The 57,671-nt window shown below is 64.6% G+C and carries 45 protein-coding genes (2 of these 45 cut by a window edge); 26 read left to right on the forward strand and 19 right to left on the reverse strand.

Going from position 1 to position 57,671, the window contains the following annotated elements:
* Both serA and V6U71_RS02620 read right to left on the reverse strand, forming a co-directional pair.
* Positions 1-32 carry the start of a phosphoglycerate dehydrogenase gene (serA, locus tag V6U71_RS02615; RefSeq protein WP_411340864.1) on the reverse strand. Its footprint begins 1,555 nt before the window's first position, so 32 of the gene's 1,587 nt are visible here — the first part of the coding sequence; the start codon lies at positions 30-32; its stop codon lies off the left edge, out of view.
* Between the two features lie 84 nt (positions 33-116).
* Positions 117-1,244, reverse strand: coding sequence for a phosphoserine transaminase (locus tag V6U71_RS02620; RefSeq protein WP_411340866.1), 1,128 nt, complete (start codon positions 1,242-1,244; stop codon positions 117-119).
* A gap of 172 nt (positions 1,245-1,416) precedes the next feature.
* On the opposite strand from V6U71_RS02620, the gene V6U71_RS02625 reads away from it, so the two are divergent.
* On the forward strand, positions 1,417-2,130 hold the full coding sequence (locus V6U71_RS02625) for an extensin family protein (protein WP_411340867.1): 714 nt from the start codon (positions 1,417-1,419) through the stop codon (positions 2,128-2,130).
* Between the two features lie 49 nt (positions 2,131-2,179).
* Complete coding sequence (locus V6U71_RS02630; protein WP_411340868.1) at positions 2,180-3,055, forward strand: LOG family protein; 876 nt, start codon at positions 2,180-2,182, stop codon at positions 3,053-3,055.
* A 49-nt stretch (positions 3,056-3,104) separates the two neighbouring features.
* Here V6U71_RS02630 and V6U71_RS02635 read toward each other — a convergent pair whose 3' ends face one another.
* Together V6U71_RS02635 and V6U71_RS02640 are read right to left on the reverse strand one after the other, a co-directional pair.
* On the reverse strand, positions 3,105-3,539 hold the full coding sequence (locus tag V6U71_RS02635) for a c-type cytochrome (RefSeq protein ID WP_411340869.1): 435 nt from the start codon (positions 3,537-3,539) through the stop codon (positions 3,105-3,107).
* Positions 3,539-4,207, reverse strand: a complete 669-nt coding sequence (locus V6U71_RS02640) for a c-type cytochrome (RefSeq protein ID WP_411340870.1) — start codon at positions 4,205-4,207, stop codon at positions 3,539-3,541. The genes V6U71_RS02635 and V6U71_RS02640 overlap by 1 nt, the downstream gene beginning before the upstream one ends.
* Before the next feature lie 179 nt (positions 4,208-4,386).
* On the opposite strand from V6U71_RS02640, the gene V6U71_RS02645 reads away from it, so the two are divergent.
* Positions 4,387-5,277, forward strand: a complete 891-nt coding sequence (locus V6U71_RS02645) for a prephenate dehydratase (RefSeq protein ID WP_411340871.1) — start codon at positions 4,387-4,389, stop codon at positions 5,275-5,277.
* Positions 5,278-5,295: 18 nt separating this feature from the next.
* On the opposite strand, the gene V6U71_RS02650 is transcribed toward V6U71_RS02645, so the two are convergent.
* The 5 genes from V6U71_RS02650 to polA form a co-directional block, all read right to left on the reverse strand.
* A complete protein-coding gene (locus V6U71_RS02650; protein WP_411340872.1) occupies positions 5,296-5,979 on the reverse strand; it encodes a CDP-alcohol phosphatidyltransferase family protein in 684 nt (227 codons plus the stop codon).
* A 147-nt stretch (positions 5,980-6,126) separates the two neighbouring features.
* Entirely contained in the window at positions 6,127-6,624 is a 498-nt protein-coding gene (locus V6U71_RS02655) for a hypothetical protein (RefSeq protein ID WP_411340873.1), read from the reverse strand.
* Between the two features lie 32 nt (positions 6,625-6,656).
* Positions 6,657-8,249, reverse strand: coding sequence for a hypothetical protein (locus tag V6U71_RS02660; protein WP_411340874.1), 1,593 nt, complete (start codon positions 8,247-8,249; stop codon positions 6,657-6,659).
* Positions 8,246-9,943 (reverse strand): Hsp70 family protein, encoded by a 1,698-nt coding sequence (locus V6U71_RS02665; RefSeq protein ID WP_411340875.1) that lies wholly within the window; start codon positions 9,941-9,943, stop codon positions 8,246-8,248. Before V6U71_RS02665 ends, V6U71_RS02660 begins: the two co-directional genes overlap by 4 nt.
* A 103-nt stretch (positions 9,944-10,046) precedes the next feature.
* Positions 10,047-12,857, reverse strand: a complete 2,811-nt coding sequence (gene polA / locus V6U71_RS02670; protein WP_411340876.1) for a DNA polymerase I — start codon at positions 12,855-12,857, stop codon at positions 10,047-10,049.
* Between the two features lie 160 nt (positions 12,858-13,017).
* On the opposite strand from polA, the gene V6U71_RS02675 reads away from it, so the two are divergent.
* Positions 13,018-13,644, forward strand: coding sequence for a hypothetical protein (locus tag V6U71_RS02675; RefSeq protein ID WP_411340877.1), 627 nt, complete (start codon positions 13,018-13,020; stop codon positions 13,642-13,644).
* A 69-nt stretch (positions 13,645-13,713) separates the two neighbouring features.
* Here V6U71_RS02675 and purT read toward each other — a convergent pair whose 3' ends face one another.
* Positions 13,714-14,895, reverse strand: a complete 1,182-nt coding sequence (purT, locus tag V6U71_RS02680) for a formate-dependent phosphoribosylglycinamide formyltransferase (RefSeq protein ID WP_411340878.1) — start codon at positions 14,893-14,895, stop codon at positions 13,714-13,716.
* 110 nt (positions 14,896-15,005) lie between these two features.
* On the opposite strand from purT, the gene V6U71_RS02685 reads away from it, so the two are divergent.
* Positions 15,006-15,482 carry a methylated-DNA--[protein]-cysteine S-methyltransferase gene (locus V6U71_RS02685; protein ID WP_411340879.1) on the forward strand — a complete coding sequence of 159 codons (477 nt, stop codon included), beginning with the start codon at positions 15,006-15,008 and terminating at the stop codon, positions 15,480-15,482.
* 15 nt (positions 15,483-15,497) lie between these two features.
* Here V6U71_RS02685 and V6U71_RS02690 read toward each other — a convergent pair whose 3' ends face one another.
* The gene (locus V6U71_RS02690; RefSeq protein ID WP_054724721.1) at positions 15,498-15,935 is read right to left on the reverse strand and encodes an Lrp/AsnC family transcriptional regulator; all 438 of its coding nucleotides are present in this window, start codon (positions 15,933-15,935) and stop codon (positions 15,498-15,500) included.
* Positions 15,936-16,077: 142 nt separating this feature from the next.
* Between V6U71_RS02690 and V6U71_RS02695 the strand changes: the two genes are divergently transcribed.
* Together V6U71_RS02695 and rocF are read left to right on the forward strand one after the other, a co-directional pair.
* Complete coding sequence (locus V6U71_RS02695) at positions 16,078-17,124, forward strand: ornithine cyclodeaminase (protein ID WP_411340880.1); 1,047 nt, start codon at positions 16,078-16,080, stop codon at positions 17,122-17,124.
* A 35-nt stretch (positions 17,125-17,159) separates the two neighbouring features.
* Entirely contained in the window at positions 17,160-18,098 is a 939-nt protein-coding gene (gene rocF, locus V6U71_RS02700) for an arginase (RefSeq protein ID WP_411340882.1), read from the forward strand.
* 18 nt (positions 18,099-18,116) lie between these two features.
* Here the strand turns inward: rocF and V6U71_RS02705 are convergent, their stop codons facing one another.
* The gene (locus tag V6U71_RS02705) at positions 18,117-18,989 is read right to left on the reverse strand and encodes a helix-turn-helix domain-containing protein (protein ID WP_411340883.1); all 873 of its coding nucleotides are present in this window, start codon (positions 18,987-18,989) and stop codon (positions 18,117-18,119) included.
* 210 nt (positions 18,990-19,199) lie between these two features.
* On the opposite strand from V6U71_RS02705, the gene cysD reads away from it, so the two are divergent.
* The 6 genes from cysD (at position 19,200) to V6U71_RS02735 (ending at position 27,705) form a co-directional block, all read left to right on the forward strand.
* On the forward strand, positions 19,200-20,096 hold the full coding sequence (gene cysD / locus V6U71_RS02710) for a sulfate adenylyltransferase subunit CysD (protein ID WP_411340884.1): 897 nt from the start codon (positions 19,200-19,202) through the stop codon (positions 20,094-20,096).
* Positions 20,097-20,214: 118 nt separating this feature from the next.
* The gene (gene cysN / locus V6U71_RS02715) at positions 20,215-22,128 is read left to right on the forward strand and encodes a sulfate adenylyltransferase subunit CysN (RefSeq protein WP_411340885.1); all 1,914 of its coding nucleotides are present in this window, start codon (positions 20,215-20,217) and stop codon (positions 22,126-22,128) included.
* Positions 22,125-22,892: a 3'(2'),5'-bisphosphate nucleotidase CysQ gene (locus V6U71_RS02720; RefSeq protein ID WP_411340886.1), complete on the forward strand. Its 768-nt coding sequence runs from the start codon at positions 22,125-22,127 to the stop codon at positions 22,890-22,892. The genes cysN and V6U71_RS02720 overlap by 4 nt, the downstream gene beginning before the upstream one ends.
* Positions 22,889-24,067 (forward strand): sulfotransferase family protein, encoded by a 1,179-nt coding sequence (locus V6U71_RS02725; protein WP_411340887.1) that lies wholly within the window; start codon positions 22,889-22,891, stop codon positions 24,065-24,067. The genes V6U71_RS02720 and V6U71_RS02725 overlap by 4 nt, the downstream gene beginning before the upstream one ends.
* Positions 24,060-25,244, forward strand: coding sequence for a hypothetical protein (locus tag V6U71_RS02730; RefSeq protein WP_411340888.1), 1,185 nt, complete (start codon positions 24,060-24,062; stop codon positions 25,242-25,244). The genes V6U71_RS02725 and V6U71_RS02730 overlap by 8 nt, the downstream gene beginning before the upstream one ends.
* A gap of 109 nt (positions 25,245-25,353) precedes the next feature.
* On the forward strand, positions 25,354-27,705 hold the full coding sequence (locus tag V6U71_RS02735) for a TonB-dependent receptor (protein WP_411340889.1): 2,352 nt from the start codon (positions 25,354-25,356) through the stop codon (positions 27,703-27,705).
* A gap of 86 nt (positions 27,706-27,791) precedes the next feature.
* Here the strand turns inward: V6U71_RS02735 and V6U71_RS02740 are convergent, their stop codons facing one another.
* Positions 27,792-29,402: a GMC family oxidoreductase gene (locus V6U71_RS02740; RefSeq protein WP_411340890.1), complete on the reverse strand. Its 1,611-nt coding sequence runs from the start codon at positions 29,400-29,402 to the stop codon at positions 27,792-27,794.
* A gap of 120 nt (positions 29,403-29,522) precedes the next feature.
* Here V6U71_RS02740 and V6U71_RS02745 point away from each other — a divergent pair, with 120 nt between their 5' ends.
* Genes V6U71_RS02745 through V6U71_RS02755 form a run of 3 tightly spaced genes read left to right on the forward strand, consistent with a single transcriptional unit; the run spans position 29,523 to position 33,470 of the window.
* Positions 29,523-30,701 (forward strand): aromatic ring-hydroxylating oxygenase subunit alpha, encoded by a 1,179-nt coding sequence (locus tag V6U71_RS02745; RefSeq protein ID WP_411340891.1) that lies wholly within the window; start codon positions 29,523-29,525, stop codon positions 30,699-30,701.
* 38 nt (positions 30,702-30,739) lie between these two features.
* Complete coding sequence (locus V6U71_RS02750) at positions 30,740-32,239, forward strand: class I adenylate-forming enzyme family protein (protein ID WP_411340892.1); 1,500 nt, start codon at positions 30,740-30,742, stop codon at positions 32,237-32,239.
* Between the two features lie 10 nt (positions 32,240-32,249).
* Positions 32,250-33,470, forward strand: coding sequence for a cytochrome P450 (locus tag V6U71_RS02755; protein WP_411340893.1), 1,221 nt, complete (start codon positions 32,250-32,252; stop codon positions 33,468-33,470).
* A 1-nt stretch (position 33,471) separates the two neighbouring features.
* Here the strand turns inward: V6U71_RS02755 and V6U71_RS02760 are convergent, their stop codons facing one another.
* Positions 33,472-34,305 carry a TetR/AcrR family transcriptional regulator gene (locus V6U71_RS02760; RefSeq protein ID WP_149037684.1) on the reverse strand — a complete coding sequence of 278 codons (834 nt, stop codon included), beginning with the start codon at positions 34,303-34,305 and terminating at the stop codon, positions 33,472-33,474.
* Between V6U71_RS02760 and V6U71_RS02765 the strand changes: the two genes are divergently transcribed.
* From V6U71_RS02765 to V6U71_RS02775, 3 genes are all read left to right on the forward strand, one after another.
* Complete coding sequence (locus V6U71_RS02765) at positions 34,256-35,113, forward strand: alpha/beta fold hydrolase (RefSeq protein ID WP_411340894.1); 858 nt, start codon at positions 34,256-34,258, stop codon at positions 35,111-35,113. The two genes, V6U71_RS02760 and V6U71_RS02765, sit on opposite strands and share 50 nt — an antisense overlap.
* A 155-nt stretch (positions 35,114-35,268) precedes the next feature.
* Positions 35,269-37,728, forward strand: a complete 2,460-nt coding sequence (locus V6U71_RS02770; RefSeq protein ID WP_411340895.1) for a TonB-dependent receptor — start codon at positions 35,269-35,271, stop codon at positions 37,726-37,728.
* Positions 37,728-38,951, forward strand: coding sequence for a lipase family protein (locus V6U71_RS02775; RefSeq protein WP_411340896.1), 1,224 nt, complete (start codon positions 37,728-37,730; stop codon positions 38,949-38,951). Before V6U71_RS02770 ends, V6U71_RS02775 begins: the two co-directional genes overlap by 1 nt.
* A gap of 4 nt (positions 38,952-38,955) precedes the next feature.
* On the opposite strand, the gene V6U71_RS02780 is transcribed toward V6U71_RS02775, so the two are convergent.
* From V6U71_RS02780 to V6U71_RS02790, 3 genes are read right to left on the reverse strand one after another with little or no spacing between them, the layout of a single operon-like run.
* Positions 38,956-40,254, reverse strand: coding sequence for an MFS transporter (locus V6U71_RS02780; protein ID WP_411340897.1), 1,299 nt, complete (start codon positions 40,252-40,254; stop codon positions 38,956-38,958).
* Complete coding sequence (locus V6U71_RS02785) at positions 40,251-42,359, reverse strand: molybdopterin-containing oxidoreductase family protein (RefSeq protein WP_411340898.1); 2,109 nt, start codon at positions 42,357-42,359, stop codon at positions 40,251-40,253. Before V6U71_RS02785 ends, V6U71_RS02780 begins: the two co-directional genes overlap by 4 nt.
* Positions 42,360-42,376: 17 nt before the next feature.
* Positions 42,377-44,689, reverse strand: a complete 2,313-nt coding sequence (locus V6U71_RS02790; protein WP_411340899.1) for an arylsulfatase — start codon at positions 44,687-44,689, stop codon at positions 42,377-42,379.
* Between the two features lie 105 nt (positions 44,690-44,794).
* Between V6U71_RS02790 and V6U71_RS02795 the strand changes: the two genes are divergently transcribed.
* Together V6U71_RS02795 and V6U71_RS02800 are read left to right on the forward strand one after the other, a co-directional pair.
* Positions 44,795-45,943, forward strand: coding sequence for an aromatic ring-hydroxylating oxygenase subunit alpha (locus V6U71_RS02795; RefSeq protein WP_411340900.1), 1,149 nt, complete (start codon positions 44,795-44,797; stop codon positions 45,941-45,943).
* Positions 45,944-46,023: 80 nt separating this feature from the next.
* Positions 46,024-47,559, forward strand: a complete 1,536-nt coding sequence (locus V6U71_RS02800) for a class I adenylate-forming enzyme family protein (protein WP_411340901.1) — start codon at positions 46,024-46,026, stop codon at positions 47,557-47,559.
* Between the two features lie 139 nt (positions 47,560-47,698).
* Here the strand turns inward: V6U71_RS02800 and V6U71_RS02805 are convergent, their stop codons facing one another.
* Positions 47,699-49,318 (reverse strand): tannase/feruloyl esterase family alpha/beta hydrolase, encoded by a 1,620-nt coding sequence (locus V6U71_RS02805; RefSeq protein ID WP_411340902.1) that lies wholly within the window; start codon positions 49,316-49,318, stop codon positions 47,699-47,701.
* Positions 49,319-49,499: 181 nt separating this feature from the next.
* On the opposite strand from V6U71_RS02805, the gene V6U71_RS02810 reads away from it, so the two are divergent.
* From V6U71_RS02810 to V6U71_RS02825, 4 genes are all read left to right on the forward strand, one after another.
* A complete protein-coding gene (locus tag V6U71_RS02810; protein WP_411340903.1) occupies positions 49,500-50,126 on the forward strand; it encodes a TetR/AcrR family transcriptional regulator in 627 nt (208 codons plus the stop codon).
* Positions 50,127-50,470: 344 nt separating this feature from the next.
* Positions 50,471-52,858: a TonB-dependent receptor gene (locus V6U71_RS02815; RefSeq protein ID WP_411340904.1), complete on the forward strand. Its 2,388-nt coding sequence runs from the start codon at positions 50,471-50,473 to the stop codon at positions 52,856-52,858.
* Positions 52,859-52,920: 62 nt separating this feature from the next.
* Positions 52,921-53,661, forward strand: coding sequence for a cysteine hydrolase (locus V6U71_RS02820; protein WP_411340905.1), 741 nt, complete (start codon positions 52,921-52,923; stop codon positions 53,659-53,661).
* Complete coding sequence (locus V6U71_RS02825; protein ID WP_411340906.1) at positions 53,651-54,826, forward strand: CaiB/BaiF CoA transferase family protein; 1,176 nt, start codon at positions 53,651-53,653, stop codon at positions 54,824-54,826. The genes V6U71_RS02820 and V6U71_RS02825 overlap by 11 nt, the downstream gene beginning before the upstream one ends.
* Positions 54,827-55,005: 179 nt before the next feature.
* On the opposite strand, the gene V6U71_RS02830 is transcribed toward V6U71_RS02825, so the two are convergent.
* Positions 55,006-56,211 carry an aromatic ring-hydroxylating oxygenase subunit alpha gene (locus V6U71_RS02830; RefSeq protein WP_411340907.1) on the reverse strand — a complete coding sequence of 402 codons (1,206 nt, stop codon included), beginning with the start codon at positions 56,209-56,211 and terminating at the stop codon, positions 55,006-55,008.
* Positions 56,212-56,360: 149 nt separating this feature from the next.
* On the opposite strand from V6U71_RS02830, the gene V6U71_RS02835 reads away from it, so the two are divergent.
* Positions 56,361-57,671 carry the 5' portion of an AMP-binding protein gene (locus V6U71_RS02835; RefSeq protein ID WP_411340908.1) on the forward strand. 297 nt of this gene lie beyond the right edge of the window, so the window shows 1,311 of its 1,608 coding nt (coding positions 1-1,311); its start codon is at positions 56,361-56,363; its stop codon lies off the right edge, out of view.

Consider the following 57,671-nt stretch of genomic DNA (forward strand, 5'->3'; position numbering starts at 1 on the left):
TTGTCGCTGATGAGGACTTTTGGTGCGGTCATTTTATGTCTCCGTATCCCGGCGATAACCGGGATGTGTGGCGGAATGGGGAAATGGGCCCCGGCTTTCGCCGGGGAACACAAAGGTCAGGCCGAAAGGCTGGCGTAGGCCCAGTCGAGCCACGGCCCGAGCGCCTCCACATCGGCGGTGTCGACGGTCGCGCCGCACCAGATGCGGAGGCCCGGGGGCGCGTCGCGATAGCCTGCGATGTCGTAAGCCGTGCCCTCGGCTTCGAGCAGCCCCGCGAACTTCTTGATGAAGCCCTCGTCGGCGCCCGCGACCGACAGACAGACCGAGGTCTTCGAGCGGCTGGCGGGATCGGCGGCGAGATGGCTCAGCCAGTCGCGGTCGGCGACGATCTTGTCGAGCGCGGCGGCGTTCGCATCGCTGCGCGCCTTCAGCCCGTCGAGACCGCCGAGCGACTTCGCCCATTCGAGCGCGAAGATCGCATCCTCGACCGCGAGCATCGAGGGGGTGTTGATCGTCTCGCCCTTGAACACGCCCTCGGCGAGTGCGCCCTTCGAAACGAGGCGGAACACCTTCGGCAGCGGCCAGGCGGGGGTGTAATTCTCGAGCCGTTCGACGGCGCGCGGGCCGAGGATCAGCACGCCATGGCCACCTTCGCCGCCGAGCACCTTCTGCCAACTGAAGGTTGCGACGTCGATCTTGTCCCATGGCAGGTCGTAAGCGAACACCGCGCTGGTCGCGTCGGCGAAGCTCAGGCCCTCGCGGTCGGCGGCGATCCAGTCGCCGTTCGGGACGCGGACGCCCGAGGTGGTGCCGTTCCAGGTGAAGAGGACGTCGTTCGACCAGTCGACCTTGGTCAGATCGGGAAGCTGGCCGTAATCGGCGCGGATGACGGTGGGGTCGAGCTTGAGCTGCTTGGCGGCATCGGTGACCCAGCCTTCGCCGAAGCTTTCCCACGCCAGCGTTGTGACGGGGCGGGCGCCGAGCATCGTCCACATCGCCATTTCGAAGGCGCCGGTGTCACTGCCGGGAACGATGCCGATGCGGTGCGTGTCGGGGAGCTGCAGCATTTCGCGCATCAGGTCGATGCAATATTGCAGGCGCGTCTTGCCGATCTTGGCGCGGTGCGACCGGCCCAGCGATTCGACAGCGATTTTGGAGGCATCCCAGCCCGGCGGCTTCGCACAGGGACCGGAAGAAAAATAGGGGCGCGTCGGGCGCACCTGTGGCGTCGTCACTTCACTCATCATAGTCTCTCCTTGCAGAGAGCTCGCGCGGCGTTGGGACCGCGTGGCCCGGCGCCGCCTTTAGGGTCGCGCGCCCGCCTGTCAAATGAAATGCGCGGCCCGGGCGAAATTAGCGACGAGGCGAGAAGATAGTTTACAGCCTGTTAACCAAATTGTCGGTAAATTGACGCCCATGGCGATCCCTTCCTTCCTGCAGCCCCGGATGCTCGTCGCAGCCACCATGGCACTGACGCTTTCGGCCTGTTTCGGAACGCCCGAGGCGATGAAGAACAACCGCGGGAAGCGGCCGGACGCGAGCGCCAGTGCAAACACGCCCAAGCGTCCGCAGGTTACAGGAACGCCCTCCTTCACCAGTGCCGAGGCGCAGCAATGCGCGTTCGACCTCAAGCAGGCGGGGGTGCGTTTCACGCCGCTGCCCAACCAGGATCATGGCGGCGGCTGCAGCTCGATCGATTCGGTGAAGCTGCTCGATATCGGCACCCCGGTCACGAACCTCGGCGCGATGACCTGTCCGCTCGCGCGCAATTTCGCGGCATGGGCGCAATATGCGGTCCGCCCCGCGGCGCGGAAATATTTCGGACAAGAGGTCGTCAAGATCGAGACCTATGGCACCTATAGCTGCCGCAACATCTATGGCGGCCGCTCGGGCCGGTTGTCGCAGCACGCCTATTCGAACGCGGTCGATGTGTCGGGCTTTGTGCTTGCCGACGGACGGCGGGTCATGCTCGACGGCGGCTGGCAGGGCGACAAGCCGTCGCAGGAGTTTCTCCGCGCGCTGCACAAATCGGCGTGCCGGCGCTTCGGCACCGTGCTGAGCCCCGATTACAATGCGGCGCATTATAACCACTTCCACCTCGACATGAGCGGCAACGGCTACTGCCGCTAAACGCCCGCGCGGCTTGGCAAAGCGGCGCCGAGCGGGTAGCCGTCCGCCCATGACGAAAGACAAGCAGCCCCATCGTTCGCGTTTCCACAAGGCCAAGGACGACGCGCGTTTCGCCGAACAGGCGACCACCACACCGCAGACCGCCAGTGCCGCTTACCGGCTCGCCTTTCAGGATACCGACTTCCTGCTGCGCGAGGATTTGCGCCCGGTGCGCTTCCAGCTCGAACTGCTCAAGCCCGAACTGCTGCTCGACGAAGCGGGGATCGAATCGACGCTCGTCATCTATGGCTCGGCGCGCATTCCCGAACCCGACGAGGCCGACGCGCTGGAAACCGCGGCGACCGACGATGTCCAGCGCAACATCGCGCGGCGGCTGAAGGCGAAGGCGCATTATTACGACGAAGCGCGGGCGCTGGCGCGGCTCGCTAGCCAAGTGCCGTGCGACGACAAGGGTTGCCGCCATTTCGTCGTCTGCTCGGGCGGAGGACCGTCGATCATGGAAGCCGCGAACCGCGGCGCCGCCGACGAGGGTCGTGAGTCGATCGGGCTCAACATCGTGCTACCGCACGAGCAGGCGCCGAACCGGTACGTCACCCCCGACCTCAGCTTCCAGTTCCACTATTTCGCGCTCAGGAAGATGCACTTCCTGCTTCGTGCGCGCGCCGTCGCGGTGTTCCCCGGCGGCTTCGGCACCTTCGACGAGATGTTCGAGCTGCTGACGCTGATCCAGACCGGCAAGATCAAGCCGATCCCGATCGTGCTGTTCGGCAAGGAGTTCTGGCACCGCGTCGTCAATTTCGACGCGCTGGTCGAGGAGGGGGTGATCAGCGCCCGCGACCTCGACCTCTTCACCTTCGTCGAGACCGCCGCCGAGGCGTGGGCGATCATCGACGGTTTCTACGCGAATATCGAAGAGACGCATTGAGCGCCGAAATCCTCCCTGTCGCAAAAGCGGCGGGGAGGGTGGTCGAAAGCTATTTCGACTGTTCTTTCAGATACAGGATCAGCGCCTTGCGGTCGGCGGCATCGATTACGCCGGCAAAGGCCATACGTGTGCCGGGCAGCGCCTTCATCGGCGCTTCGAGATAGGTGTCGAGCGCCGCTTCGTCCCAGATGCCGCCCTTCGCCTTCATGGCGCCCGAATAGGAAAAACCTTCGTGCGAGGCGACCGCGCGGCCAACGACGCCGTGCAGGTTGGGACCGATCCCGTTGCGGCCGCCGGCGTCGATCGTGTGGCAGGCCGTGCAGCGCTTGAAGATCTGCTCGCCCATTGCCGCGGTCGGTTCGATCGCAGCGGCGGGCGCTTCGGCGGCAGCCTCGCCGGTCGTCGCCGAATCGGCCGCCGGTTCGCTCTTGCCGCAGCCGGCGAGGGCAAGCGCGCCCGCCAGCAGGACGGGCAGGGTGCGCATTATTTCTTGGCTTCGGCCGGAGCGGGGGCCGCACCGGCGGCGGGCGCAGCGCCCTCGGCCGGGGCTGCGGCAGCCTTGTCCGCGCCTTCGGCCGGCGCCGCAGCGCCTTCCGCGGGAGCGGCGGCATCGGCGGCCGGGGCCGCCTCGGCGGCGGGCAGCGGCAGGTTCGAGCCCTGCGCGTTCAGATAGACGAGCAGATTGGCACGATCCTCGGCGCTGCCAAGGCCGGCGAACGACATTTTCGTGCCGGGCGCGAACTTGCGCGGGCTGGTCAGCCACGCGTCCATCTTTTCGAAGTCCCAGCTACCACCCATGCCCGAGAGCGCGGTCGAGAAAGCGAAGCCATGCTTGCCGTGGCCGATTTCCTCGCCCAGCGTGCCATAGAGGTTGGGGCCGATGCCGTTGGCGCCGCCCGAATTGATCGTGTGACAGGCGGCGCATTTCGCGAACACCGCTTCGCCCTTGGCGACGTCGGCCGCAGCGAGCAGGTTGCCGAGCGGCACGGCCGATTCGCCGCCGCCGGCACCGCCTTCGGCGTCCTCGATGGGGAAACCAGGCTTTTCGGGGGCGTGACCGGCGAACAGCATGCCCGATCCGATCGTCAGGCCCAGCGCGCAAATGCCGGCAAAAAGTACCCATCCGGCAATAGTGTTGTTGCGATTGTCCATGCTCTTGCAGCCCCGTTCGCTGGCGCCCGCTCTGGACGCACGATATGATTTGGTCGCTCCCTTACTGGCGCGGGCACGGTGGCGCAAGGGGATGAAATGGCCGATCGCCGAGTCGCGCGCGAGTTGCGAACGCTTCGTCGCCCGGCTATGCGCCGCCGCTCCGGTTGAGGAAGGTGGTCATGGGCAGTTATTCGGCATCCGCGCAGCATCTGGTCGACGCCATGACGGCGGCGGCGCTCGCCGAACCGGCGCGCGGGCTGGCGTTTCAGGGCGCGCCCGGTGCGAACAGCGACCTTGCGGCGCGCGAATATGCGGCGGATTCGTTGCCGCTCCCCTGCTACAGCTTCGAGGATGCGATCGATGCCGTTCGCGAAGGCCGGGTTGACCGCGCGATCATCCCGATCGAAAACAGCCTGCACGGCCGCGTCGCCGACATCCACTTCCTGCTTCCCGAATCCGGTCTGTCGATCGTCGGCGAACATTTCCTGCGCATCCGCCACGGCCTGATGAGCCGCAACCTCGGACCGATCACCCGCGCGATGAGCCACGAGCAGGCGCTCGGCCAGTGCCGCCACTGGCTGCGCGCCAACCATATCGATCCGGTCGCGCACAGCGATACGGCGGGCGCGGCGGCGTGGGTCGCCGACAGCGACGAAGTCGGCCTTGCCGCAGTGGCGCCGCCGCATGCCGCCGATCTGTACGGGCTGACGCTGCACGAAGCCGGGATCGAGGACGCCGACCACAATATGACGCGCTTCGTCGTGCTGGCGCGCGAACCGCTCGCCGAAGTACCGCAGGGCGTGCCGCTCATGACGACCTTCGTCTTCGAGGTGAAGAATATTCCTGCTGCGCTGTACAAGGCGCTTGGCGGCTTCGCGACGAACGGCGTCAATATGACCAAGCTCGAGAGCTATCAGGTCGGCGGCAGCTTCGCGGCGACGAAATTCTACGCCGACATCGTCGGCGCGCCGGGCGAGGACCATATCGACCGGGCGCTCGAGGAACTGGATTTCCAGACCAAATCGCTGCGGTTGCTCGGGACCTATCGTCAGGCTCGGGTCCGGCCCTAGGGCTGGCTTTGGCGCGCATCACTTACCGCGGGCGCGCAGCGTCCGTGCCAACGCAAAGCTCTGCACGACGAACAGCGTCACGAGGATGCTGGCGACGAACAGACCGAACAGGTCGAACGGCGAAAAATTGGTGCCGCGAATGTCGCCGCCGCCGACGATCGGCATCGCCATCGTCATCGCCATCAGCATCAGGCGGAGTTCGGTCGGACCGCCGGCCATGTAGGACAGGCGAAATTCGCCGACCACCTTCGCGGAGAGGAAGGTGTGGATCGACAGCAGGAAATAGCCGATGACCCCCATCAACGCGACGTCGAGCCGCAGATAGGGGCTCATGCCGATGGCGCTGATCATCAGCAGCGTGGCGGCGGCGTCGACGCTGTGATCGACGAAATAGCCATAAGCGGGGCGCTCGATCCGCCGCCAGCGGGCAAGGCTGCCGTCGAGCGAGTCGCCGAACCAGTTGACGATGTAACCGACCAACGACAGGCCGAGCCATTCGCTGTCCTGCCAGCTCAATATATAGCCTGCGGCGACGAGCACCGCGCCGAGGAAGCCCAATATGGTGAGCTGGTCGGGGGTCACCCAGCGAGGCAGGCGCGGGCAGATCCAGTTCAGCAGCCGCCGCTCGCTTCGCGCCAGAATATTTTGCTGGATACGGACCGGCGGTGTCACGGTGGTCTGGATGCGGGGATTGCTGCTCATGCTCGTCTTTCGCGGAGGACTGTCACATCTGTGTCAGCCAGACGTCACCGCAGCGTCATAGTTCGCCTTGGCCGCGGAAGATAGTGCTGGAGCGGGCCAAGGGGACGGGAGGCCTCCCAAACGCGTCCAACGTCGGGCGCCAGCCGCCTATTCGCGCCAGGGCCCGATTTCGCCGACCTCGCCGATCGTGCGGAAGCGGACGCCATCGTCGACCCACGCGACCTCCCACATCGGTGCCGGACGCGCCCATTCGCCGATGACGAACAGCGGAATCCGGTTCGCCCCGACAAAGGCAAGGTCGTCGTCGGTCGGGCCGGGAACGATGGTTGTCGACCGCTGGTGCAGGCGAATGATCGCGAGCGTGCCCTTCGGCGGCGGCGGCAGCGACTGGCGCGCGGGCAGGCCGAAGCTGGCGACGATATCGGGAAAACCCTTGTCGTCGCGCACGAGGAGCAGCACCTTGTCGGCGGTCGCGACCGGACCGCCGACCGGGTGCCCGACGACCTTGCGCCCCGCGATGGCGGCGAATTGGCGGACGTCGGTGTCGGCTATGGACGGCGGTGCGTCATTTGGCGCTGTGACTGGCGGCAATGCATCTTGCGCGGCAGCGGTTGAAATGACGGCGACCGCAAGCAGGGCGGACATGAGGACACGCAAGCAAATGGCTCCGATCGATGTTACAAGACAGCGGGCAATATCTGGCTCGCTTCTTTGGCAGGAATTTCGGTCAGCAACTCGTAGAAACTGCCCGTCGTGCGGCAGACATCGGCTTCGGGTGCCATGCTTGAGCTCAAAACCTTACGCACCCTGGCTTCCGGTACCCCCGAGCGCTTAATCAACCTTCCGATCAATTCACCCGGAATGCTAGCGTTTTTGTGAACGAGGGCCCATTCTCGATCATCATACTGATCGTGTACAACCGAGAACATCCGATACTGATAGTCCGGCGCGATGTAGGCAGTGCTGTTCCCCTGCCGGAGGTAGGTTCGCGGATTGCGGATGAAATCCGCACAACCCCGTGGATTGTCCTTCATCTTCTTGATCATCGCCGCACGGAATCTCGCATCAGCGACTTGCAATTCATAGGGAAGCTTATCGATGATCAGATAATAGGTCTCGGTAATCTCTCGCATCATGATGCGGTTGCGGGCTTCATCGAGCGTGTCGAATTCGGCGGCGACGCGCTGCAGCGTGGCATAGGTTTTCGGGCTTTCGACGCGTAGAGTTTCCACCGATCGTCCGTCCGCGCTTGCATATGGAAAGGTGCCGATGAATTCGGCGATATGCTTGTCGGTGTTTGCGGCCGACAGCGCCGCGACGGCGGCCGGATTATGATCAATCTGCGATGAGTCACTTCCGGCGAGGCGGCCGATTGCCGAAAGGGCCAGAAAGGCGATAATAGCCCAGGTCCAGGCGCCCGGCCCCTTGACCCCACCACCTTCGACCTTCTTTTCCCAGCGCGCGACAAGCGCGGGCTGCCAATGCTCCTGCTCCAGCCAAGGATAGTCGCGGCGCACCGTCGCGATCAGATTGGACATGCGCGGTTTGTCGATCCGCCGCATCCAAAGCATGCCCTCGGGCTTCCCCCGCGTCAGTTCGGCCCATTCGCGATGATAGGCGTGGCCGGGCGTCTCGATTTCGCGGACCAGGCTGTGGCCCTCATGTGCATTGAACAGCCAGGGGATCGCCGGATGGATGCCGAGTTCGTGCGCGCGCGCGGCCCAATGGAAATATTCCGCCACCTTGGGGAACAGGTCGGCGCCGCGCGGAAAACGTTCGGCGAGCAGTTGGGCGAGCCATGCTTCGATGCGGGCGTAATGGCCGAGATCGGCCATGCGTTCGTCGGCGAACAGCGCGTCGATATGCTGTTCAAGTTCCTCGGTTTCAGCTGCCGTCAGCGCATTTTCGCCAACGAAAAGATCGACGACGCGCTGGAACCGCCGATGGTCTTCATCATTATATTCGACGGTGAAGACCGGTCTTTCCTGAGGTGCGCCGCCAGCCGCCGGTTCCTCGCTTCGCACCCGCTCGCGGTCGTCGGGCAGCGGCGTACCGAGTCCGAAATCATCATCTTCTTCGCCGGCCGTTTCGGGATGGAGAAACTGCCCCGACAATGCGGCATCGCGCGCGTCGCGCAATGCCATATAGGCCTCGGTCTCGGCATCATGATCGAGCGTCTTGAGCAGACGCGAATAAGCTTCGCGGATCGTCTTGCGGTCGTCCGTGGCGGCAATCTCCAGGATCGTCCACGGCCAGTGGGCGGCGGTCACAGCCGGTAATCCCGTTCCAGCTCTTCCAGCGCCGCGGCCAGCGATCCGCGCGCCGTCTCGATCTCACGTGGATCCTGGGTTTCGAGCACGCCTTCGAATTGGAGCAGCATGCGTCCGATATGTTCACGCCGCTCGTCGATGAACTCTTCGTAGAGGCGGGCCGCCCAGCCGACAACATATTGGTTTTCGGCAACATCGCGCGGGTGGGTTTTGAGCGCCGCAAGTTGCTCGCGCCGGGTCTTCAGTTGCTCGGGAGTCAAAGCCTCGCCATCGTCGGCGATCAGCATCGAGCGCGTCTCGCCGGTTTCGGGGATGGTGACATCGACATCCAGCAGGCCCGAGCTGTCGTATGTGAAGCGGCAATCGATCGAAACCTGTCCGGCGGGCTTTTTCGGGATGGGGAATTCCATCGTCCCAAGCTGGATATTGTTCGCGACCTCGCGCGATTCGCCTTGGTAGATATTGAGCCTGATGTGGCTTTGATTGTCGGACATCGACGCATAATTGTTTGTGCGGCTGATTGGTGTCGGGCTGTTGCGGCTGATGATCGGCGAGAAAAGGCCGCCGCGCAGCCGGCCGTGGCTGTCATATTCGGTTACCTCGACGCCCAGCGTGAATGGGCAGATGTCGGTGAGCCGGACCTCATCGAGCGCCGCGTTGCGTGCGACGAGCCCGGCCTGTATCGCCGCGCCGATAGCAACGGCATGGTCGGGATGGACGATATGGTTGGGAAAACGGCCGAACATCTTGGTGATGGCCTTGCGGATAATCGGCATCCGCGTTGCGCCGCCGACGAGGACGATGTCGCTCAGCGCTTCGATTCGGAGATTGCTCTCGCGGAGCGAGCGCAGGATCGGATCGCGCAGACGGGTCAGCAGCGGTTCGGCCAGCCTTTCGAATTGCTCGGCTGTGATCGTTAGTTCGAACTGCCGATCGCCTAGCGTCAGGGCGAGCTTCGCTTCGGCTTGGTCGGTCAGCATCCGCCGGGCGGTGTCGGCGACCTGAAACAGCCGCGCTTCGAGCAGGTTGCGCCGTATGTCGGACGGAAATTCGTGCATCTCCATCCAATGCGCGACGATCGCGTTGGTGAAATCGTCGCCGCCGAGCCGGTTGTCGCCCGATGAGGCGCGCACCTCGACGATCGCATCGAACATCTCGACAATCGATACGTCGAACGTCCCGCCGCCAAGGTCGAACACGAGAAAAGGCTCGCGGTCTTGCTTATCGGCGATGCCGAAGGCGAGCGCCGCAGCGGTCGGCTCGTTGAGCAGACGCGCGACCTTGAGTCCGGCCAACTCGCCGGCGCGGCGCGTCGCCTTGCGCTGCTTGTCGTTAAAGTAGGCGGGAACGGTGATGACCGCCTCGGTCACCTCTTCGCCGGTCGCGGCCTCGATATCCTCCTTCAGGCTGCGGAGGACGATCGCCGACATGTCCTCGGCCTTGAACGAATGGCGGCCGATCTTGATCGTACGGTTGGTGCCGATGAAGCGTTTGAAGCTGGTGGCGGCTTCGGCGGGTTTCGGCACCCAATGATTGAGGGCAGGCTTGCCGATCAGCGTCGTTCCATCCGGCAGGACGGCCACCGCCGAGGGCGTCAACAGATCGCCCAGCGCGTTGGGGATCAGCCGTGTTTCGCCATTGTCGAAAATTGCCGCTGCACTGTTGGTCGTACCCAAATCGATGCCGACGATCATCCTGCCCCCAAACGAACCCCTGAAATGGCGATGCTGAAGATCGCTCCCATCACGCGACGTGCCTCAACTCGTTTCGCGGATCAACGCAAAGTTGATCCGCGAATCAATGCGCGTCGCCCCAGCTCTTGCCGACGCCGATCTCGACCTCGAGCGGCACCGAGAGGGTGAGCGCTGGCTCGGCGGCGGCCATCATGACGGCGCGAATGACGTCCCCCGCGGCCGCGGCCTTGTCCTCGGGCGCCTCGAAGACGAGTTCGTCGTGGACTTGCAGCAGCATCTTCACGTCGCCGAGCCCGGCGGCTTCGAGCGCTGCCGGCATGCGCGCCATCGCGCGCTTGATCAGGTCGGCGCTGGTGCCCTGGATCGGCGCGTTGATCGCGGCGCGTTCGCTGCCCGCGCGTTCGTTCTGGCTCGCCGCCTTGATGCGCGGGAACCAGGTTTTCCGACCGAACAAAGTCTCGGTATAACCCTTGGCGCGCGCGCTATCGAGCGTGTCGGTGATATAGTCGCTGATGCCGGGGAAGCGCTCGAAATAGCGCGCGATCAGCGCCTGCGCCTCGTCGGGCGTGACCTCGAGCCGGCCCGCAAGACCCCAGCGCGAGATGCCGTAGAGGATCGAAAAATTGACCGTCTTCGCCTTGCCGCGCGTGTCGCGGTTGACCTCGCCGAACAATTCGATTGCGGTCGCGGCGTGAATGTCCTGCCCCTGCGCAAAGGCTTCCTTGAGTTCGGGGACGTCGGCCATATGCGCCGCGAGACGCAGTTCGATCTGGCTATAGTCGGCGGCGATCAGCACATGCTCCGGCGCCGCGATGAAGGCGTCGCGGATCTGGCGGCCGGTTTCGGTGCGGATCGGGATGTTCTGGAGATTGGGATCGGTCGACGACAGCCGCCCGGTCTGCGCTCCGACGAGGCTGTAGCTGGTGTGGACGCGGCCGGTCTTCGCATTGATCTGTTGCTGCAGCGCGTCGGTGTAAGTCGATTTGAGCTTCGACAGCTGGCGCCATTCGAGGATCTTGCGCGCGATCGGCACGCCGTCGCGTTCGAGGCGTTCGAGCTCGCTCTGGTCGGTCGACCAGTCGCCCGACTTGCCCTTGCGCCCGCCCTTGAGCCCCATCTTGTCGAACAGGATTTCGCCGAGCTGCTTGGGGCTGCCGATGGTGAAGGGCTGGCCGGCGAGCTCGTGAATCTCGCCCTCCATGCGCAGCATGTCGTTGGCGAATTCGCCCGACAGCCGCGCGAGATAGTCGCGGTTCACCATGATGCCCGCGCGCTCCATCGTCTCGACGATCGCGGCGAGGGGCCGGTCGACCATTTCGTAGACGCGCGTGCCGCCTTCGAGCGGCAGGCGGAGCTTGAGCAGTTTCCAGAGGCGCCAGGCGACCTCGGCGTCCTCTGCGGCATAATGCGTCGCACGATCGAGCGGGACTTCGGCGAAGCTGATCTGCGACTTGCCGGTGCCGCACACTTCCTTGAACGAGATGCAGACATGGTCGAGATGCAGCTTCGCCAGTTCGTCGAGCCCGTGCTGGTGCTTGCCCGCGTCGAGCGCGAAGCTCATCACCAGCGTATCGTCATAGGGCGCGATGGTCAGCCCGTGCTGCGCGAGCACGCCGATGTCATATTTGAGGTTGTGCCCGACCTTGAGCACCGCCTCGTCGGCGAAAAGCGCGTGGAGGCGGCCGAGCGCGTCGTTCAGCGGAACCTGCTCGGGCTTTTCGGCGAACATGTCGGTGCCGCCGTGGCCAAGCGGGATATAGCAGGCCTTGCCGGGGCCGGTGGACAGGCTGACCCCGACGAGCTCGCCGGTGACGCTGTCGAGCGTCGCGGTCTCGGTGTCGACCGCGACGACATGCGCGGCGCGGGCCGCTTCGATCCAGCGGTCGAGCGCTTCGATCGTCGTCACCGTCTCGTACAGCGAACGGTCGATCGGCGGCATCGGCGGGAGCGTCGGCGTCGAGGGCGCGTCCGGCGCGGCAGCGGGGGTGCTGGCCGCTCGCGGCAGCGTCGGCGGCCCGCCCGGCGTCGCGCCGAGGTCGAGCTTCGCCGAAAGCGAACGAAAACCATGCTCGTCGAGGAAGGCCTTGAGCGGCAGCGGCGGGATCGCGCCGAGTTTCAGGTCGTCGAGCGCGTCGGGCAGGTCGCAGTCGCGCTTCAGGTCGACGAGGATGCGCGACAGTTCGGCCATCGCGCGATGCTCGATCAAATTGTCGCGCAGCTTGCTGGCCTTCATCGTCGCGGCACCGTCGAGCGCGGCGGTGAGATTGCCATATTCCTGGATCAGCTTGGTCGCGGTCTTGGGGCCGACGCCGCGCACGCCGGGAACATTGTCGACGCTGTCGCCCATCAGCGCGAGCACGTCGCCGACCAGATCGGGGGTGACGCCGAACTTCTCGTTCACCGCTTCGAGGCCGAGCCGGACATTCTTCATCGTGTCGAGCATGTCGACCTGCGGTCCCTCGGCGGGCTCGCGGATCAGCTGCATCAGATCCTTGTCGCTGCTGACGATCGTGACGTCCCAGCCCGCGCGCACCGCCGCCTCCGCATAGCTCGCGATCAGATCGTCGGCCTCGAACCCCTCCATCTCGATGCACGGCAGCGAAAAGGCGCGCGTTGCGTCGCGGATCAGCGGGAATTGCGGACGCAGATCCTCGGGCGGCTCGGGCCGGTTCGCCTTGTATTGGTCATAGATTTCGTTGCGGAACGACTGGCTCGAATGGTCGAGGATGACCGCAAGATGCGTCGGCCCGTCGGCGTCATGCAGGTCTTTCGCGAGCTTCCAGAGCATCGTCGTATAGCCGTAAACCGCGCCAACGGGCACACCCATCGGGTTCGTCAGCGGCGGCAGGCGGTGGTAGGCGCGGAAGATGTAGCTGGAGCCATCGACCAGATAGAGATGATTCTTCTCGGACATGGCGCGGGGTGTAGCAGGGGGATGAGGGACGGCCTAGCTATGTCCGCGCGAGGCGTTGCCGAGCGAAGACCGGGGTGTCCGCTTGGAAGAGAAAGCAGGCATTAGCAAATTGCAGCCTATAAGTTGCGGTCGGTAGGACCAGACACAGGATGACTCCTTCATGCACCGCCGCTTTGGATCGAAGATTGCCCTTATGGCGTGTTTAGGAGCATGTGCGATCACCTCGCCTGCGAGATCAAATAGCGACGCAACGTTTCGCGACGAAGATGTTTTGGTTCGTGATTTCCTTCTCGGCGACATGACGGCGTGGAAACTCAGTTCATTCTGCTTTAACACCACCTTGGAAGGCCTCGACGCCAACTCGCTCGAATGGCTGCAAAAGCTCCCCGGGCCGGCCCGGAAAAGCAAAGTCGAACGAAAATATCTCAGAGATCTAAAATCGGTTTCGGCAAAATTTGAACCGCGACCGACCAAGTTGGCGTCGGCGGAAGAGCTGGATGCGGGCCCTTTCCATGTGAGGGCAGGAAAGCTGGAAGAGTGCGAGACTTCCGCAACCTTCAGGCTTCAACGCGTCTTGGTGAAGAACGGGAAGGCCTTTCTGTCAGGCGTTATGGCTACCCCGTGCGCGGGAGTGCCGTTTGGCATTACCTTTCGGAAACGCGGCTCCAAATGGGAGAGGCAGCATACCGCATATTATTACACCGCAATGGGACCGCCCGGGTGTAGTTATATATCAAAGGCGGCCGCGGGGCGGCCGACAGATTCCTTCCTCATTCTAGAGAAATAGCGTCTGCTGATCGCGGGCAGAAATAGATGTCCGCAAGCGGTCGTTAGCGGACGGTCGGAGCGCGCGCGTCTATTCTCGATAATCGATCGTCAGCTTTGCCGCCGCCGCGACCGCTGCGGCACGGGCCTCGTCGGTGGTGCCGCCCGCGACCTTTGCGAGCGTCACGCCCATGCGGCGATACGGCCGCGTCACCGGCTTGCCGAAGATGCGGGCATCGACCGAGGTTCCGGCGTTCGGCGCGGCCAGCGCATCGGCGAGACCGGTGATCGCGAAATCCTGCGCTTCGCGATCGGCGAGCAGGACGGCGCTGGCGCTCGCGTCGGGCACCGCGATGGCGGGGACCGGCAGATCGAGGATCGCGCGTGCATGGAGGTCGAATTCCGACAGATCCTGCGAGATCAGGGTCACCATCCCAGTATCGTGCGGGCGGGGTGACAGCTCGGAGAAGATCACCGCGTCACCCTTCACGAAGAATTCGACCCCGAAGATGCCGTGTCCGCCCAGCGCATCGACGACCTTGGTCGCCATATCCTGCGCCGACTGCAGCGCCGCCGCGGACATCGCCGCCGGCTGCCAGCTTTCGCGGTAGTCGCCGCGTTCCTGCCGGTGGCCGATCGGCGGGCAGAAGCTGACGCCATCCTTGTGACGCACCGTGAGCAGGGTGATCTCATAATCGAAATCGATGAAGGCCTCGGCGATCACGCGCAGGCGGTCGCCGCGCATGCCCGCGGCGGCATAGTCCCATGCGGCGTCGATGCCGGCGGCGTCCTTGACCGTGCTCTGTCCCTTGCCCGACGACGACATCACCGGCTTGACGACGAGCGGGAAACCCACCCGCGTCGCCGCCGCAGCGAGTTCGTCGCGGCTCGTCGCATATTCGAAGGTAGAGGTGGTGAGGCCAAGCTCGCTCGCCGCGAGGTCGCGGATCGCGTCGCGGTTCATCGTCAGCTCTGCGGCGCGCGCCGACGGGACGATGTGAAAGCCTTCGGCCTCCAGCTCGGCGAGCACTTCGGTGCGGATCGCCTCGACCTCGGGCACGACATGATCGGGGCGGTGCTTTTCGATCGTGGCGCGCAGCGCATCGCCGTCGAGCATCGAGAAGACCTCGAACCCGTCGGCGACCTGCATCGCCGGCGCGCCGGCATAGCTGTCGCAGGCGACGACATGGCAGCCGAGCCGCTTGGCGGAGATCACGAATTCGCGCCCGAGTTCGCCCGAGCCGAGCAGCAAGATTTTGGCGGTGGGAGTCATGGCAATCTTTCCGTCGATGTTGGGCGCAAGATTCGGGACGCGCCGCTGTCTCGCGCTTGCCATATGAAGTTCATCGACAAAGTGCGACAGCGAATGACAGGATCGAAGCCGTGACTCACTATTTCAAAACCATCTGGTCCCCGGTCGGCGAATTGACGCTGGTCGCCAATGCCGAAGGCCTTGCCGCGATCCTGTGGGAAAACGACCGGCCGGGGCGCGTCCGGCTCGGCCCGTTGACCGAGGATGACACGCATCCGGTGCTGGTCGAAACCGAGCGGCAACTCGGCGAATATTTCGCGGGCGAGCGCCGCGAGTTCGACGTGCCGCTGTCCTTTGCGGGAAGCGATTTCCAGAAGCGCGTCTGGCGGGAGCTGCTCGCCATCCCGTTCGGCGAGACGCGCAGCTATGGCGAGATCGCGCATCAGCTCGGCAATGCTGGTGCTTCGCGCGCCGTGGGCGCCGCCAACGGCCGCAATCCCATCTCGATCATCGCGCCATGCCACCGGGTCGTCGGATCGACTGGGAAGCTGACCGGCTTTGCGGGCGGGCTGGAGGCGAAGGCGTTCCTGCTCGAACTCGAGCGATAGGACGTCTTCGGCCGGTTATATCGTGCTGAGAAACAGGCTGGTTTCACTGTTCTCGACGCCGTCGATCATGCGCACCTCGCGCAGCACGCGGTCGAAGTCCGAAAGGCTTCGCGCGTTGATATCGGCGATGAGATCCCAATTGCCGTTCGTCGTGTGCAGCGTCCGGATTTCGGAAATGCCGCGCAGTTTCTGGATGACCTGCGTGGTCGATCGTCCGCTGACCTCGATCAGCATGACCGCGCGAATGTCGAGATCGTCATAATCCTCGCGCACGCGCACCGTGAAGCCCAGCAACGCCCCGGTGTCGAGCAAGCGGTCCAACCGGTTCTGCACAGTCGCACGGGCCACCCCGAGCGCCCCGGCCAGTTTCGATAGCGAAGCGCGGCCGTCGACGCGCAGATGCGCGATGATGCGGCGGTCGAGGTCGTCGGGGATGAATTTTGCGATGGCCATCAGGATTCTCGGATTTTGGCAAATTGCATAGTGGAGCTATTCAAATTTACCAGATCCGATCAATTTTCAAGTCGAGATGACGATTTCGACAGGCAGGATGCCGCTTTAGGCTGGGCAAGTTCTCGATTTCAAAGGATGTGCCATGCCGACCGCGCCCTCGCCGCTTGCTTATATCCCGTTCGTCAGCGTCGAAAACATGATGCGCTTCGTCCATCATTTCGGCATCGAAAAAATCCTCGTCGAACTCACCGACGCGATCGAAGCCGACTATCGGCGGTGGGACCGTTTCGAGAAAATTCCCCGGCTCGCCTCGCATTCGCGCGACGGCGTGATCGAACTGATGCCGACCTCCGACGGCGAGGCTTTCAGCTTCAAATATGTGAACGGCCATCCGAGCAACACCGCCAAGGGCTTTCAGACCGTCGCCGCTTTCGGGCTGCTCGCGCGCGTCGACACCGGCTATCCGCTCATGCTGACCGAAATGACCCTGCTGACGGCGCTGCGCACCGCCGCGACCTCGGCGATGGTGGCGCGCCACCTCGCGCCGGGCAACGCGAAGGTCATGGCGATGATCGGCAATGGCGCACAGGCCGAGTTTCAGGCACTGGCGATGAAGGCGGTGGTCGGGATCGAGGAGGTGCGGCTTTACGACATCGATGCGAGCGCCACCGCCAAAGCCGCCCGCAATCTAGGCGATAGCGGCCTGCGGGTCGTATCCTGTACCAGCGCGCAGGATGCGATCGAAGGCGCCCAGATCATCACCACCTGCACCGCCGACAAGGCCTATGCGACGATCCTGACCGACAATATGGTTGGATCGGGCGTCCACATCAATGCGATCGGCGGCGATTGCCCGGGCAAGACCGAATTGCACAAAGACATATTGTCGCGCGCCGTCACCTTCGTCGAATTCGAACCGCAAACGCGGATTGAGGGCGAGATCCAGCAGATGGATGCGAGCTATCCGGTCACCGAATTCTGGCGGGTCCTGAGCGGCGACGCCGAGGGCCGGAGCGACGCCCGGCAAATTACGCTTTTCGACAGCGTGGGCTTCGCTACCGAGGATTTCTCGGCGCTCCGCTACATTTATTCGAAATTGCAGGGCACCGATTTTTTCCAGCAGATCGACATTCTCGCTGACCCCGACGATCCGCGCGACCTGTTCGGCATGCTCCAGCGCGCCGCCTAACGCGCTCGATAATTGTCAGGAACGGGGACGAGAGAATGGAACGGCGAAAGATCAGCCTGATCGGGGCTCCGGTCGAATTGGGCGCGGGGCTGCCCGGCTGCGCGATGGGGCCGGGCGCGATGCGGATTTCGGGACTGGCGGCCGCGCTCGCGGCGCTCGGGCACGAGGTCGTCGATGGCGGCGACGCCGTGGCGGCGGCGGTGTCCGGTGTCGGTTTCGGCGGCAATGCGCGTCACGCGCCCAATATCGCCGGATGGACGCGCTCGCTCGAGGAGGTCGCGTACCGGACGTTGCAGGAGGGACGCCTGCCGATCTTCATGGGCGGTGATCATGCGCTTGCCATGGGTACCGTTTCGGGCGCGGCGCGCCATGCGCGCGACGTCGGGCGCCCGCTGTGCGTGATCTGGCTCGACGCGCACGCCGACTTCAACACGCCGATGACATCGGAGTCGGGCAATATGCACGGGATGCCCGTCGCCTATTATTGCGGCGAACCGGGCTTCGACGGCATTCTGGGTGACGATCGCGCCACCGTCGATCCCGCCAATGTCTTCATGCTCGGTATCCGGTCGGTCGACGACCGCGAGCGCCAGTTGATCGCCGAACGCGGCGTGCAGGTCTTCGACATGCGTGCGATCGACGAATTCGGCATTGCGGCGATCGTCCGCCGTATCCTGGCGCATGTCAGAAAAATCGGCGCCATGCTGCACGTCAGCCTCGACGTCGACTTCCTCGATCCGGCCATCGCGCCCGGCGTCGGCACGACGGTGAGCGGCGGCGCCAATCTTCGCGAGGCGCATCTGGTCATGGAGATGCTGTGCGAATCCGGGCTGACCACCTCGATGGATCTCGCCGAACTCAATCCCTATCTCGACGAGCGCGGCAAGAGCGCCCGCCTGCTCACCGACCTCACCGCCAGCCTGTTCGGGCGCAAGGTTCTCGACAAGGTTGCGACTCTGACGACCATCCCCTGAGTGGGCAGCGACCAGCGGCTAGTTGCTGCGCTGGCGGAGGCTCGCAGGAGAAAAGCCGAAGCGGCTTTTGAAGGCGTTCGAAAGATGCGCCTGGTCGGCAAAGCCACACCGATGGGCGATGTCGACCAGCGGCGTGCCGCGGCGCGCGAGGTCCATCGCCGTCGACAGGCGGATGTCGTGCAGAAAGCCGTGCGGCGTGAGGCCGACCTCGCGCTTGAACTCGCGCGCGAAGTGGGCGCAGGAATAGCCGAGCCGGTCGGCCATGTCCTGGACGCCGATCTTCTGCTCCAGATTGCGCTCGATCCAGGCGCGCAGGTCGGCGACCATATAGGGCGCGATGCCGCCGCGCGCCGAAGCGGTGGATGAAGCCGGCGCGCGCTGGTGCAGCGCGAGGATGAAGCTGTCGATCAGCGACTGGGCGAGTGCCCGGTCGCCGCTGGTATCGCGCCGCTCGTAGCAGAGCTGCTCGATCAGCGCCTGAAACAACAAGGTCAGCATCTGGTCGTGGTCCGACCAGCCCAGCGTGTCGTCGGGGCTCCGCCGCGTCCCCAGCGCCGGATGGTCGATGATCGCAAACGCCCAGCGGGTCCACAGATCGTGCCGGATATTGAGCGGCGTGCCCGCCGGGTGGATGAACAATTGATGCGAGGGCAGGGCGGTCGGAACCCACCGGCCATTTTCATGAATTTCGACCGCGATCGGCTGGCCGGTGATCTGCATGCCGATCAGATGGCCCTGCAACGTCAGCGAGCGGACGTCGCAGCCGCGATTGTGCCCGACCTCGAGATGCAGCCCGCGCCAGCCCTTCTGCGCCGAACAGCGTTCGACGACCAGATCCGACTGGTGCCGCGCATAAATGGCGCGATCGCTCTTAAAGAAGCTTCCCAGCATCCTCACCTCCCGCGAGGCCGCGCTTTACCGCGCGGTCCCCGATCCAGTCATCGCGCCATCCCTTCCGCGCGAAGATATCTAGTCAGTCGATTAATTAGCAGGATTCTACAAAATAGCAGGATTCGTCAAGAGCCGAACGCGGAGCCTGCCTAAGAACCGGCTATGAGACCGGCAAACTTCCATTCCCCGCGCATGCCTGCGGCCCCGAAAATGCGCACCCATTTGGACCGTCTTGAGGCGGAGAGCATTCATATCATGCGCGAAGTGCTGGCGGATGCTGTGAAGCCGGTGATGCTTTACAGTGTTGGCAAGGACAGCGCGGTGATGCTGCATCTGGCGCGCAAGGCCTTTTATCCTTCGCCGCCGCCGTTTCCGCTGCTGCATGTCGACACGACGTGGAAGTTCCAGGCGATGTATGACCTCCGCGACCGGATGGCGGCGGAGAGCGGGATGGAGCTCATCGTCTACCAGAACCCCGAGGCGAAGGCGCGGGGGATCAACCCGTTCGACCATGGCCCGCTGCACACCGACATGTGGAAGACCGAAGGGCTGAAGCAGGCGCTCGACCTCCACGGCTTCGACGTCGCCTTCGGCGGTGCACGCCGCGACGAGGAAAAGAGCCGCGCCAAGGAACGCATCTTCTCGTTCCGCACCGCAAGCCACGGCTGGGATCCGAAGAAGCAGCGCCCCGAACTGTGGAACCTCTACAATGCGCGGAAAGCGAAGGGCGAAAGCATTCGCGTCTTCCCGATCTCGAACTGGACCGAACTCGACATCTGGCAATATATCGCGCGCGAGAATATCCCGATCGTGCCGCTCTACTTCGCCGCGCCGCGCCCGACGGTGGAGCGCGACGGCCTGCTGCTGATGGTCGACGACGAGCGCTTCCCGCTCAGGGAAGGCGAAGTGCCGGCCCTCCGCTCGGTGCGCTTCCGCACGCTGGGCTGCTATCCGCTCACCGGCGCGGTCGAGAGCGAAGCGACGACGCTCAGCGAAGTGATCCAGGAAATGCTCCTCACGACCACCAGCGAGCGGCAGGGCCGCATCATCGACAAGGATGGCGGCGACGCCAGCATGGAGAAGAAGAAGCAGGAGGGGTATTTTTGACCCGCCACGTCAATCTTCAGATTGATGAAGGGTCAACCCCCGCGAAGGCGGGGGCCGCCAGCGGCAGAGTACCCATGCCAACGGCCCCCGCCTTCGCGGGGGCGACGAGTAAGGCCATATGACCAAAACATCTACCGATCCTGTTTACGTCACCGACGCGCTGATCGCCGAGGATATCGACGCCTATCTCGAACAGCATCAGCAGAAATCGCTGCTGCGCTTCATCACCTGCGGCTCGGTCGACGACGGCAAGTCGACGCTGATCGGGCGGCTGCTCTATGACTCGAAGATGATCTTCGAGGATCAGCTTGCGGCGCTCGAGGCGGACTCGAAGCGCGTCGGCACGCAGGGACAGGAGATCGACTTCGCGCTGCTCGTCGACGGCCTCGCCGCCGAACGCGAGCAGGGGATCACGATCGACGTCGCCTATCGCTTCTTCACGACGGAGAAGCGCAAGTTCATCGTCGCCGACACCCCGGGGCACGAACAATATACGCGCAACATGGTCACCGGCGCCTCGACCGCCGACCTCGCCGTCATCCTGATCGATGCCAGGAAGGGCGTGCTGACCCAGACGCGGCGCCACAGCTTCCTCGCCCATCTGATCGGCATCAAGCATATCGTGCTTGCGGTGAACAAGATGGACCTTGTCGATTACGACAAGACGGTGTTCGAGCGCATCCTGCTCTCCTACCGCGCCTTTGCGAGCGAGATCGGCATTACGAACTTCACTGCGATCCCGATCTCGGGGTTCAAGGGCGACAATATCACCGCGCTGTCGGACAACACGCCCTGGTACAAGGGCCCGGCGCTGATCGAGCATCTGGAGGCGGTCGAGGTCGGCAGCGCCGCCGACGAGGCGAAACCCTTCCGCATGGCGGTGCAGTGGGTCAACCGCCCCAACCTCGACTTCCGCGGCTTCTCGGGCCAGCTTGCGAGCGGCAAGGTCAGGCCGGGCGACGCGGTGCGTATCCTGCCCAGCGGTAAGACGACGACGGTTGCCCGCATCGTCACCCTCGATGGCGATCTGGGCGAAGCGGTCGCGGGCCAGTCGGTGACGCTGACGCTGGCCGACGAGGTCGACTGCTCGCGCGGCGACGTTATCGCCGCGGCGGACAATCCGCCCGAAGCCGCCGACCAGTTCGAGGCGACTTTGGTGTGGATGGCCGACGAGGCGATGATCCCCGGGCGTGCCTATTGGCTGAAGCTGGCGACGCAGAGCGTCTCGGCGACGGTGCAGGCACCGAAGTATGAGATCAACGTCAACACGCTCGACCATCTCGCGGCGAAGACGCTCGACCTCAACGGCATCGGCGTCGTCGAGCTGTCGACCGACAAGCCGATCACCTTCGAGGCCTATGGCGACAACAGGACGCTCGGCGGCTTCATCCTGATCGACAAGCTGACCAACGCGACGGTCGCGGCGGGCATGCTGCACTTCAGCCTGCGCCGCGCGCAGAATGTCCACTGGCAGGCGACCGACATCGACCGCGACATGCGCGCGGGCCTCAAGAACCAGCGTCCCGCGCTGCTCTGGTTCACCGGCCTCTCGGGCTCGGGCAAGTCGACGATCGCCAACCTCGTCGAGAAGAAGCTGCACCGGATGAACCGCCACAGCTTCCTGCTCGACGGCGATAATGTCCGCCACGGGCTCAACCGCGATCTCGGGTTCACCGAAGCCGACCGGATCGAGAATATCCGCCGCGTCGGCGAGGTCGCGAGGCTGATGACCGACGCCGGGCTGATCGTCATCACCGCGTTCATCAGCCCGTTCCGGGCCGAGCGCGACATGGTCCGCGCCATGCTGCCCGACGGCGAGTTTATCGAGATCTTCGTCGATACCCCGCTCGAAGAAGCCGAGAAGCGCGACGTCAAAGGGCTCTACAAGAAAGCCCGCAGCGGACAACTCAAGAACTTCACCGGTATCGATAGCCCTTATGAGGCGCCCGAAAACCCCGAAATCCGCATCGATACGACGGCCCTGACCCCGGACGCGGCCGCCGACCTCATCGTCGACAGGCTCATCGGATGAGCGCCGCCATGGACGACGCCGCGCTCGCCGCGCATCTCGCCGACTATGCCGGGCGCATCCTGCTCACGGTGCGGGAGTCCGGCCTGTTCGCCGGCAAGGCGCTCGGCAGGGCGGGCGACCAGGTCGCGAACCAGTTCCTGATCGACGCGCTCCGCGAACAGCGCCCCGACGACGGCATCCTCTCCGAGGAAAGCAAGGACACCCCCGACCGGCTCGGCAAGCGCCGCGTGTGGATCGTCGACCCGCTCGACGGCACCCGTGAATATGGCGAGGGGCGCAGCGACTGGGCCATCCATGTCGCGCTCGCCATCGATGGCGCACCCGTGGTCGGCGCGGTCGCCTTGCCCGGCCTCGACGGCGGCGTCGTGCTTGCGACCGATCGCGCGGGTTCGCTCCCCGCGGCCGCCCCGCGCCCGCGCCTCGCGGTCAGCCGCACGCGCCCTGCGGCAGAAGCGCTGGCCGTTGCCGAAAGCCTAGGCGCCGAGCTCGTCCCCATGGGTTCGGCGGGGGCGAAGGCGATGGCGGTCGTGCGCGGCGAGGTCGACATCTATCTGCACAGCGGCGGTCAATATGAGTGGGACAGTGCCGCGCCCGCCGCGGTCGCGCTCGCGCACGGCCTGCATGCCTCGCGCATCGACGGCGCGCCGCTCGTCTACAACCAGCAAGACGTCGCGATGCCCGACCTGCTGATCTGCCGCAAGGAGATGGCGGACAGCCTCGTCGCGGCGTGCCGCAATCCAGACACCAAGGGGAGAGACGAATGACCGGTTTCGATACGGCGGACGGCGCGCGCGCGTTGGCCGCGGCGCGCGCGGAAAGCGGCATCGACCGCGAAGAGCCCGAGGATTTCCGCGCCGCGCTCGATGCCTTCTATCATTTCGCGCGCTGGGGCACCCCGGACGAAGCCGGTTTCGCGCAGCTCGATGCGATGGCGCAGCGCCTCCTCGTTAACCGGCTGCGCTTCGCCGACGACCTCGCGCGCCACCCAGAAATCCTCGACGAGAATGTTGCCGACCCGATCGTCGTCATCGGTTTCCCGCGCAGCGGTACAACCGTGCTGCAGCGCATGATGTCGGCCGACCCCGCGATGCAGTCGCTCAAATTCTGGCGCCTGCTCAACCCCGCTCCCTTCCCGGGCGAGGCGCCGCACGAACCCGGCGGGCGGCTCGCCTTCGCTGAAGCCGTCGCCGATGCGATCCGCACCGGCAATCCCGCGCTCCACGCGGCGCATCCTGCGGTCGCCGACGATGCCGACGAGGACTGGAACCTCCACCATCTGAGCTTCCAGCATGTCGGCCATATCTACACCGGCGTGCCCGACGCCGATTATCTCGAATATCTGCGCACCCTGCCGCGCCGTCCGAGCTATGCCTATGTCGCCGACCTGCTGCGCTATCTGCAATGGCAGGACGGCGGGCGCCGCGGCCGCAAATGGATCCTGAAAAGCCCGGTGCATGTCGGCCATCTCGAGGAGATGCTGGCCTTTCACCCTGGCGCGACCTTCGTCTATCCGCGCCGCGATTTTCGTACCGTCGTCGCCTCTTTCTGCAACGCGCTCGAGGCCGCGCAGCAGCCGCATCTGACGCGCCCGCTCGCCGCGATCGGGCGCATCGCGCTCGAATATTGGGTGCCCGAAATGCACCGCTTCCAGCAGGCGCGCGCCCGGCTGGGCAACCGGCTCAAGATGATCGAGGTCGATTATCGCGACATGCTCGCCGACCCGATCCGGCATATCCGCAGCTTCTATGAACAAGCTGGCATCGCCTTGTCTGATGCGGGCGAAGCCGCGATCCGGACGTGGATCGCCGACAATCCCGCCGGCAAGCACGGCATCAACCAATATTCGCTCGAACGGTACGAACTGACCGAGGCGATGGTCGACGACGCCTTCGGCTTCCTCGACGCCACCCCGAGCACGGAGACCCAGCTACATGTCTGATATTGCAAGCGGCTATGCCCAGTTCCTCGAAGCGGCCCGCGAGGTCGAAGCGATCATTCGCGCCCATCCCGGCACCACCGACGCCGATCTGGCGGAGGGGTATCAGTATCTCGCCGGCATGTGGATTTTCCACGTCGAGCGGGCGTTCAAAAGCTATGATCTGGACCGTCCTGCCTTCGTGCGCGACATGGACAATGTCCGTACCTGGGGCCTGCCGACCCCCGATCATCACTATTACAGCGCCCAGATCGACGGCGGCGGCGTCTATCGCGTGCTGGGGCATCGCGGCAACACCGTCGACTATTGCTTCGAGCTGGTGTCGGGCCTCGCGGGCGACGACGGTGTCGTCGGCGACCGCATCGGCGCACTCGAATCGAGCCGGCTCGAGATCGAGGCCGACGGCCGCTTCGAGCTGTGGATCGGCGGGCCCGAGCGCCCCGGCAACTGGATGAAGAGCGACGATCGCGCGCGCTGCCTGTTCGTGCGTCAGACAGTGAACGACTGGTTGACCGAACAGCCGACTCCGATGCTGATCGAACGCATGGACCAGCCGGTTCCGGTACCCCGCCGCCCGGCGCTGGCCGATGTGCAGCAGCTCTATGCCGTCGCCGCGCGCAACATGATCGACCAGGTCAAATTCCTCGACGATTTCGCGCGCAACTGGACCAAGGTGCTGCCGCTCAACGATTATCCCGCGCCCACCGTCGGCCCCGCCGACGCCGGCTATTTCCCGGGGCAGTTCAACACCAAGGGCCGCTGGGAGGTCCCCGAAGGACAAGCGCTGGTCATCACCATCGAACCCTGCGACGCCAAATATCAGAGTCTCGCACTCGCCCATCCGCGCTGGTTCAACAGCTTCATCCCGCGTTCGGTCCAGTCGAGCATCACCGGCGCCCAGTCGCGCGTGTCGAGCGATGGGCGCTTTCGCTATGTGCTCGCGGGCGAGGATCCGGGGGTGTGGAACTGGCTCGACACGACGGGGGTGGAATCGGGCTTCATCTTCATGCGCTTCCAGCAACTTGCCTCGGGCGTGCCGCCGAGGAAGCCGCTGACCAAGCTCGTGCCGCTGGCCACAGTGAAGGACGAATTTCCCGCCGACGAACCGCGTGTCACGCCCGAGGAGCGTCTTGCGACCGCGCGCCTCCGCCGCCTCGCCGCCGACCGCCGCTATTTTTGAAGGACCGCCGGGCACAGCGTCCGGACCGTAGAATGTCGATTTATAACAGACAGATATGGGGAGAGAGAAGATGATTGTTTCGCACAAAATCTTATATGGTTCGACCGCGATGCTGATCGCGATGGCCGCGCTGCCCGCCGCGGCGCAGACCGACGCGGCGGCGCCCGCCGCCGAGGAGAATGACGGCGGCGACGGCGTTATCGTCGTCACCGCGCAGCGGCGCGAGGAAGCGCTGCAGGACGTGCCGATCGCGGTCTCGGCGTTCCAGGGCGAACAACTCCAGTCGACCGGGATCGACGGCCTCCGGCAATTGTCGCAGATGGCGCCGTCGCTGGTGGTCCCCGAGGGCGGCAGCCAGTCGGTGCCCTATATTCGCGGTGTTGGCAGCCGCAACATCACCCCGGGCAATGAGTCCAGCGCGGCGGTCTACATCGACGGCGTCTATCAGACCGACAAGACGGGAATTTTGCTTCAGACTTTTCCCGAGGTCGAATCGATTCAGGTGCTGCGCGGGCCGCAGGGGACACTGTTCGGGCGCAACGCGACCTCGGGCGCGATCCTGATCTCGACGAAAAAGCCGAGCCAGGATTTCGGCGGCATGGTCGAAGGGACCTTCGGCACCGATGATCGCGGCGCGCGCGCCTATATCACCACCGGGCTCGGCGAAAATCTGGCGTTCAGCGTCAGCGGCTTCTATCGCTACGAGACGCCCTATATCACCAACCGCAACCCGTCGAACGGCATCGGCAAGCGTACCGGCGAGGAGGAAACCTATGGTTTCCGGGCCAATCTGCTCTTCGAAAGCGGCGATTTTTCGGCGCAGCTACAGGGCAATTATATCAAGGGCTATACAACCCCGATCATGGCGATGCAGCCGGCGCCGGGATCGTCTCTCTCGGTCGGCGAGGCGGTGTCTGGGGTCGATATCCGCAGCCCGAAGCGCGCCTATTATGGCGAGGTGCCGCCCGAGGTACGCTACGATAGCTGGGGCACGTCGCTCCACCTCGACTATGATCTCGGCGACGTCGCGATCAGCTCGACCAGCGCCTATACGCGCAGCGGTTCGGGGGTTCAGCTCGACCTCGACCTGTCGCCCGCCCCGGTCTTCTGGTTCGACACCGACCTCAAGGGCCGCACCTGGCAACAGGAATTGCTTGTGTCGTCGAAAGGCAGCTCGCCCTTTCAGTGGCTGCTCGGCGGTTTCTACATCAACTATCGCGACGGCTATACGCAACTCGACCAATATGTCGGCCTTCCGGTCCCGGCCAAACTCCAGCCGCATGCCATCCCGCAGCGGCTGCTCGAACTGTCGGCGCTCGGCCTCGGGCCGACGTCGGGGCTCGCCTATATCGACCTCAGCACTTTCGTGAAAATCGAATCGGTCGGCCTGTTCGGCGAGGCGTCCTATGAGTTCGGGCAGGGGACCAAGATCACTGCGGGGCTGCGCTACACCGACGAGACCGCGACGCTCGACGAGGACAATGGCAAGGTCACCTATGTCCCCGACGGCACGGGCGGGGTCATCGCGATCCCGCAGACGATCGGCGACGTCTGCACTGCCGATCCGTTGTGCGACGGGCTGAGCACCGGCTTCTCGGAACTGACCTATCGCCTCGTGCTCGACCATAAGTTCTCGGACGATTTCCTCGTTTATGCGAGCTACAACCGCGGCTTCAAGAGCGGGGTCTATAACATCTCCTCGCTGTCGGCGCGCGCGACCGAGCCCGAGACGATCGACGCATTCGAGGTCGGGCTGAAGTCGCAATTGTTCGACCGCAAGCTGACGCTCAACCTCGCGGGCTATTATTATAAATATGACAATCTGCAGGTTCCGGTCGTCGATCCGGCGACCAACACGCAGATTTCGATCAACGCGGCGAAGGCGACCATTTCGGGGTTGGAAGCCGAAATGTCGTTCCGGCCCGACGACCGGTTGACGCTGTCGGGCAGCTTCTCGACCTATTTCAAATCGGAATATGACAGCTTCCCGAACTGCGAAATCTATCGCCCCGCGGGGGTCGGGCTGGCGCTGGCGACCAACGCCGATTGTTCGGGCGAGGATCTGCCCGTCACGCCGAATATCATGGCCAGCGTGTCGGCGAACTACAAGCTGCCGCTGGGCGCCGCGGGCGAGCTCGAACTGGCGGGTCTGCTCAGCTACACCGACAAGTTCGACCATGCGACGCACGGTTTCTATCCCGCCGGGATCGATGCCGGCGGCAATCCCTATCCGGCGGGAGAAGGCAGGGCGCCGGTCCAGAAGGCGCTGACGACGCTCAACCTCTCGGCGACCTTCCGGCCGCTTAAGGACAATTTCTACGTCACCGTCTGGGGCCGCGACCTGCTGAATCAGGGCGACCGCGTGTTCCGCAACATGCAGACGACGACATTCGGCTATTCGACGGCGCTAGGCCGCGGGATCACCGGGGGCGTCACGATCGGCTTCAAATTCGGTTCGTGACGGCGTGACGAGGCGGCGGGGCGGCGATGAGGCGATAAGGGCATCGCCGGCCGTCCCGCCGCCTTAGTCGTTCATGCCGGTACGGATCAATTCTCGGCAGGCGCATCGCGCAGGATGATGTCGGCGGCGCGCCATGCCATCGCCATCGTCGGGCCGTTGGTGTTGCCCGACGGGATCGCCGGCATGATCGAGGTGTCGATGATGCGCAGGCCCGCGACGCCGCGCACGCGGAGGGCCGGATCGACGACCGAAGCCTCGTCCTTGCCCATCCGGCAACTGCCCACCGCATGATAGCCGCAGGTACCGAACCGGTCATAGGCGTCGAGGATTTCGGCATCGGTATCGAAGGCGGGGCCCGGGAGCGTTTCCTCGGCGATCATGCTGCGCAGCGGTTCCTGCCGCGCATAGTCGCGCATCACGCGCACCGCACCGGCCATTGCGGCGCGATCCTCTTCGGTGTCGCGATAGTTGGGCCTGAAACTCGCCGCCGTATCGGGATCGCGTGTCGCGATATGGATGCTGCCGCGCGAGGTCGGGCGCAGCGGATAGATGACTGCGTTGATCCCCGGGTGTTTTTCGAGCGCGGTGCGCTGTTTCTCCATGTCGAAGCTGAACGGCGCGATCAGCATCTGGACGTCGGGGCGGTTGAGCCCGGGGCGCGACTTGAACCAGCCGCCGATCTCGTAGGCCGCAGCCGACATCGGCCCGTCGCCGGTCAGATAATATTGGAGCGTCGCGAGCAGCAGGCGCCAGCCGCCGAAGACGCGGTTCTGCGAGAGGGCCGCTTTCGTCAGCTTCCACTGCATGATGATGCCGCGATGTTCGATCAGCCCTTCGCCGACCTGCGGACTATGGTGGACGAGCGGGATATCGAGCGCGGCGAGGCGGTCCTTGTCGCCGACCCCCGAGCGTTCGAGGATCGCCGGGCTCGCCATTGCGCCGCCGCAGAGGATGACCTCATGCGACGCGTCGATCCGCTCGCGCGCGCCGTTGTGGACGACCTCGACCCCCACCGCGCGGGTGTCGTCGAAGATCACGCGGTCGACGGTGCGCTCGGTGAGGACGGTGAGATTGGGTCGCTTTTCGGCGGGGCGCAGGAAGGCTTGCGCGGCGCTTTGCCGCTTGCCCTTGAAGATGGTGCGCGGAGCGTAGCCGATCGCGACCTGGTCGTCGGGGGCGTTGACGTCGCGTTTGTTCGCCCAGCCCATCGCTTCGCCCGCCGCAATCTGCGCGTCCGAAATCGGCAGGCGTTGGGTGGGCATCGAAATCTTCATCGGCCCCGCGTCGCCGCGTGTTTCGGCGGCGCCAAGTTCGTGATTTTCGAAGGCACGATAGGCGGCGCCGATATGCGCCCAGCTCCAGTCGTCACTCGATTTCTCCGCGATCGCGTCGAAATCGGCAGGCTGGCCACGGACATACATCATGCCGTTGACCGACGACGATCCGCCGAGCACGCGTCCGCGCACCCACGCCTCGGACTGGCCGGCGGTCGACGCCTCGGGCTCGCTCATATGCACCCACAGATGCTTCGGATCCTGCATCACCTTGGCGAGTCCCTTGGGCATCGAAATGAAGGGATGGCGGTCGCGCGGCCCCGCTTCAATCAGCGCGACCTTCAGGCGCGGATTCTCGGACAGGCGATAGGCGAGGACGCAGCCGGCGGCACCGGCGCCGCAGATAATATAGTCGAAGACCATCGCTTTATCCCCTCGATTCCGGCCGGTTTTGCGGCGCTATCGATTCCGTCATAAAAAACTATTGTCATTAGGTAAAGGGTCGAATAGGCTGATGCCAACGAAAAGGAGAGGATCTGCGATATGGGTGAAGTTCGTGAAATTGCGCGCCCCGCCCGCAAACTGACGACGCTCGCCGACCTGACGCCGAGCCAGATCGAGGCGATCCGGAAAATCCCCGCCGAAAAGGATGCGGTGGTCGTTCCCTTCGGTTCGACGCGCCCCAACGCCATCTTCACCGGTCAGGCCCGCTACGACCGCGAACAGGAGCGGATTTTCCGCCGCTATCCGGTTCCCGTCACCGTCTCGGCGCTGCTCGAACCCGGCAGCATCGTCGCCAACGACAGCTATGGTTTCCCGATGCTCGTCTCACGCACCCGCGACGGTGTCATCAAAGCCTTCGTCAATGCGTGCCAGCACAAGGGTTCGAAGATCATCGAGGATTGCGCGGTCCACAAGCAGGGCCGCATGACCTGTCCCTATCACGCCTGGACCTATGGCATCGACGGCAAGCTGATCGGCGTGTCGCGCAGCGAGGCTTTCCAGGGCCTCGACAAGAGCCAGCGCGGGCTGATCGAGCTCGAGGCGCGCGAGTGGGGCGGCATCGTCTATGTTCAGCTCAACCGCGACATCCCGGCCGACTGGTCGAACCTGTCGCAGCAGGTTGCCGACGATTTCGACGCGCTCGGTATCCCCTCGGCGCATGTCTATGGCCGTAAGAGCTTCGACCTCAACGCCAACTGGAAGGTCGTGCTCGAACCCTTTCTCGAGGGCTACCATGTCCAGCGGCTCCACGCCGCGTCGATCGGCGACCGCTTTCAGGATGCGCCGAACATTGTCGACATGTTCGGGCCGAACATCCGGCAGGTGTCGGGGCGCATCGGCTATGTCCCCGAAATGCTCGACGAGGATCCGGCGGCGAATGTCCACAAGCTGGTGACGCATGCCTATACGGCCTTCCCCAACTGCGTCGTGGTGACCAGCCAATATTATACCAGCGTGATGCTCCTGATGCCGCGCGGCCCCGATCGCACGACGGTCGAATATTTCATGCTGACCCCCGAAGCCGCGGCGACGCCTAAGGCTGAGGAGGTGTTCGCGCGCTCCTACGAACTGATCCTCGGTGTGTTTGGGGGCGAGGATTTCCGCGCTGCCGAGATCAGCCAACAGGGGCTGAACGCGGGTGTGCCCGAAGAGACGATCTATTGCGGGCTCGAGACCAATATCATCCGCTATTATGAAGAGATCGAAGCACTGCTGTAATTGACGAACCGGCACCAGACCGGACGGAGAGGGACCTAATGGCGCAGACTTTGCCGGGCGCGATGGATTGGTGGGCGCGGATGCGGCCGGAGCAGCCTGCGGTGGTGCTCGGCGGCGACCGGCTGAGCTATGGCGAATATAAGGACTGGTCCGACCGGGTGGCGGCGATGCTGGAGGCCGATGGCTTGCAGCCCGGCGACCGTGTCGCGATCTGCTCGACCAACAGTCTTGCCTATTGCGCGCTGATCATGGGGATCATCCGTGCGGGCGGCATCGTCAATCCGGTCAACTTCCGTTTCACCCCGCGCGAAATCCGCGAGCTTTGCGAGACGACCGAACCGCGTTTCGCTTTCGCGGCGCCCGAGTTCGCGGCGAATGTCGAGGCGTCGGGGCTGACCCCGCGTCCGATGGCGGAGATCGAGGCGCTGCGCCATGCGGCGCCCGCCCTGCCCAAGCATGATCCGGTGCCCGATGCGCCCGTGGTCATCATCGCGACGAGCGGATCGACCGCCAAGCCCAAGGGGGTGGTCTTCACCAACCGCTCGATGACCGCCTATGCCGCCTGCTGGGCGGTCGAGGAGACGTCGTCCTCGCCGGGGTCGCGCGTGATTACGCTCGCACCGCTCAACACCTCGGCGGGCTTCGTCCAGCTCGTCCATTATACGGTGCAGGGTTGCACCGTTTACATGGAGCCTGCCTTCGTCCCCGATGCGATCCTGCAACTGATCCAGGACGAGAGGATCAGCTGTTTCGGCGGCGTGCCGACCTTCTTCGAGGCGATCACGCGCTGTCCCGGTTTCGCCGATGCCGACCTGTCGTCGATCCGCCTCGCGACCGCGGGCGGGGCCCGGGTGAGCCGGCAATTGCTCGACACCTGGAAGGCCAAGGGGATCACGATCCGGCAGATTTACGGCCAGACCGAAGTCGGCGGCAATGCGACGATGATGCCCGAGCATCTGGCGATCGAGGAGCCCGAAAAATGCGGCTGGGGGGGCGTCTTCATGGACCTGCGCGTCGTGCGCCCCGACGGCAGCGATTGCGACCCGGGCGAACCCGGCGAGATATTGATGCGATCGCCCGGGATGATGCAGGGCTATTGGCGCAACCCGGAGGAGACCGCCAAAGCGATCCGCGATGGCTGGCTCCATTCGGGTGACATCGGCACGCTCGACGAGCGCGGGCTTCTGACCTTCGTCGACCGGATGAAGGATCTGATCATCTCGGGCGGGCTCAACATCTCGGCCGCCGAGGTCGAGCGCGTGGTGTGCGAATTCCCCGGGGTGATCGAGGCGCTTGCGATCGCCGCGCCCGATCCCAAGTTCGGCGAGACGCCTTTCGTCGTCTACCACGGGGCAGCCGAGGTCGATGTCGCGGCGCTGATCGCTCACTGCAACACCAATCTCTCCAATTACAAGGTGCCGCGCTACGTCGCTTTTTCGGCCGATCCGCTGCCGCGGCTCGCGACCGGCAAATTGTCGAAACCCGCGGTGCGCGAAGCCTATGCCGGCGCGCATGAAACGATGGAGCGCGTCAGATGAGGAGCCCAGGATGACTGCTGCCCAGCTCGCCGCCGCGCCGGTGCCGCCGCATATCCCGGCGCATCTGGTGTTCGATTTCGACATCTATGCCGACCCGCGGATCGGAGAGGATGTGCAGGGAACCTATGCGGCCGCACTCGAGGACGCACCGGGCATTTTCTGGACGCGGCTCAACGGCGGACACTGGATCGTCAAGAGCTTCGACGCGATCAGCCAGATCGTGCTCGATCCCGAGCATTTCTCGGTACGCGAGATGCAGATTCCGCGGGTCCAGAATCCGCCGTTCATGATCCCGCTGAGCCTCGATCCGCCCGAAAACCTGCCCTATCGCCGTGCGATGATGCCGATGTTCGGACCCGCCGCGATCAAGGCGCTCGAACCGCGGATCCGCGAATGGGCCGCCGAGTTTGTCGAGGGGGTCGCCGACAAGGGCGCCTGCGACTTCCAGGCCGATGTGTCGAAGGTCTTTCCGGTCAGCGTGTTCATGGAACTGATGGGCATGGACCTCGCGCGGTTGCAGGATTTCCGTCATCTCGCCGAGGATTTCTTCTCGGCGCAGAATGACGAAGCCGAGCTAGGCCGGTTGAGTGCGCTGATCCTCGGCGAGCTCAAGGGGCTGATTGCGGAGAAGCGTGCGGTTCCCGACGGCAAGCTGATGTCGCATTTCATCACCGTCGATGTCGACGGGCGCACGATGAGCGACGACGAGATATTGGCGATGAGCTTCGTGCTCTTCCTCGGCGGCATGGATACGGTGACCAATGTGACCGGCTTCGCCTTTCAACAGCTCGCGCAGATGCCCGAGGTTCAGGCGCGGCTCGCCGCCGACCCGTCGCTGATCCCGGCCTTCGCCGATGAGGCGGTGCGGCTCTATGGCGTCGTCAACACGCCGCGACTGGTGGTGCAGGACCAGCAGATCGGCGAGGCCCGGTTTCGCGAAGGCGAGATGGTGCTCAATGTCCTCTGTCTCGGCAGCCGCGACCCGGCGAAGTTCGAGCAGCCGAACATCTTCGATCTCGACCGCAAGAAGACCGCGCATCTGACCTTTTCGTCGGGGCCGCATCTGTGCGTCGGCCATGTCCTCGGCCGCGCCGAACTGCGCATCCTGACCGAGGAATGGGTGAAGCGCGTCCCCGCTTTTCGTGCGGTTCCCGGCGAGAAGCACGGCTTTCGCATCGGGACGGTGATGGCGCTCGAATCGCTGCCGGTCGAATGGGATATCGCGGACTGAGCTAGTCGGTCTCGCCGAGTGGCGCGCCGATCGTATCGGTGCCGAGCCGGCGACGCACCCCGACAAGAAACATCCGCAGCGCCTCGACGAACATCTCCTCGTCGCCGAAAGGATTGTCGTCCACGGCCTTCGCAAAATTCGGATATTTGGCGGCATCGACCGGCGGGATCACCGGGATCCCGCGCACCTGCGCCGACGCCTCGAACAGCGCGGTGCCGAAAGTGTACTTCTCGATCGCGTCGATCACCGTCAGGTGGATCGAGGGGGGATAGGGTTCCTCGGATGCCGCCCGCTCATAGGCGGCGAGCAACAAATGGCGCGGGAAATAGCGTAGCATCAGCGGTGCGGCATTGGGGTGCTTGAGCAAGGCGCGGCGGGTGACGACGCAGCGCGCGATGATCTGTTCTTCGAAGGACTGGGACGGATCGTTCACGGTGGGGATGCGCACGAACATCATGCGCGCCACTTCCTGCAGCAGCTCCGACTTGTCCTTGAAATGGTGATAGAGCGAGGGCGGACGTACGCCGAGCTTTTGCGCCACGAGATTGAGGCTCAACTCTTCGAGCCCGGCCTCGTCGATGACTTCCAGCGCGGCCTCGGCCGCATTGGCGCGCGATATCAGCGGTTTGGATGGTCGTGCCAAAGATTGTTTCCCCTTGCCCGGTTGCTCATGGCAGTGAGGCGCCGCCAGCGCCAGTGCTAAAGCCGTCGTCCGGTTGCACATGTTCAATCTATTGACGTTAGGTAAGCGCGGGGTCATTGTCGAGACCGAGGAGAGAAAAGCGATGGCAGATCGTCTGAAGCGCAGCGTTTTCGTATCGGCCGACGGCGTCAAGCTGGTCGGCGATCGGGGCGGGGCCGCCGATGCGCCGTGCGTCGTGCTGTTGCACGGTGGCGGGCAGACGCGGCACAGCTGGAGCCGCGCGGTCGACAGTCTGATCGGGGCGGGGCTGCAGGTGATCAACTTCGACGCGCGCGGACATGGCGACAGCGATTGGTCGCCAAGCGGCGCTTATGCATTGAGCGACCGGGCGGCCGATCTTCGCGCGGTGGTCGCGGACCTTGGCGTGCCGTTCGTGCTCGTCGGCGCATCGCTCGGCGGCGCGACGGCCATACAGGCGGTGCATGAGGGGTTGCGGCCGGCGGGGGTGGTGCTCGTCGATATCGTGCCCGAGCCCGATCCGCGCGGGATCGAACGCATCGTCGGGTTCATGCACGGGCACCGCGGCGGCTTTGCGAGTATCGACGAGGCGGCGGCGGCGGTCGCGGCCTATAATCCCCAGCGTGCGCGGCCGGCCGATGCCGGCGGCTTGATGAAGAATCTACGTCCGCGCGACGACGGGCGCCTCTATTGGCACTGGGATCCGCGCATCCTCGATACTGCGCCGACGACGCATCATATTGTCGTCGAACGCGCGACCGAGACATTGGGCGCATTGGTCGACATCCCGGTCCTGCTGGTCCGGGGCCTGTCGAGCGACGTGGTGAGCGAGGCCGGGATCGCCGCCTTTCGGCGACAGGTGCCGCGTCTCGAAATTCTCGACGTGCAGGGCGCCGGGCACATGGTCGCGGGCGATCGCAACGATGCTTTTAATGACGGCGTGATTGCCTTTGCGAAGCGGCTGCTCGTGCCTGCTGCCTGATATCTCAATAGAAATAAGATATTGATTTAACGCAATATATATTGCGGGTTTCAAAAACCTTATGACGTTAAATTTGCGATTGACTTTAAATCTAATGACTGTAGGTTAATTCCCAAGGCCGCAGATGATGGCCTCATCTTTGGGAGGAGACGGTCATGGATCGCACATTTTCGCGTCCTGCAATTCGCTACGCTTGCCTGGCATCGGTTATCGCGCTCGCGGCGGTCGCCGCACCGGCTTCTGCCCAGGACGATCCGGCTGCTCAGGCGCCGGCTGACGAGGCGACGACCGGCAGCATGGCCGACAGCGAAATCATCGTCACCGCCCGCCGCCGCGACGAGCGTCTGATCGACGCGCCCGTGGCGATCACCGCGCTGGGCGGCGCGGCGCTCGACAATTATGCGGTCACCGAATTCAACGATATCGCGCAGCTTGTGCCGACGATGGTGGCAGGCAAGGCGGCGTCGGGTTCGTCTGCGAGCATCTTCCTGCGCGGCGTCGGTTCGACCGCGCTCAGCGCCGGGTTCGATCAGTCGGTGTCCTTCGTCGTCGACGGCATGCCGATGAGCCGCGGCCGCGAGATCGGGCTCAGCCAGTATGACGTCCAGCGCGTCGAGGTGCTCAAGGGTCCGCAGGCGCTGTTCTTCGGCAAGAATGCGACGGCAGGCCTGATCTCGGTCACCACCAACAACCCGCGCGACGTATTCGAGGCGGGGCTCAAGCTCGGCTACGGCTTCGAGGCGAAAGAGAAATATGGCGAGGGCTACATCTCGGGCCCGCTCGCCGAAGGGCTGCGCGCACGGCTGGCCTTCCGCATTTCGGACAGCGAGGGCGCCTTCACCAACACGGCGGCCGAAACCTATATCGATCCGTTCGGCCTCGAACGGCATCGCAACAGCAAGAATCGCGGCTATGGGCGGACCTACAGCGGTCGCGCGACGATCGAATGGGACGCGACCGACAATCTGACCTTCCAGGTCAAGACCGGCTACACCGACCAGAAAGACGGCGGCCCGACCGACATCATCGAACGCATCTGCGGCGGCGGGCGTACTGTGCCATTCGCGGCGAACGGCATCCCGCCCAGCCCCAACGCCGATTGCGTCATCAACGGCCGGTCGGACAGCTCGACGATCCCGGTCGAGGTGGCAGAACTCGATTACCGCTACGCCGGCGACGGGCGCATGTATTCGCGGCTGAAATCGGGTTTCGGCATCCTGACAGCGACGCTGACCAGTGACGTGTTCGATGTGACCTCGATCACCTCCTACTACCGGTTCAAGCAGACCGACCTCAACAATGTGTCGGGCGAGGCCTATCCGGCGACCTTCTCGCAGCTCGCCGATTATCGCCAGACGTCGGAAGAACTGCGCTTCCAGTCGAAATGGGACGGGCCGGTCAATGTGCTGTTCGGGCTGTTCGCGTCGAGCAACAAGTTCATCTTCAACACCGACGCCTATATCTTCCCGCTACCCGCGGTCGCGGCGGGCACGACCTATGTGACCTTCAAGCGCGACAATGGTTTCAAGGGCAGTTCGATGTCGGCGTTCGGCGAAGTGACGGCGAACCTGTCCGATGCGATCGAGCTCGCGGCGGGCGCGCGCTACAGCTATGAATCGCGCGACAGCTTCCAGCAGTCGCTTGCCGCCAATCCGGCCTTTGCCGGTGCCTTTCCCGGCGGGATTCGCGTCGACGACCGCTACCGCGAGAGCGACGTCTCGCCGCAAGTCACGCTACGTTACAAGCCATCGCGCGACCTGACCTTCTATGCTGCGTACAAGGAGGGCTTCAAATCGGGTGGTTTCAACATCTCGCAGACTCTGACTGCAGGTGTCCCCCCTGAGCAGCGCCTCACGGGGGGCCAGTTCGGCGCCGAGCGCGCCCGCGGCGGCGAAGTCGGCGCGCGCGCAATTCTGATGGGCGGCGCGCTGTCGCTCAACGCCACCGCTTATTATTACGACTATCTCGACCTGCAGGTGCAGAATTTCGATCCGGTGACGATCGGGCAGGTGGTGGCGAACGCCGGCACGCTGCGCGTCAAGGGCATCGAGGGCGATTTCAACTGGCGTTCGGGCGGCTTCTCGCTGCGCGGCGCAGCGGCGTACAACAATGCGACCTACAAGGATTATGTCGGCCAATGCTATGGCGGCCAGACGATTGCACAGGGCTGTAACCTGCTTCAGCCGGCGCCCGGGGCTGCTTTCACCAGTCAGGATTATGACGGACTGACGCCGCCCAAGGCGCCGCGCTTCGCCGGCCGTCTCGGCGCAAGCTATGAGGTCGAGCTGTCGGGTTCGGGACTGCGGCTCGAGGCGAGCGGCGACATGAGCTATTCGTCCAAATATAATTTCTCGGACACGCTGCGCCCCGACGCAATCCAGCCGAGTTTCACCAAGTTCGATGCGTCGTTGCGGCTGAAAGGCCCCGAGGATCGTTGGACCCTCGCGCTGATCGGGCGTAACCTCAGCAACAAATATGTCGTGACCGGCGGTTCGGAAATCCCGTTCACCGGGGGGACCGGCACGGGCACCGCAGGACCGGGCGTGCTCAGCGATCTGTCGGCCTTCGTCGACAATCCGCGCGAATTCTACATCGAAGCATCCGTGAAATTCTGATGTCCGGAACGACATGGAGCCCGGCACCGCGCAAGCGGGCCGGGCTCATGCTGTTGGCGTTGTTGGCCACGACGGTTCCGGCAGAGGCCAAGCCATCCGATGTCGGCGACGGCGGCGTGCCGTCCTTCTATCGCTGGTCCGGCGCTTTGCCGGACGAAGCGGGCGTGGTGCTTGCGGAAGAACCTTTGCCGGCGGAGTTCTCCGTCGCGACGGCGGGCAAGGCCGTGCGCATCCTCTACACCGCCCGCGACGGGATCAGCGACAAGGGCGTGGTGCCGGTGTCGGCGGCGCTGTTCCTGCCGCGTGGGGCGCCGCCGGAAGGCGGTTGGCCGGTCATGGCGTGGGCGCACGGCACCACCGGCATCGCCGATATCTGCGCGCCGTCGGCGCGTCCGCGCGGCGAACGCGACAGCCGCTATATCGCAAGCTGGCTCGACGCCGGTTTCGCGGTGGTGGCGAGCGACTATCAGGGGCTCGGCACGCCCGGCATCCATCCCTATTCCAATTATCGCGCCAGTTCGTACAGCCTGCTCGACAGCGCGCGGGCGATCATCGGGGACCGTTATGGCGCCGCCAATGCCGTCGTCCTCGTCGGGCAATCGCAGGGCGCCGGAACGGTGGTCGCGGCGGCCGGCTACGCGCCGTCCTACGCGCCCGACCTGCAAGTTCGCGGCGTGGTCGCGACGGGCGCGCCGAACCTGTCGCGCGAGGCGATCGAGAGCGGGCTCGCGTCGAGCGCGACCGACGTCATGGTCACCGGCGCCTATTCGATGATTGGCTACGAGCTGACGCGCACCCACGCCGATCTCGATGCCGATGCGGTGTTCACCGAAGCGGGGCGCGAGATCGAGACGATGGTCGGTTCGGCGTGCCTGCCCGATCTGATGAAGGCCGCCGCCGCGCGCAATCTCGATCCGTCGAAGGCGTTTCGGCCGGGCATGCTCAAGCGGCTCTGGGATACGGACGTGGAACTGCGCTCCTTCCCGACGCTCGATCTGAAGTCGCCGGTCTTTTTCGGCATCGGCGCGGCCGACACCGCGGCGTTGCCGATGACGACGCTGATGCTGGTCAACACCCTGTGCAGCCGCGGCAACGTCGTCGAGGCGCATATCTACAAGGACAAGGACCATTCGGGCGTCGTCAACGCCGCCGCCGCCGATGCGGTCGCCTTTGCCAGGTCGGTGGTCGCGGGGCGGCCGATCGCGGCGACCTGCAAGCCCTGACCGGTCAGGGCGCGCCGTCGGCAACGGTGCGCCGATGCGCGGTCATCGCGAACAGGATCAGCCCGACGGTCAGCGGCAGCATCACAAGAGCTAGCAGCGACAGGCTCTGGCGCATCGCGTCGTCGCCGATGAAGACCGCATCGGACATCCACGCCGACAGGGCGGGGCCGCAAGTCAGGCCGACGAGATTGCCGACCAGCACATAGAGCGAGGTGATCTTTGCCCGCATGCGCGGCGGGGCGATGTGCTGGATGATAAGCACCGCAAGCCCGCCCGCAGCGCCATAGCCGAAGGTGGCGATGGCGATGATCGCGATGGCGCCGTCGATATCGCTCGCGAGCAGGAAAGCCGCAACCGCGGCGTGACCGATGCCCAGGCCGATAGCGAGCGCGAGCACTGCCAACTCGGCGCGACCGCGCTTCAGCACCCAGGCGCTGATCGCTGGCCAGAAAATGGCGGCGACGGCCGCTGCGATCACGCCCACCAGTCCGAAGATCGCACCGGCTTCGGCGACGCTCTGGCCATAGCTGCGCGTCAGCATCGTCGCGGTCCAGGCGATGAAGCTGTAGCTCGCGAGCGCCGAGACCCCGAAGCTGAGATAGAAGGGAAGATAGAAGCGCCAGTGGCGGCGGAGATAGGCGAAGGCGACTGCGATGCTGGTCTGGTCGGCCTGACCCGGCTCTTCGATGCGCTGGGGTTCGGCGACGCTAATCAGCCAGAGCGGGCCGAGGAGTAGCCCCGGCACGCCGACGATGACGAGCGTTAGCCGCCACGGGCTGAGCCCGAGGCCGGGAGACAGGATTGTCGCCAGCTCGAAAGCCCAGGCACCGATCAGGAAAGCGCCCGACGCCATCAGGGTCGACACCGCCATGAACAGTCCGATCGGTAGCGCGCGCTTTTCGGGCGGAAACAAGTCGGCGACGATCGAGACCGTTGCGGGCACCAACACTGCTTCGCCGATCGCGACCCCGGCGCGTGTTGCCAGCAATATCTCGAAATTGGGCGCGAAGCCCGAGGCGACCGTCGACAGGCTCCAGATGATGACGCCGATCCCGACGATCCGTACGCGCGTGCCGCGATCGATCAGATAGGCGACCGGGACGCCCGACAGCGCGTAGAGCAGCCCGAACCCGAGCCCGATGAGCAGCCCGATCGCCGTCGCATCGATGCCCATATCCTTGATGATCGGATCGGCGAGCAGCGCGATGATATAACGGTCGAGATAGGAGAGCGCCGCGATCAGGCAGAGCAGTCCGGCGACATACCAGGCGCGGCGGAGCGACGGCCATGCGGTCTCCGTCATGCCGCGCAAATCTCGACCGGAAAGCCTTCGAGCCAGCTCATGCCCGACACCTGTTCGGCCTGATCGGGGGTGGCGGGGGTGATTTCGTTGAGGTTGCGGCCGGGCTGGGCATTGGCACCCTGCCAGCCGCCGCGATGACCCCAGCCGTGCGGATAGGCGACGCAGCCTGGTCGCACTTCGTCGGTCACTTCGGCGACGACCTCGATCGCGCCCCACTGGGTCGAGATCTTCACCGCCATGCCGTCGTCGATGCCGCGCGCGGCGGCGTCCGCCGGGTTGATCAGCAGCGCGGGCGAGTCCGAGCGGACGAGCTTGTCGACATTATGCATCCAGCTGTTGATCGAGCGCAATTTGCGCAGGTTGATCAGGCGCAACATATTGGGGTCGGGATCGGGTTCGGCGCGGAGCCGCGCTACCTCGTCGCCCGCGATATCGCCCCACAAGTGGATCTTGCCGTCGGGGTGGCCGATGCGCTTTTCGAAGTCGAAGGCCCAGCGGCCGCGTTCGATCATCACACCGTGCGGGTTGGCTTTCAGCTTGGCAAGCGACAGTCCGTCCTGACCTTCGATTCCCGCTTGCAGCGCGCCGTCGGCCATCTCGAACGGTGTCATGTTGCCGAAGGCGCCGTCGCGGCCCATGCGCGCGGCAAGGTCGCGCAAAATTTCATATTCGCCGCGCGCCTGCCCGGTCGGCGGGACAACCGCGGGCACATATTGCGCGAAGGGGCGGACCATGTGGTTCATGAAGAACTGGTTGATGTCCTCGCGCTCGAGCGCGGTGGTCGCGGGGAGGATGTAATGTGCGTGGCGCGAGGTTTCGGTCATGTAGAGATCGACCGAAACCATCAGGTCGAGCCCTGCGAAACCTTCGGGCAGGCGCGGGCCGCCGGGCATCGACAGCACCGGATTGGCACCGACGGTGAGCAGCGTCCTGATCTGGCCTTCGCCCGGCGTCGTCATTTCCTCGAGGAAGGTCAGGCTCGACTGGGTTCCCCAGACCGAAGCCTGGCCGCTGACGCGCGAGCTGTGACGTTTGTGGCGCGCGTGCCCCGGCCCGGTCGATTGTGTCTCGGTTGCCGTGCCGCCATGCCCCCAACCGACGCCGCCCGGCCGGTGAAACTTGCCGCCGAGGACGTTGAGCAGGTGCAGGAAATAGTTGGTCAGCGTCGAGTAGCTGGCGCGGCAGATGCCGATGCGCCCCATCGCGGCGGCGCGCGGCGCGGCGACGAAATCGCGCGCGAGGGTGCGGATTTCGTCTGCATCGATGCCGCAGCGCGGCGCCGCCAGTTCGGGGGTGATCCAGTCGATCGCGCTCTTGAGTTCCGCAAAGCCGGTGCAATGGCGCTCGACAAAGTCCATGTCGGCCAGCCCTTCGGCGATGACGGTGCGCACCATCGCGCCGAGCAGCCAGACGTCGCCCGCGGGAATGATCGAGACATGTTCGAACTTGCGCGCGGTTTCGCTGCGGCGCGGATCGACGACGATGACGCGGCCGCGCTCGGCGATCTCGACCAGATCCTCCTTGAAGCGCGGTGCGATGAGCAGCGAGCCGTGGCTGACGAGGGGGTTGGAACCGAAGATCAGCAAGTGATCGCATTGCGCGAGATCGGGAAAAACGAAGCCGTGGGTGCCGAACATCAGTTCGGTCGCGAGGACCACCGAGGTGATGTCTTCCGACGACGGCGTGAACAGTTTGGTGCACTCCATCGCTCGGCTGAACAGGTAAGTGCCCATCGAGCTGGGCCAGCCCATGCTCGGCGGGTTGCCGCTGTTCATCGCGAAGCTTTGCGTGCCATGCGCGTCGATCGAGGCCGAGAGGCGTGCCGCGATGTCGTTCAGCGCTTCGTCCCAGCTTACGGGTGCGAACTCGCCGGGGCCGCCGACGCGCTTCAGCGGCGTGGTGACGCGGTCGGGGTCGTAGGTGACCTCGGCCAGCGCGGGTCCCTTGACGCAGATGTGGCCGCGCGAATGGGGATTGTCGCGGTCGGGGCGGACCTTGACGATCTTGCCGTCCGCGACCGTCGCAACCATGCCGCACAGCGCCTCGCAGACACGGCAGTACGTGATGTGGTCGCCATCGGCGCCGGGGATGGTGGTGAAGGCCATGCGACTTCCTCCTGCTGTCACTGCGCCCTTGGCGGGGTGATGCGGATATTGACGGTACGGATGCGGCCATCGAGCACGCCCGCAGTCTTGCCGTCGGCGAGCGGACCCGATCCGCTGTCCTGTCCGAGATCGAAGGTTTCGCTCGGCGAGAAGGACAGGCGGGGCAGGGCGCCCTTGATCGTGCCGCTCGCGACTTCGGCGCCGTCGGCGAGGATATGGACGACCGCTTCGCTTTCGCTGCGACGCTCGAAGCGGAGCAGCACATTGGCGGCACCGCGGCGCAGGGCGCGGTCGGCGGCGACCTCGCTCAGCTTCATGTCGAGGCTGCGATAGGTGAAGACCGGACGGCCCTTGCGCATATGGAGTGCGAAGCCGCCGTGACGGCCACCGATTGCGGCGATGGTGCCGTTTGCGTCGGCATCGAGATCGAGCGCTGCCTCGATCGTGAAGCTGGTCGACGGGACGGGCGGGGCGAGCGCTTCGGGGATGCGCGCAATGGCGCCGGTGTAGGTCCACAGATAGCCGCGGCGCGCCATATCCGCCGCCATGATCTTGCGGACATAGCCCCACGCGTCGCTGGTGTTGGTCAGCGGATAGACGTTGTTCGCCTTTGCCTCGCGATCGAACAACGCCTTCATTTCGGCAAGCTTGCGCGGGTTGGCGGCAGCGACGTTGCGCTGTTCGCCGGGATCGGCCGCAACGTTATAGAGTTCCCACTTGTCGTCGCTAAATGTCGGCCGGTTCATGAAATCCCACACGTCGAGCCGGTGCGGGACGACGGCTTTCCAGCCGTTCGCATAGATCGCGCGGTTGCCGTACATCTCGTAATATTGTGTCGCATGCCGCGTCGGTGCGGCGGGGGCCGCGAAGCTGTATTTCATGCTGACGCCGTCGAAGGCCATCTGGCGCTGGCCGTTGACCATCGCCGCGGGGGCGATGCCTGCAGCGTCGAGGATCGTCGGCGTGATGTCGGTGACATGCTGGTACTGACCGCGCAGCTCGCCGCGCGCCGCGATGCCGCCGGGCCAGGAGAGGATCAGCGGGACGCGGGTGCCGCCCTCATAGGCCGTCTGCTTGTAATAGCGGAACGGCGTGTTGCCCGCGACCGCCCAGCCATTGGCATAGTGCGGATAGGTCGAGGGACCGCCCCAATCGTCATAGTGGCGCAGATTTTCGGCGAGCGTCGCGAAATAGGCGTTGGCGAAATAATGTTCGCTGAAGGTGCCCTGCGGTGCGCCCTCGGCGCTGGCGCCATTATCGGCGGTGATCACGACGACCGTGTTGTCGAGTTCGCCGCGCGCTTCGAGCGCATCGAGGATGCGGCCGAACTGCTCGTCGGCGTGGCTGAGTTGCGCGGCGAAGGCCTCCATCTGGCGCGCGAACATCCGCTGCTCGTCGCGGCTGAGCTCGGCCCAATGTTTTACCCCGGCGGGCAGCGGCGGGAGCGCCATGTCGGACGGGACGAGGCCGAGCGCCTTCTGCCGGTCGAGCACCTGCTGCGCGGCGACATCCCAGCCCGCGTCGAACCGGCCCTTGTAATGGTCGAGCCAGCGCTGCGGGGCGTGGTGCGGCGCATGGACCGCGCCGGTCGCCCAATACATCATGAAGGGACGCTTCGGATCGGTCGCGTCGCGCGCGCCGATCCAGCCGATCGCCTTGTCGGCCATGTCGGCGCTCAGATGATAGTCGGGGCGCGGCGACAGCGCGACCGGGTCGTGGTCCGACCAAAGCGTCGGGTCGAAGTTGTCGGCGTCGAAGGCGAGGAAGCCATAATAGCGGTCGAAGCCTTGGCCGCTCGGCCAATAGGTGAACGGCCCCGCCGCCGAGGCGTCGGCCTGCGGCAGATGGTCCCATTTGCCGATCGCATAGGTGAGATAGCCCGATTGGCGCAGATTCTCGGCGACGGAGCCCGCGCTACGCGGGACGAGCGCGTCCTGCCCGGGAAAGCCGACGGCGATCGCCGAATGGCCGCCGATATGGACGCGGTGCGAATTGCGCCCGGTGAGCAGCGCGGCGCGGCTGGCGGAGCAGATGGGGGTAGTATGGTAATTGGTGTAGCGCAGGCCCCGCTGCGCGACGCGGTCGATGTTCGGGGTTTCGACGAGGCCGCCATAGCTGCCGAGCTGGCCGAAACCCATGTCGTCGATCACCCAGACGAGGACGTTGGGCGCGCCTGCGGGGGCGACGGTCCGAGTGATTTTGCCGGGTGCCGAATCGGCGAAGGTCTTGCCGATCTTCGGCTGGTCGCCGGGCGCTGCCGATGCCGGCAAGGACGCCGCCGCTGCGATCGCGCAGGCGCTCGCCATGTTGAAAAAGCGGTAGTTCCTCATTCCCGTAGACCTCGTGTCTGTCGATCGCCGGATGCTTGACGCCGCACTATAGATGAATTACAATCTTCGTAAAGTGTAAACATGCAGGATGGCGAGGGACAGGACATGAAAATCGAGCTGGATACGATCTATCGCCGCATCGTCGACCATCTGGAAAATGGCACGACCGACATGGCCGCCGATTCGATCGAGGTTCCCGCCGCGCATTTCACCGACGCCGATCATCTGGCGCGCGAACTGGAAGTGTTCCGCCGCCAGCCGCTCGCCGCCGCAACGAGCATGGAGGTGCCCGAGCCGGGCAGCTTCGTGACCCGCGACATATTGGGCGTACCGCTGCTGATCGTGCGGCAGAAGGACGGCAGCGTGGGGGTGTTTCGCAACATGTGCCGCCACCGCGGCGGCAAGGTCGAGCAGGGCGAGAAGGGGAAGAAGCCCTTTTTCGTCTGCGCCTATCACGGCTGGAGCTTCAAGGGCGACGGCAGCTTGCGCGGCGTGCCGTTCGAAGAGCAATATGGCACGCTCGACAAGGGGTGCCGCAACCTCTTCTCGGTCGAGACCGAGGAACGCCATGGCCTGATCTGGATCAAGCTGCCGCAGGCGCCGCAGGATTTGTCGCTCGCCGACTATCTGGGCGAGGCCGACGAGCGGCTCGCGGCCTATGACATCGACCGGCTCACCGTGTTCATGGACCAGAAGATCGACCTCGACATCAACTGGAAGCTGGTGATGGACGGCGCCATCGACGTGCTGCACCCGCAATTCCTGCACGCCGAGGGGGTCGGCAAGCTGATCCAGACCGGCGCGGCGGTGTGGCTCGACCTCGGGCGGCACGGCCAATCCTATTCTGCGCGCAAGCGGTTGGCGCGCAAGCTCAAGGCGGGCGAACCGATCGACAAGGGGTTCCGCTACCTGACCGGTAACCTGATGATCTTCCCGAATATGAGCGTGATCCCGACCCCCGACCATATCGAGCATTGGACGGTGTGGCCGCACCTGACCGACCCCGGCAAATGCCATGTCCATATCCGCTTCCTGACCGATCCGGCCAAGCTGACCGACGAGGTCGCGGCGCGGATCAACCGGAGCTGGGACATCTTGCGGCAGGCGGCGACCGAGGAGGATTTCCCGATGGAGGAAATGATCCAGGCCAATGCCGCAGCGTTGCCGACCACCGATTTCCTCTATGGCGCGAACGAGGTGCCGACGCAGCATTTGCACCTGCAGATGGCGCGGGAGTTCGAGGCGCTGACCTGACGAGCGCGCCGCGCCGATGATCGAATGAAACGACCGGACGAAGAGCCGGGCTCCGCGACAAACCCCTCGGGAGAGACTGCATGAATATCGCCGAACTCGTTCGCTATTGGGCGCGCTGGAGACCGGGGCACACCGCGGTGATCACCGACGACGTCCGCACGAGCTGGGCCGAGTTCGACGCGCGCAGCGATGCGATCGCGCGCGGACTGCGCGCCGCCGGTGTGGCCAAGGGCGACCGTGTCGGCATGCACCTCGACAACCGGATCGAGGCGCCGCTGCTCACCGTCGCCTGCCTGAAGCTCGGCGCGATGATCGTGCCGCTCAATTTCAAGCTGACGGCGAGCGAAATCCTGCCGCTGCTCGAAGACGCCGACTGCAAGCTCGTCGTTACCCAGGCGAAGCATCTGGACCGGCTCGAACTGGCGGCGGCGAAGCTGCCGTTTGCGATCTACAGCCTCGACGGCAACGATGTGCCGGGCTTCTCTTCGCTGCTGATCGACAGCGGTCCGGCGCCGGTCGAGGCGATCGGGCTGAACGATGCGGGTTTTCTCTGCTACACCTCGGGCACGACGGGGCGGCAGAAGGGCGCGCTGCTGACGCATGGCGGCGCCATGTATCCGGGGCTCGCCAAGAATATCGCCGAGGGGCTGACCTGGCGCGATTCGATCATGGTCGCAGTGCCGTTCGTATTCACCGGCGCGATCGTCTCCTGCTTCATCCAGTTCGCGGTCAATGCGGGCGGCACGATGGTGCTCGAATCCGATTTCGACATCGACCGTTACCTCGACGTGATCCAGCGCCACCGCGTCAGCGCGGCGACGACGGTGCCGGTGGTGTGGGAGCGGCTGATGCGCTCGCCGGGGTTCGACAAGGCCGACCTGTCGAGCATGATCTCCGCCGCCGCGGGCGGCGCGCCGGTCAGCGTCGACCTGATCGAGGCCTATCGCGCCAAGGGCATTTCGCTGATCCAGTCCTACGGCCTGACCGAAGCGTCGGGGTTGGCCGCGACGATGCACGGCGAGGATGCGATCGCGCATATCGGCTGGGCGGGGCGCCCGATCGTCGGCAGCGAAATGAAGATCGGCGATGCCGACGGCAACGCGCTCGCCAATGGCGAGATCGGCGAGATCATGGTGCGCGGGCCGCATGTGATGCGTGAATATTGGCGCAATCCGGAAGCCACCGCCGCGACCTTCGCGGGCGACTGGCTGCGCACCGGCGACACCGGCATGATGAACGACGAAGGTTTCGTGAAGGTCGTCGACCGGTCGAAGGACATGATCATTTCGGGCGGCATCAACGTCTATCCGGCCGAGATCGAAAAGATCCTGTCGGCCAACCCGCATGTTCCCGAACTGGCGGTGATCGGGGTTCCGGACAGCGACTGGGGCGAAGTGCCGATGATCGTCGCGAGCGGCGTGAAGGACGAGGGCGCGGCGCTGTCGGCCTTCGAATGCGACGGGTCGGCGCAACTCGCGCCGTTCAAGCGGCCGCGCCGCGTCGTCTTCATCGACGAGCCGCTGCCGCGTACGCTGTCGGGCAAGATTTCCAAACCGACGCTGCGCGGGCTGTTCCCGGCGGTGCCCGAGGGGGCGAGGGCGCTGTTCGGGAAATAGGGAAGCCCCCATTTCCGTTCGTGTCGAGCGAAGTCGAGACACCCCGCAATCTTACGCCCAGCCAATGGGCATCTCGACTTCGCTCGATGCGAACGGAGAAGGGAAGGGCTGCGTTCGATGCGTGCGTTGGCCTTCAGCCCTAAGGCGTCATCGTGGCCGTACAACTCCAGTTGCGGGCATCATTGATGTCGCTACCCGCCGCGCCCGTAAACTGCGCCACCTTCGGAAAGGCGCAGATGCGGTACGTGCGCGCGGGCGGGGCCTCGACCACCGCCGGCTTTTCCTTGCTCATTCCCGACACATACATGGCGGTGTTCGAGGTCGAGTTGAGCTCGAGTTCGCGCGGGGCGTTGGTCATCAGGATTTCGGTCGGGCGGTGGCCCCCCTCGACCCAGCGCTCCATCGCCTCGAGCAGGGCACGCGAGCTGTCGGTCGGCGTGCCCTCGCCGCCGCGGCAATGATACATACCGGGGACCAAGAAGCTCTGGAAAAAGTCTTCGCTCGCGGCGCCGTATTGCTGGCGGACGCCGGCACTGTAATTGGCGGTATAGGCGGGCGGAACAGCTTCGTCGGATGCCCCGGTCCACATGATCAGCTTGCCGCCGGTCCGGGTCATGCCAGCCAGCTTTTCGGGGGCATAGCCATAGCCGCCGACCTTGTCCCAGATCGCCGCTTCGGCATTGCGCTGGCGCGGATCGGCAAAATCCATCTGGCTGAGCGCATCATAGCCGTCGCCGCGCAGCGCCTTCATGCTGAGCACCGTCGATCCGAACAAGGGCGGGCGGGTCGCGTCGGTCCAGGGCGGGGCTGTCGTTCCCAATCCGATCGGGCCGAGCAGCGCGGGGTTCGCCAGCCAGTAGCCGGGCGCCGATACCGCCGATCCCTTGATCGCAGGCAGCCCGCCCGCGAGCCGTTCGAGCGTCGAATATTGCGCGTCGCTGAGGAAGGGGAAGAGGGTGCGCGACAGTTCGATGCGCGTGGGGTCCCAGATCAGGCCGTCGCGCGCGCCGTCGCTTTCGTCGAAGCGGTCCATGATCACCTGTCCGACGCGGGCCATATCCGCCGGGGAAATCCACCGCTTCGGATCGCGCGCGACATGCTGCGCGACATAGGCCCAGAAGGTCTGGATATAGGCGCTGGTGGGCGCGCCGCCGGCAATGAAACCGTCGGCGTCGCCCGGATAGCGTTCGGCCTCCATCAGCGTGCTGACGCCGCCGCCCGAGCAACCCATGATATAGCGCGGCATGCGCGGGCGGGCGTAATAGCCGCGGGCGATCGCCTGCGTCGCCAGCGCCGCGACATGCGCGCCGCGATGGGCATAATCCTCCGACTTTCCCGGGTCGGCGCGGAACGACATGTCGAGCGCGCCAGTCGAATGCGACCCCTTGTCGGTCGATGCGACGGCGTAGCCCGCGGTGATATGCTCGCGCGACGGATTGACGATATAGCCCGCCGACCCGCCGGGAATGACCATCAGATAACGGCCGTTCCAGCTCTGCGGCAGCGCGATCATGAAGCCGACGCTGTTCGGCCCGGGCTTATCGGTGCGCACGATCCCGTCGATGCGGCAATAGGGCGCGGGATCGGACAGCCATTGCACCGACCGGATTTCGACATCCTTGCCGCCCCAGCCGATCGCGCCGGTCGAGCAGGCCGCTGCGGTCGTGCCGGGGATCGCGGCCGGGGGCGCGTCCTGCGCCGCCGTCGCCGGCGTTGCTGCGATCATGCCCGCCGCCATCAACATCGCCCGATACCGCATCTCTTTCTCCTCCCGCCCTACGAGATTCCGATGGCTCGAAAATCCGCTGAGGCATCAAATAACAAAAAATGGAAAATGTAAATAACAATGCTATGGTCGGAACCGGACGCGGAGTCGGCTGTCGGGTTCGCGGGCGGCTGCGCTGGCCAAAAGCGCGGCGGAAAGCTAGGCAGGGGGAAGGATGGGAGAGGCATTGGACGATCCGGCACAACAGGCCATGCCCGATATCGGCAAGACCGGCGCGAGGATCGTCGACGGCGCGCGGCGCTGTTTCGAACGTTACGGTATCGAGAAGACGACGATCGAGGATATCGCGCGCGCTGCCGGCGTCTCGCGCCCGACGGTCTATAAATTCTTCGGCGGCAAGATGGATATCGTCGACTACATCGGTTTCGCCGAACTCGACAAGATTCAGGAGCTTGTCCGCGCGCGCGTTCAGCGCCACCGGAATTTCGCCGACACGACCACCGAGGCGATCGTCGCGTCGGTGCAGGTGGCGAGCGGCAATCCCTATATCCGGCGCTTCGTCGAGGATCTGGAAGTGTCGGCGCAGAGCCAGCTCCCTACCAGCCCCTATCAGGAACAGGCGCGGCACCGCTGGGAGTCGGTGATGAAACGCGCGCAGGCGAGCGGCGAACTCGCGGCCGATCTGGATCCCGCCGACGTCGTCAACTGGCTGTCGCGTAACCAGGTCATGCTGCTGCGGGTGCTCGACCAGTTTCGCGGCGACGAGGACAAGCTGCGCCACATAGTTCGCCGCTTCGTTGTCGAGCCCCTGCTTGCCAATCGGACGATCACGTCAAGCTGACTCCTTTGGACGGCACGGGCCCGATTCGCCGTACGCCAGACATCTGCCATATCTTGGGCCATGATCGAAATTGCGAGGGTAATGGTCGATCAGGCCCGAGAATCTCAAGCTTTTCTGCGCATTAAACTACATATCATAGATTGTGCACTGCAGCGTCGTTTCTGCGTTCGGCGACAGAGTTGACATTTTATCGAATCTGTTGTCTGTAAGTTTCGGGAGTGATGCACGGCATAGGACCGGCCGACACGATCTGCCCTGATCGCGTCGAGCAGCGCGCCTCCCACGATTTTGGACTGCGCGGGCTCGCCTCCACGAATGGCGGGCGCCGCAAATGGGAGGATGCTATGCGCTTTTCTTACAAGCTCGCCACCTGCTCGCTGGCAATTGCGGTTTCGACCGTTTCGACGGCGGCGATGGCACAGACCGCCGACGACGGCGCCGACAGCTCGGGTGCAAATGAAATCGTCGTGACCGCGCAGAAGCGTGACGAACGGTTGCAGGACGTGCCGATCGCGGTGACCGCGTTCACGCCCGATCAACTCCAGCAAAGCGGCATCTCCGACGTTCTGGAACTGGCCGCGGTTACCCCGTCGCTGTTGATCACCGAAGGATCGAGCGCGGCGCAGCCCTATATTCGCGGCGTCGGCGGCCGGAACATCACGCCGGGCAACGAAGCTACCACTGCCGTCTATGTCGATGGCGTCTATCAGACCGACAAGACCGGTATCCTGTTGCAGGGTTTCCCCGATGTGCAGTCGGTGCAGGTGCTGCGCGGTCCGCAAGGCACGCTGTTCGGCCGTAACGCGACCTCGGGCGCGATCCTCGTCACCACCCTGAAACCCGACACCGAATTCGGCGGTATGCTCGAAGGCACCTATGGCACCGACGAGGAGGGCGCGCGCGGCTTCCTGACCGGCGGCCTGTCGGACACGCTGGCGGTCAGCGTCAGCGGCTTCTACCGCAACGAGCGTCCCTATATCCGCAACCGGACCCAGGCTCTGAACGGCGCCGGAAAATATGTCGGCGGCGACCAGAGCTTTGGCTTTCGCGGGTCGCTCCTGTGGGAAGCGACGCCCGATTTCACCGCGACGCTGTCGGGTTATTACTCCAAGGGCGAAACGAACGCCGTGGTGGCTTTGCAGCCGATCCTTGGAGAAACCACCACGACCGGTCAGGTCGCATCGGGTATCGACATCTCGCGGCCCGAACGTTCCTATTACGGCGAAATCGATCCCGAGGTTCGCTTTCAGGGCTATGGTGCATCGCTGACCCTCGACGCCGATGTCGGCGCGGTCAATATCAAGTCGATTTCGGCCTACAGCCACAGCACTTCGGGCGTCGAATATGACCTCGATGGCTCGCCCGCCCCCGTCTTCTGGTTCGATACCGCGCTCAAGGGGCGGAGCTACCAGCAGGAAATCGACATCACTTCTAAGAACGACGGCCCGTTCCAGTGGATCCTTGGCGGCTTTTATCTCAACTACCGCGACGGCTATGCGGGACTCGATCAATATGTCGGCCTGCCGGTTCCGGCAACGCTGCGGCCGCACACCATCCCGCAGGCGCTGCTCGATCGCTCGGCTGCGGGCGCCGGTCCGACCTCGGGTCTCGCTTACATCGATCAAAGCGCCTTTGTGACGGTCAAGTCGCTGGGGGTCTTCGGTGAAGCATCTTACGAGTTCAGCGACGCCGCCAAGCTGACGCTGGGGCTGCGCTACACCGACGAGAAGCATGTGCTCGACAAGGATAATGCCGGCACGACCTATGTGCCCGACGGCACCGGCGGGGTCATTGCGATCGCGAGCAGTTCCGCCGCGATCTGCGCCGCCAACCCGGCGTGCAAGGGCCTGAGCGCGCCTTTCTCCGAACTGACCTATCGGGCGGTTTTCGACTATAAGTTCAGCGACGATGTCATGGGTTATCTGAGCTACAACCGCGGCTTCAAGAGCGGCGTCTATAATATTTCGTCGATCCCGAACGTCATCCCGACGCAGCCGGAGACGATCGACGCGTTCGAAGCCGGCCTCAAGGCCAGCCTGTTCGATCGCAAGGTGACCTTCAACGCCGCCGCATATTATTACAAATACGACAATCTGCAGGTTCCGGTGGTCGATCCGGTGACGAACACGCAGCAGTCGATCAATGCGGCCAAGGCGACAATTTCCGGTCTTGAAATCGAAGCGGCCTACCGCCCGAATGATCGCTTCTCGCTTTCGGCCGGCTTCGCGACCTTCTTCAAATCGGAATATGACAGCTTCAACAACTGCGCCATCTACCGCCGCCGGGCATCGGGACTCGCGGTCCCCCCCAACGCGGATTGTTCGGGCTTCGACCTGCCGGCAACGCCTGACGTCACCTTCAGCCTCCAGGCCAATTACGATATTCCGCTGGCCAATGGCGGGAAGTTCGAACTCAGCGGCCTTTTCAGCTATGTCGACGAATTCGATCACGCAACCTATGGTGCTTATCCGGCGGGCGGCACGGGTGCCAGCGCCTATCCGGCCGGCATCGGACGCGCGCCGGTCCAGAAGGCAACGGAAACGCTGAACCTGTCGGCGACCTTCCATGCGCCCGACGACGCCTTCTATGTGTCGGTGTGGGGCAAGGATCTGTTCAACCAGAACGACGTCTTCCGCAACGTGTCGACCACGTCGTTCGGCTATTATTCGGTGCTGTCGCGCGGAACGACCGCCGGCGTCACGATCGGGACGAAGTTCGGATCGCAGCGTTAAAAAAGGGGCACGGCCGCCGGCGGGGGCACTGCCGGCGGCCGCGTTTTTCTAAGGAGAGCGACGTGGCCACTTCCCCCGGTGCCGCGGGCGACATGCTGCCGCCCGATCTTTCGGCGCATTGGTATAATGCCGGTGATTTTGCGCCCGGCGAGCCGTGGAGGGCGTTCGATCCACGCCGGACCGCTCTGGTCCTCGTCGACCTGATCAACTGGCAGGTCGATCCCGGCGGCCCCTCGATCGCCGCGATCCGCGCAGCCGGGCACCCCGAGCGCGCCGACCATCTGCTCGATCGCTTCGCGGGTACCATCGCACCCAATCTCAAGCTGCTGTTGCCCGCGGCGCGCCGCGCGGGCGTCCGCGTCGTTCATGCCCGGCTCGCCAGCCGGCATCCCGATTATGCCGACATTGTGCCGGCGCTGCGCCCCTATGTGACGGCAGCCGAGGCCCGCGACGGGTCGCTCGCCGCGGCGCCGATCGCCGAGGTCGGCGACGAACCCGGCGACCTGTCGATCGTCAAGCGAGGGTCGGGAGCCTTCGGCGGAACCGAGCTCGACTTCCTGCTCCGCCGCGAAGGCATCGACACGATCCTCTATGCCGGGGTGGTGACGACCGCCTGCGTGCTGCTCAGCGTTGCCGCCGGGTTCGACCTTGGATACCGGCAATATCTGGTCGCCGATTGCACCGGCACCCTGTCGGCGTGCGACCAGGAAGATGCCGAACGGCTGATCGGCAATTATCTCGCCGAAATCGTGACCGCCACCGACGCCGTGGCGGCGATGGAGAAACACAGCGATGCCCTATGATTTCCTGACCGATCTGCTGGTGATCGAGGTCTCGCATTTCGGCCCCGATGCGCTTGGCGGCCGGCTTGCCGACATGGGCGCCCGGGTGATCAAGGTCGAAGATCCCGACGGCGGCGATCCGGTGCGCCGCGCCGGGCCGTGGTCGGTGGGTGAGGAACATGGCTTCTCCTATCTCCACCTGCGCTGGAATCGCGGCAAGGAAAGCGTGATCATCGACCTCGCGACCGAGCAGGGCCAGGCCGATTTCCTGACACTGACGGAAAAAGCCGACGTCGTGATCGAAGGAATGCGCGCGGGCGTGATGGCGCGGCTCGGCCTCGGCTACGAGGTGCTGAAGGCGGCCAATCCCGCGATTGTCTTTTGCTCGCTGTCGGGGCTCGGTGAGACGGGTCCTTACGCCAAGCTTGCTTCGCACGGCCCGTCGTTTGACGCCTATGGCGGGCTCGGCACGCCGGTGGGGGAGGGCATCTCGCGCTACGACGGGCCGCAGGCGCCGTCGATCGGCATGTACGCCTATGGGCTGGAGGCGGCCTTTGCGGTCGTCGCGGCGGTGCATCGCGCGCGCCGGACGGGCGAGGGCGCAGCGATCGAGGTCGCCGCGGCGGATTGCTCGGCGCACTGGATGCCCGAGGCACTCGACCCGCTGCTCAACCCCGACACGACCTTTGCGCGGCCGGGCTTCCTCGACGCGAGCGGCAAGATGCGCTTCTGGGCGCGGATGGAGAATTACCGCTGCGCCGACGGCAAGCTCATTTTCCTGATGACCTTTACGGCCAAGAGTTGGCACGCGCTGCTGAAGCTGATCGGCCGCCCCGATCTCGATGGCATCTACACGCGCGAGCCGCAGACCGGGACCGAGGATGCCGAGGTCAATGCGGCGCTGATCCCGATCTTCGCCTCGCGCCCGCGTGCCGACTGGCTCGCCGATTTCGAACGCGACAATGTCGCCGCGATGCCGGTGAACAGTTTCGCCGACGTCATCGCCGACCCGCATTTCCGCGCGCGTGATAATGTGTATCAGGCGACGCTATCCGATGGACGGAAACTGAGGCTGACCTCGACTGCGATCCATGTCGCGGGGCAGCATTTCGGTATGCCGCTGGCGCCCGAAGCCGGCGAGGACAGCGCCGCGATCCGCGCCGAATTCGGACTCGGCGGGGACTGACAGGTAGTCGCGGGTTTGGAGCGAAACGCGACATTTACAGCATCGTCATCCTGAACTTGTTTCAGGATCCATGACCTGCCGTTGCCTTCGGCGCTGCGCCAAATTCGAACTCGGGCCATGGATGCTGAATCAAGTTCAGCATGACGAGATATAGAGGGCAACAATCCCTCTCCAGCCGTTTAGCCGCGCGCGGCGCGCGCCTGCATCGGAACGACGCTGGGCCCCGCCATCACCCGGTCATAGCTGCGGTGAAACTGCTGGTTGATGACCTCGTTGTGCGCGAGCAGCATCGTGCCGGTGTTCGGCATGTTCGCCGAACGCTGGATGCTGTCGCCGATCGGCACGTCCTCATTCAGGATCGCGGCCTCGGCGATGTCCCAATTCTTGGCGAGGATCGTCTGGCCCTTCTCGTCGTAGTCGCAGGGCGCCTTCGGGGTCAGGAAGCGCAGGTGGACGCGCGAGCGGTCGGGATCGTGAACGTCCTGATACATGGTCCAGAATTCGGCATGATGCGGGTGCAACTGGATGCTGACATTGGGGAAGACCATATTGCCATAGACCACATAAGGGTCGAGGTCGTGCTCGCCCGGCTCGCTGTCGAGGATTTCGTCGATCTTGCGCCGCGGCGTCGTCGTCACCGCATGGTCGCCGGTGCCTTCGACGCGCGCCATCATGTTCATGTAGAAATAGGGGCGGATCGTCGGGCCGTGGACCCACTGGACATGGTATCCGTCCGTCAGCCCGTCGACCATGATCTTCCAGTTCTGGTCGAAGGTGAAAAAGGCCTCGCGATAGAAATATTGCCGGTCGAGGCCATAGCCCGCGAGCACGCCGTCCATGACCTGGCCGAGATGCGCGGCGACGTCGATCGAGCCTTCGGGATTTTCGACGATCCAGACGAAGCCGTGGCGTTCCTCGCACGGCAGCGCGATCAGATTGCGCTCGCGGCACGGCAGGCTGAGCCCCAGCGTCTGTTTGAAGGTGAGGCCGATCAGTTCGCCCTCATTGGTGTAGGTCCAGCCATGATAGGGGCAGGAGAAGCGGCCCTGCTTGCCCTCGGCCTCTGTCACCAAAGTCGCGCCGCGGTGGCGGCACATGTTGAGGAAGGCGCGGACCTGCCCGTCCTTGCCGCGCGTGACGAGCGCTTCGCTGCGGTTGAGTTTGACGGTGACATAGCTGCCCGATTCGGGAAGCTGGCTGCTGTGCAGCGCCATCATCGGATAATGTTCGAAGATCTTCTCGCGCTCGGCGACCGCGATATCGGGGTCCGAATAGACCGACAGCGGATATTCGTAGGTTTCCTCGATCATATCGGTGCTGTTGTCGCGGATATGGCGGAACAGTTTCTCCGCGACCTGCCGGTTATGTTCGGGGCTCAAATACATTCGTCTCTCCGTGGGGGCGCACGCAACGGGAGCGATTGCCTTTACACATATGTAGCATTGTAAATGGCAAAAACCTATATAAAAAGGGCTTTGCGAAAAATGCGACTTTACGCAGCCGTGAATCGGCAAGGCAAGGCGCGGGGAGAGTTATGGTCGATACGCTGAAGATGCCCTCGGTCCCGGTGCTGATCCGCGAACGCGCGGAACGCGATCCGTCGGCGCCGTTCCTCACCGATGTCGCGGGCGGCACGATGACCGGCGGCGCGTTCCACGAGGCGGCGCTGCGGATTGCCGATGCCATGGCGGCGCTGGGGATCGAGCCCGGCGAATGCGTCGCGACCATGCTCGATCCGTGCCTGACCGCTTACACGGCGTGGATCGGGCTGAGCTGGCGCGGCGCGCTTGAGGTGCCGATCAACCCCGAATATAAGGGCAATCTGCTCGCCTATGCGCTCAACGATTGCCGTGCGCGGGTGCTGATCACCAGCAATGGCTGCATCGATCAGGTCAATGCGATCCGCGATCGGCTGGAGACGCTCGAACGCATCATCACGATCGATGATGCAGAGTGCATCAGCGAAATTCCGGTCGCGACGCTGGCGTCGGTCGAGGCGGGTGTGCCGCGGATCGAGCATGTGGAACCGACACTCGCCGACACCAACGCCGTTATCTACACCTCGGGCACCACCGGGCCGTCGAAGGGCGTGTTGCAGGCGTGGGGTTCGATCCAGCAGGTCCAGCATAATTTCAGCGGCGAAGCGATCGATCCCGATCAGGTGCCGGTCTATTATTCGCCGTGGCCGACTTTTCATTCTTCGGGGCGTGTCGGCTTTGTCTTCGCGGTGGTGCGCGGCGGGCATATGGTGTTTCGCAGCCGCTTTTCGGTCAGCCATTATTGGGCCGATGTGCGGGCGCATGGCTGTACCCACACGCAGCTGATGGGGATCGCGGGTTTCCTGATGAATGTCGAGCGGCGGTCGGACGACGCCGACAATCCGTTGCAATGGGTGCTGATGAACCCGGTGCTCCCCGATTATCGCGATTTCGAGGCGCGCTTCGGGGTGAAGGTCTGCACCGGCTGGGGGATGACCGAAATCGGCTTTCCATTGAACGCGTCGAACCTTCCCAATGCGCAGACCTGCGGCAAGCTGTCGCCGCTCTACGAAGTGCGCATCGTCGATGCCGATGGCCGCGACCTTCCCGACGGGCAGGCGGGCGAATTGTGGATTCGCGGCAAGGCGCCCTTCCTGATCACACAGGGTTATCTGAACAAGCCCGAAGCCAATGAAAAGGCATGGCGCGACGGCTGGTATGCGACGGGCGATATCTTGCGCCGCGACCCCGACGGTTATTTCTACTTCCTCGACCGCGCCAACGACTATCTGCGCGTGCGCGGCAACAATGTCTCGTCGCTCGAGCTCGAAGGCGAGGTGCGCGCGCATCCGGCGGTCGCCGAGGCG

The sequence above is a fragment of the Sphingopyxis sp. J-6 genome (genome assembly GCF_046603995.1).
Taxonomy (GTDB): Bacteria; Pseudomonadota; Alphaproteobacteria; order Sphingomonadales; family Sphingomonadaceae; genus Sphingopyxis.

Coding starts and splice junctions, on each gene's coding strand:
- V6U71_RS02620 (WP_411340866.1), bottom strand. CDS start 1,244: ATGAGTGAAGTGACGACGCCACAGGTGCGCCCGACGCGCCCCTATTTT.
- V6U71_RS02625 (WP_411340867.1), top strand. CDS start 1,417: ATGGCGATCCCTTCCTTCCTGCAGCCCCGGATGCTCGTCGCAGCCACC.
- V6U71_RS02630 (WP_411340868.1), top strand. CDS start 2,180: ATGACGAAAGACAAGCAGCCCCATCGTTCGCGTTTCCACAAGGCCAAG.
- V6U71_RS02635 (WP_411340869.1), bottom strand. CDS start 3,539: ATGCGCACCCTGCCCGTCCTGCTGGCGGGCGCGCTTGCCCTCGCCGGC.
- V6U71_RS02640 (WP_411340870.1), bottom strand. CDS start 4,207: ATGGACAATCGCAACAACACTATTGCCGGATGGGTACTTTTTGCCGGC.
- V6U71_RS02645 (WP_411340871.1), top strand. CDS start 4,387: ATGGGCAGTTATTCGGCATCCGCGCAGCATCTGGTCGACGCCATGACG.
- V6U71_RS02650 (WP_411340872.1), bottom strand. CDS start 5,979: ATGAGCAGCAATCCCCGCATCCAGACCACCGTGACACCGCCGGTCCGT.
- V6U71_RS02655 (WP_411340873.1), bottom strand. CDS start 6,624: ATGTCCGCCCTGCTTGCGGTCGCCGTCATTTCAACCGCTGCCGCGCAA.
- V6U71_RS02665 (WP_411340875.1), bottom strand. CDS start 9,943: ATGATCGTCGGCATCGATTTGGGTACGACCAACAGTGCAGCGGCAATT.
- polA (WP_411340876.1), bottom strand. CDS start 12,857: ATGTCCGAGAAGAATCATCTCTATCTGGTCGATGGCTCCAGCTACATC.
- V6U71_RS02675 (WP_411340877.1), top strand. CDS start 13,018: ATGCACCGCCGCTTTGGATCGAAGATTGCCCTTATGGCGTGTTTAGGA.
- purT (WP_411340878.1), bottom strand. CDS start 14,895: ATGACTCCCACCGCCAAAATCTTGCTGCTCGGCTCGGGCGAACTCGGG.
- V6U71_RS02690 (WP_054724721.1), bottom strand. CDS start 15,935: ATGGCCATCGCAAAATTCATCCCCGACGACCTCGACCGCCGCATCATC.
- V6U71_RS02695 (WP_411340880.1), top strand. CDS start 16,078: ATGCCGACCGCGCCCTCGCCGCTTGCTTATATCCCGTTCGTCAGCGTC.
- rocF (WP_411340882.1), top strand. CDS start 17,160: ATGGAACGGCGAAAGATCAGCCTGATCGGGGCTCCGGTCGAATTGGGC.
- V6U71_RS02705 (WP_411340883.1), bottom strand. CDS start 18,989: ATGCTGGGAAGCTTCTTTAAGAGCGATCGCGCCATTTATGCGCGGCAC.
- cysD (WP_411340884.1), top strand. CDS start 19,200: ATGCGCACCCATTTGGACCGTCTTGAGGCGGAGAGCATTCATATCATG.
- cysN (WP_411340885.1), top strand. CDS start 20,215: ATGACCAAAACATCTACCGATCCTGTTTACGTCACCGACGCGCTGATC.
- V6U71_RS02720 (WP_411340886.1), top strand. CDS start 22,125: ATGAGCGCCGCCATGGACGACGCCGCGCTCGCCGCGCATCTCGCCGAC.
- V6U71_RS02725 (WP_411340887.1), top strand. CDS start 22,889: ATGACCGGTTTCGATACGGCGGACGGCGCGCGCGCGTTGGCCGCGGCG.
- V6U71_RS02730 (WP_411340888.1), top strand. CDS start 24,060: ATGTCTGATATTGCAAGCGGCTATGCCCAGTTCCTCGAAGCGGCCCGC.
- V6U71_RS02735 (WP_411340889.1), top strand. CDS start 25,354: ATGCTGATCGCGATGGCCGCGCTGCCCGCCGCGGCGCAGACCGACGCG.
- V6U71_RS02740 (WP_411340890.1), bottom strand. CDS start 29,402: ATGGTCTTCGACTATATTATCTGCGGCGCCGGTGCCGCCGGCTGCGTC.
- V6U71_RS02745 (WP_411340891.1), top strand. CDS start 29,523: ATGGGTGAAGTTCGTGAAATTGCGCGCCCCGCCCGCAAACTGACGACG.
- V6U71_RS02750 (WP_411340892.1), top strand. CDS start 30,740: ATGGCGCAGACTTTGCCGGGCGCGATGGATTGGTGGGCGCGGATGCGG.
- V6U71_RS02755 (WP_411340893.1), top strand. CDS start 32,250: ATGACTGCTGCCCAGCTCGCCGCCGCGCCGGTGCCGCCGCATATCCCG.
- V6U71_RS02765 (WP_411340894.1), top strand. CDS start 34,256: ATGGCAGATCGTCTGAAGCGCAGCGTTTTCGTATCGGCCGACGGCGTC.
- V6U71_RS02770 (WP_411340895.1), top strand. CDS start 35,269: ATGGATCGCACATTTTCGCGTCCTGCAATTCGCTACGCTTGCCTGGCA.
- V6U71_RS02775 (WP_411340896.1), top strand. CDS start 37,728: ATGTCCGGAACGACATGGAGCCCGGCACCGCGCAAGCGGGCCGGGCTC.
- V6U71_RS02780 (WP_411340897.1), bottom strand. CDS start 40,254: ATGACGGAGACCGCATGGCCGTCGCTCCGCCGCGCCTGGTATGTCGCC.
- V6U71_RS02785 (WP_411340898.1), bottom strand. CDS start 42,359: ATGGCCTTCACCACCATCCCCGGCGCCGATGGCGACCACATCACGTAC.
- V6U71_RS02790 (WP_411340899.1), bottom strand. CDS start 44,689: ATGAGGAACTACCGCTTTTTCAACATGGCGAGCGCCTGCGCGATCGCA.
- V6U71_RS02795 (WP_411340900.1), top strand. CDS start 44,795: ATGAAAATCGAGCTGGATACGATCTATCGCCGCATCGTCGACCATCTG.
- V6U71_RS02800 (WP_411340901.1), top strand. CDS start 46,024: ATGAATATCGCCGAACTCGTTCGCTATTGGGCGCGCTGGAGACCGGGG.
- V6U71_RS02805 (WP_411340902.1), bottom strand. CDS start 49,318: ATGCGGTATCGGGCGATGTTGATGGCGGCGGGCATGATCGCAGCAACG.
- V6U71_RS02810 (WP_411340903.1), top strand. CDS start 49,500: ATGGGAGAGGCATTGGACGATCCGGCACAACAGGCCATGCCCGATATC.
- V6U71_RS02815 (WP_411340904.1), top strand. CDS start 50,471: ATGCGCTTTTCTTACAAGCTCGCCACCTGCTCGCTGGCAATTGCGGTT.
- V6U71_RS02825 (WP_411340906.1), top strand. CDS start 53,651: ATGCCCTATGATTTCCTGACCGATCTGCTGGTGATCGAGGTCTCGCAT.
- V6U71_RS02830 (WP_411340907.1), bottom strand. CDS start 56,211: ATGTATTTGAGCCCCGAACATAACCGGCAGGTCGCGGAGAAACTGTTC.